Consider the following 57671-nt stretch of genomic DNA (forward strand, 5'->3'; position numbering starts at 1 on the left):
TTTAGGTTTGTTAGCACAACTAAAATACGAAAATCCCCGAATTATGCCAAATACGCGCATATTCGGGGATTATTTTTTGATGCAAAGTACTGATATTTAATATCTTAACCCTTTAAAGGGAAGCCTATTTATGTAAATCCACTTTTTATTCTTAGATTTACATAAAAATCGTTCCAGAAAATGATAGAGCGAACCTTGGCTTCTCGTCTTACGGAGCTTCTTACTAAATTCCCCATACTATCGCTTACTGGCCCGAGGCAGTCGGGGAAAACGACCCTGTTGCGTCAACTTTTGCCGAATTACCGATACGTGTCTTTAGAAAATCCCGATGAGTTGGATTTTGCACTTTCAGATCCCCGCCGCTTTTTGGATACCTACTCTGGGCAGGTTATTTTTGATGAAGTACAACGTGCCCCAAAGTTGTTTAATTATCTACAACAGCGGGTAGATGAATCTCGACAGATGGGACAATATATACTGTCGGGTTCGCAGGACTTCCTATTGATGAAAGGTATTACGCAAAGCTTGGCAGGGCGGGTTGCTATTTTTCGATTGTTCCCATTTTCATTTGGAGAGTTACAAACCGTTGATTTATTGGCAACGACTCCAGAACGTGCGATGTTTACGGGCTTTTATCCACCTGTTTTTGACCGAGGATTGCATCCTTCTGACTTTTACGCCAACTATTTTGAAACTTACGTGCAGCGGGATGTTCGGGAACTTCAGGCGGTGCAAAATCTGACGCTTTTTCGGACATTTGTTCGGTTGGCGGCAGGGCGGGTTGGACAACCGATTAATTACCAAAAATTGGCTTCAGATGTAGGCATAGCTGCTACAACTGCCCGTGAGTGGTTGAGCATTTTGGAAACGAGTCATTTAGTGTTTATGCTGCCATCTTATTACAAGAACTTTAGCAAACGCCTCATCAAATCCCCGAAATTATATTTTTATGACGTAGGTTTAGCCAGTTATCTTTTAGGAATTAAACAGGAAGAAGAGCTAATTACCCATCATTTTCGAGGCAATTTGTTCGAGAATATGCTCGCGGCAGAGTTAGTTAAGCAAGGTTACAACCGCAATGAACCCAACGAGCTTTACTTTTGGCAAGAAAGTAACGGACACGAAATTGATATTTTATTAGAAAAAAGTGGAGGAGTACTCATTGGTGAAATCAAATCGGCAGGGACCATCAATGCTTCATTTTTTGATAATTTAGCATGGTTTCAGCAGCAAACGGATGTGCCTGTACTGGAAGCTTATTTGTGGTATGCAGGGAATGAATCTCAAATTCGTCGTAGCGCAACAGTGATGCCATGGCACCAAGTAGGGCTAATAAAGTGAGTTTATATCAATTTACTTTTGGGCAATGATACTCATTACACAGTAAGCCCACCACAAAGGTGGCTTTTTTGTTAAACCCTGACTCCTTATCGTGAAAAAACTTATTCGCTACCAACGATGGACTGCCAGCTGTAAACTTCAAACAGCAAAACGGAACGCCGCCTGCTGCAAACTGTTAACTGCCTGCTGCCTACTGCTGACTGTCGCCTGTACCCGCCCTTCGCCTCCCGTGTATAGCGGACAGAAGATGAGGGGTATCAACTTGGTGGCTCCTTCTAAAGAGATTGATTCGTCGGTCTTTAGTCCTATTCGTCAGGTAAATGCCGAATGGGTGGCGGTCATTCCGTACGGTTTTTGTCGGGAAGGGGAGCCGCATTTTCATTTCAACATGAACAAAATGTGGTGGGGAGAAACCAAAGACGGGACTGCCAAAACGATAGAACTCGCGCACCAGAGCGGCCTGAAAGTAATGCTCAAGCCGCACGCGTGGGTCGGAAGGGGGATGTATACGGGCGATTTTGACCTCAAAACCGAAGCCGATTGGCAAACTTTTGAAAAAGATTTTGGTGATTATATCCTTACCAATGCCCGCATTGCTGATTCAATGAAAGTAGATTTGTTTTGTATTGCGACCGAAATGGACAATTTCGCGTTTAAACGCGCTCCTTTTTGGCGTTCGATGATTAGGCAGGTACGAGAAATTTACAAAGGGCCGTTGACGTACGCCGATAACTGGAATAACTATCCGCGAAATCCCTTCTGGGCAGACTTAGATTTTATTGGTGTAGATGCCTATTTTCCCCTTTCGTCCGAAAAACACCCTTCGGTAGAGACCTTGCAAAAAGGTTGGTTGACGCATTTAGATGAGTTGGAAGAATTTGCGGCAAAACTTCAAAAACCCATTTTATTTACGGAATTTGGCTATCGAAGCGTTGATTTTGCCACCGAAAAACCTTGGGAATCGCACGATACAAAAACCGATAATCCTGCATTACAGGCGGATGCTTACCGGGCTTTTTTTAAGGAAGTGTGGCCCCGAAAATGGTTAGCGGGGGCTTTTGCGTGGAAATGGTTTTTGCACCAACCGCGCGACTCCCGAAGGGACGCTTTTTCACCCCAACAAAAACCCGCTGAAGCGGTATTGAGGGAAGAATTTGGGAGAAAATAGCGTTTGTTATTGCCAAACTCCCAACCTAAACGTTTTCTGAACTCCCGTCGGGTGGATTAAACTTGTGGTATGCTGGTCAAGGTTGCCGATGATTAAAATATCACGGCCCGATTGATAGCCCGCTTTGGTGGCTTCCAACGCAAGATTGCGAATAAAAAGGGACGTGGGGCGTTCGGCTAACGTGTCGCACACGCAGGCTTGGCCTTTATGTAATTGATGGAGGGCGGCAAGCAATGCTTTGGTATCTTCTACTTTGGCCGCTTTTCCGGCGGCGGTCATGGCCTGCACACGATTTTTGAAATAGCGACCATAGGCTTCATATTCAAAGCGTAAGGCAGGAATATTCGCTAAAAGTTCAGCACTGTTTGCAAAAAATTGAATGTGATTGGGGTCAACAAAACCTAAAAAATTACCACCCCAAGTAAGCGAATACTGTCGGCCTATTTGTCCCAAAAATGTTTTATAATGGGTGATATTTTGCAATTGCCTGCCCCTGCTGAGGATGGCAATGTCGGAGGCCAAGCCAAATTGATGCTGAGACAAGGGAGATACACTTTTGCCCATGGTCAGGTGGCGTTTTTGCTTTCCGCTTCCGCGCAAATCCGACTGCACCCTAAGTTTATAGTGAGGGAATTGGCGTAAATAGGTCTGCATCATTGCGTCCCGTTTTACCAAAAAAGAATCTCTGACCGATTTTAAAATTGACTCGTAGCGAAGGTAGGGATAATCGTAACGATCGGCCAACGACCAAAGATAGGTGAGGTCGAGGGTCGAAAGGGTGTCGACTCTAAACGACGCCTGAGGAAGTTTCAGTTCATAAGGTTGGCCTTGAAACGATGGTGCAGTGAGGGCTTTCCAAGGCTGGATTTGCCCATTTTTGATGGTCGTTACATAAATCTGCGGGACGGAAATCAGGGCTTCCTTGAGGGTATCGGCTTGGGAAAATGGCAGCACTAAATCAAGTACACTAAATGATTCGAGGCGCTGAGTAGTGTCGCAACGTTCTTTTTCCCATGAACTTTCTTTCAATTCATCAACTGCACCGCAGGCAATGGACAGCAGCACGAGCGCTATACTGCCGATACAAAAAACGACTTTGCCCATGCTGCTTATACAGTTGAAAAATGAGAATGTTTTCCTCTAAAATGCGGCGGCTTTCAGGCGCAGCCCTGCATCTTCGGGCAAGCCAAAAAGTAAGTTTAGGTTCTGTACCGCCTGTCCAGAAGCACCTTTGGTTAGGTTATCTATTTCGCTCGTAATCAGGAGATTGTCTCCGTGCTTCTGGAGTTGAATCAGACACTTATTGGTATTTACGACTTGTTTGAGGTCAATATCTTGGGTACTTACATGCGTAAACGGATGCCCAGCGTAATAGGTTTGGTAAAGCGAGAGGGCTTCTTCCAACGTTCCCGAAAATTTGGTGTACACATTGGCCATAATCCCACGGGTAAAGTCTCCGCGATAGGGTATGAAATTCACCTCTTTGCTGAAATTCGCTTGCAAAGCCGTCAAGCTCATCTTGATTTCTTTGAGGTGTTGGTGCGTAAAGGCTTTGTAAATAGACATGTTGTTGTTGCGCCACGTAAAGTGCGTCGTGGCGCTCAACGCCTGACCTGCACCCGTGGAGCCAGTAACGGCACTTACGTGGACGTCGTCGGTTAATAAACCTGCGGCGGCCAAAGGCAACAATGCCAATTCGATACTGGTGGCGAAGCAACCAGGGTTGGCGATTTTATCGGCAGTTTTGATGCGCTCGCGCTGCAATTCGGGCAAACCGTACACGAATCCGTTGGATTGATCGCGGAAATCAGTACTCAGGTCGATGATTTTGACGGAAGAAGGCACGGGATTGCTTACCAAAAACTTTTTGGATTCGTTGTGCCCCGAACAGAGAAAAATAGCATTTAAGCCTTCTATTGCCAATAAATCTGCGATTTCTTCCCCCGAAAAAGCTAATTCAGTATCCCCCAATAAGTCGGTATGAGTGGCATAAATGGGTTTGCCTGCTTGGCTTTTGGAGTGCGCCCAGGCAATTTCAACGCTCGGGTGATTGATTAAAATACGTAATAATTCGCCCCCGGTATATCCCGCTGCGCCGACGATTCCGATTTTTATTTCAGTCATTTTGTTTTTTTGATCACTGGGTTGTGAGCAACCCTGTTTTGGTCGTGAAAAACCCAAAACACATTTCACTAAATAAATCTAAGCAACTTATTGCCCTTGTTGTTGTACGGCTTGCATTTCTTTTTGAAGACGTTTGCTCAATGCCATGCCTACTTCGTCAATTTCAGCGGCCATGATTTCGTCGCCCGTAGCATTGCGCAGTGTATCGGCTACGCAGCCGAGCATTTCGATGCAAAAGCGCTTCATATCAAGCACTTCCATGTCTTTTGACCACAAGGGGATAAAGAGCGTTCCCCGGTGAAAATGGTCCCAAACTCCTACGGCAATCGCTTTGGTTTCTTCCAGTCCTTCGTTGGGGTTGTCGGTCGCTTCCCAATAAATTTTTTCGGGGATTTTCTCCTCGTCCTGCTCTATGGTAAATTTTATTTCTTTTTGTGCCATTGGTTTTGTTTCCTTATTAATCCTGCAAAGTTAAGAATTAGAACCTATGTATACGAAAAATAGTTCTGTTTGACCCCTTCTAAAAACGAGTGAAATCGGGGAGGGTAGGTTTTAAAATACTAAATTTTCTTCAAACCTACCGTTTCGGTTTTGGCATCTTTTCCCAAAATTTTAGCCTTTTTGGGGGTAAAAGCAACCGTTTGGTTTTTGATGGGTTTGAGCGATTGGAGATAACTATAAATGGCTCCGAGGTCTTCTTCGCTCATTCCGCTGTAAAAAAGCCACGGCATAGGCGTATTAAAACCGTCCTGTGTGGCGAAGGAATGGAAGGTTTTAGGGTCAAACGATTTAAAACGAGCAATAAATGCCTTTTTGGTCCAATGTCCAATTCCTGTGGCCAGGTCGGGGGTTAAATTGGCCGACTGTACCGTGCCGCTGGGCAACGGGAAAGACATTCCGCCCGCTAGTGACTTCTTTTTGACGGGTATGCCCATGTGCCGTTTGGTGTGGCAATCGGCGCAGCCCGCAAACGTAACTAAATAGCGGCCGTACCCGATAGAATCTTGCAAGGCTGGTTTGGATTGAAAAGCCGCCTTTTGCGGCATTTTTTTGAGGATTGGCTTTAACCAAAAATCAGGTTTAGCGGCAGGAACTGGGTTTTCGATGGGAGGGATAGTGCGCAAGTAGGCGATGATGGATAAAATATCTTCGCGGTCCATTTTGCCATAATTTTGGTAGGGCATCATCGGCAATAGGGCGGTTCCGCCCTTGGAAACACCCGTTGTAATGGCGCAGTAGAGTTCGCCGTCGGTCCATGCTTTTAGGGCAGCAGGCGTTAAATTTTTTCCATAAAAAGTACCAGGTAGGCCCATTTTATGGTCAAAGACCTCGCCGCCTGCGCCTTGAGTGCCCGCTATCATGGGGCCAGCAAACTGTGAATAATCGCGGCGGGAATGGCAATCCATACAGACGGCTACGTGGTTGGCGAGGTATTCGCCGCGTTGAATGCGCTCAGGAGTGAGGTTTACGGTTAGTTGTTCGGGTGCTCCAATGCGGGCCTGTGGGCTTCTGCAACCGATAAATGCAAGGCACGCAGTAGCCTGCGCGACGAGAATAGCGTGGGTGAATTTCATTGTTAAATGGCTGTTTAAAAATTAAACAACCAAATTAATGATTTCACCTACGTATCGGCCCGATTTTCTGCTTGATTTATTAAACGTTCTTTGCAGCAATGACTCAATTGGGCGATTTCTTACTTCTTAAACACCAGTGCTTGAACGGGCCGAATTCGACTAATAATCAGGGTAGGTAGTAGTAAAATGAGCGCAATGAGCAAAATGATACCCGCATTGAGCAACAAGATTGCTTTCCAATCAAACACGATTGGAACCGTATTCATAAAATAATTGGTGGCGTCGAGGGGAATGATTTTAAAACGGGATTGGGCCCAGCAGAGGCCAATGCCAATGAGGTTGCCAATGAGTAACCCTTTGACAGACAGTTGAATACCCACGAAAAAAAAGATGCGTCGTATTTGTGCATTGGGACTGCCGAGCGTTTTGAGAAGGCCCACCATCGGTGTGCGCTCCATCATCATGACGAGCAAAACCGACGCAATGTTGAAACACGTCACAAACAGCACCAAGACCAACAAAACACTCGTGTTTTGGTCCAATAATTGGAGCCACTCAAACAAAGGCCGAAACCGATCCGTGACCCGTTCCATGCGCATATCGGCGGGGAGTTGGCCATACAAGGTTTTGGCAGAAGACTCCAATTGGTCAAAATCATTGACAAAATATTCGTACGCTCCGACCGAATCGGGGCCCCAACCGTTGAGACGTTGCACCAAGCCAATGTCCCCCAGAACCAGTTGATTATCAAACTCTTCGAGGTTGGTTTCGTAAATGCCAACAATGTTAAGTTTACGGACGCGCGGCGGATTCTGGACAAAATACATCACGACGTTATCGCCTACTTTTAAGTTTAATTTTTGGGCAATGACCCGACTCAGGATGATTTCTTCGGCGTAAGAAGTATCCGAAAACTGAATGGGGCGGCCTTCAATCAAACTTTCTTTCAATAAATCCCAGTCGTAATCACGACCTACACCCTTAATGACGGCCCCTTGTAGTTCGTCAGGGGTTTTGAGAATACCCGCCTTGTGCGCAACGGCCTGTCGGTGGCGAATCCCCGGGATTTTTTGCCATTGATCATAGACGGGCGTATGGAGCAAAATCGGTGATTCTTCAAATGATTGGTTGAGCGATAGTTTGGAGACCTGAATATGGGAGCCAAAAAGAAAAACCTTTTGATAAATGGTGCCCTTAAACCCAAATAAGACAGACAGGGCCACAATACCCACGGCAACCCCTAAGGCAATGGAGGCAATGCCTACTCGGGAAACAGTAGCCGAGAAAGTGGCTTGCTGAGGCTGACGTATGCGACGAGCCACGAAAACGGGGAAATTCACAGCCTACGTTTGGTTGAAAGATTGATAGTTTGTATGTTTGAAAAGTCCCCGCAAAGGAAACACATTCTTTTTAATCAACCTAGTCTTACGCTTAGTTGGGGGTGGTCATAAATTGTCCTAAAACACAAACTTTGAGAACCTATGAGCCTTACGTTTCTCTGTATCACCTGTTACTTTAAAGGAGGGGATTTTATGCGGGCCTGCAAGGAAGCCGGCAACACGGTCTATTTGCTGACGGCCAAACGAACCGAAGGCAAAGCGTGGCCCTACGAATCTATCGACGAGATTTTTTATTTGGAAGATGATTCCAATACGCTTTCAAACTTTGAGAACATGATTAAAGGTATGGCCTACGTGATGCGTACCCGAAAAATAGACCGGGTGGTGGCCTTGGATGATTTTGACGTAGAAAAAGCGGCGACGATACGGGAGCATTTTCGGATTCCTGGCATGGGTCAAACCACGGCTCGTTATTTTCGTGATAAGTTGGCCATGCGGGTGCAGGCCCGTGATGCGGGTATTAAAGTGCCCGTGTTCAGCGCTTTGTTTAATGATGTAGAAATTACGGATTATTTGCGGGCGTCCACTCCGCCGTGGGTCATCAAACCCCGCGCTGAAGCCTCTGCCGCAGGTATAAAAAAAGTGTATAGTTTTGATGAAGCATGGCAGACCATTCATGGCTTGGGCGAAGAAAGACACTTGTTTTTGATTGAACAATTTAAGCCCGGGGCCGTCTACCACGTCGATGCACTTACGCTGGGTGGGAAAGTTATATTTCACCGCAGTAGTGAGTACCTCAATACACCGTTTGAAGTGGCGCACGGGGGCGGAATCTTTCGCTCCGTGACGGTAGAATTTAATTCTAAAGATGCCAAAGCCCTCAAAAAGATGAATGAACAGGTGCTGAAAGCATTCAATATGAATTATAGTGCCTCACATACTGAAGTTATCAAATGCCACGAAGATGGAGAGTTTTATTTTCTGGAAACGGCATCGCGGGTAGGAGGGGCGCACTTGGCCGAAATGGTAGAAATGTCATCGGGCATTAACTTATGGAAGGAATGGGCAAAAGTGGAAAATGCCTTGGCCAAGGGTGAAAGTTATTCGTTGCCCGATGTCAGAGATGATTATTCTGGAATTATCATTTCGTTGGCTCGTCAGCAATGGCCCGATTCCGCGCCGTTCAATGACCCTGAAATTGTGTGGCGAATGAACGAAGAATACCACGTCGGCCTCATTGTTCAATCCACAACTAGGGCGCGAGTACTTGAATTAATGGAAAAGTACGCCCAAATGATTCGGCATGACTACCATGCCTCCGCCCCCGCGCAGGATAAACCAACCCATTAGATTAGATTGGGGAGGTATTGCATAAAAATCAATCTTTTTTAATAATGAGTATTTTCGATACAGAAATCAACCGTCGCCACACCAATAGTTATAAATGGGATAAATATCCCGAAAATGTCCTGCCGGTTTGGGTGGCCGACATGGATTTTCAGGCCGCACCTCCCATTCTTGACGCGTTAAATAAAGTTACGCAACATGGCGTTTTTGGCTATTCTCGCTGTCCTGATGAACTGAATGAGGTTATGATGGAGCGTCTTCGTACGCGCCATGCGTGGGAAATTGATAAAAATTGGATGGTATGGCTGGGAGGTTTAGTGCCGGCCATCGGCCTTGCCATTAGAGCCTTCACGCAGGTGGGTGAGGGAGTGATGACGGCGGTGCCAGTGTATCATCCGTTTATGATTGAAATCGAAATGGCCGATCGTGAGTTGCAGAAAGTCCCTTTAAAATTAGAAAATGAGCGTTGGACGCTTGATTTTGAGGCGATTGAAGCGGCCATTATGCCCAACACCAAATTATTTTTGCTTTGTAATCCCCACAATCCCGTGGGTACAATGTTTACGCGGGATGAACTGCAACGTTTGCATGAGATTTGTCAAAGTCATGGTATTGTCGTTTGTTCAGACGAAATCCATTGTGATTTAATATTAGATGGTACCAAAAAACACATTTCCTATGCTACACTCGGCCCAGAAGCCGCCCAAAACAGTATTACGTTATTGGCCCCCAGCAAAACCTTCAATTTGGCGGGCTTAGGTTGCTCGCTGGTGGTGATTGCCAATGAGGAGCTGCGCGCTAAGTTTGTCCGTACCAAAGCAGGGTTGATGCCTATGCTTTCGGCGTATGCGTACGAAGCGGCGTTGGCGGCCTACCGAGATGGGGCTTCGTGGCATGAGGAGCTGTTGGATTATTTAAAAGCGAATCACGATTTGCTTTTGGAGACGGTCAATCAAATGAAGGGGTTGAGAATGAGACCATTGGAAGCTACTTATTTGGCGTGGATTGACACTCGTGATACTGGCCTAACCGACGTAGCCAAACGACTCGAAGAGGCAGGGGTTGGCATCAATGATGGTGCAATCTTTGGAGAACCCGGTTTTATCCGACTCAATTTTGCCTGTACTCGCGCTACACTAGAAGAAGTTTTGAGGAGAATGAAAACGGTTTTTGTGTAAAAATAAGAAAGGTCTGGTAATCCTACCAGACCTTCTTATTACTGTTTATCTCATACGTTAGGCAAGTGTTGATGCGTGTTTGGAGGGGTATTACTGCTTCGGTGTCTATGCTCAAGCTTGCAGCAATGGCGGGTTAAGGACAAAGAAGTTTAACGATTAATTTGTTGAATACAAATGTACCTTTATGTCTTTTGTGAATCAAATCAATATTATTTATGTTTTGATAGATAAAACCTATGACATTCGTACAACTTGAATACTTGGTTGCTTTGGATACCTATCGGCATTTTGCAATGGCGGCTGAAAACTGCTGCGTTACGCAGCCGACCCTGAGTATGCAAGTCCAAAAATTGGAAGATGAGCTGGGCGTAAAACTTTTTGACCGCAGTAAACAACCTGTCGTTCCGACTGAAATAGGCGAGCTGATTATTAAACAAGCGCGGCTTTTGTTGCGTGAATCGGCCAAAATAAAGGACATTGTCGACGAACATCGCGGAACCGTAGCGGGGGAGATTCGTGTGGGAATCATCCCAACGCTGGCGCCGTACCTTTTACCGTTGTTTTTGGATAATTTTATTAAAAAATACCCGCAAGTAAAGCTGAAAGTAATCGAATTGACCACCGAACAGCTTATTTCTAAACTAAACAAAGATTTGCTCGACGTGGGAATCGTGGTGACACCCTTGCAGGATGATCGAATTACGGAGTTTCCGCTTTTTTACGAGGAGTTTGTGGCCTACCTCTCAGAATCAGAAAAAGCGTACCAAAAAGAATTCATCCTTTCGGAAGACATTGAGCCCAATCATCTTTGGCTTTTGGAAGAAGGACATTGTATACGCGGACAAATCCTGAATATCTGTGAGCTGCGAAAGCAGAATTCGCACATGCGAAATTTTGAATACGAGGCAGGAAGTATCGAAACCCTCAAACGGATGGTGGAACATTACGGGGGTATAACGATTTTGCCCGAATTGTCGCTGCGGGATTTAACCGAAAAGCAACAATTGCAGGTTCGTCATTTTCACGCGCCTTCGCCCACCCGAGAGGTCAGCTTGGTAATGCTCCGGCATCACCTCAAAAAGAGCATTATTGAAGCAATGAAAACCGAAATCCTGAACGTAATTCCTGAAAAAATGAAACAGAACATTTCGGGAAAGGTGATAGAACTGGGTTAATGGCATCAAAATAATTTTATGCCCTGATTATCCTCATCAGATGCAATTTCGTCTAAAAATTCTTACTAGACGTCGCTTCCTTTAAATAGAGAAACCGTTATTTGCTAACTTTCAGCTAGAGCTTGATTAAAATTTTATTAAATTTAGTGGCTCATCGACTCTTTTCCGAAATTAAATCGTACTGTTATGTCGGCTCCAACCCTTACTTTACCTGCTCCTCCCGGTAAAATACGCTGGCGGCAACTTCTGGTTGTTTTCACCCATATTTTCTTTTGGGCGTGTTTTATCTTTTTACCTTTTATTTTGATTCAGTCTCAGCAACCCGCTGCGGATACGCCATCTAAGCTAACGAATGAGGAAAAAGAGCGAATTTGGCAAATGACTTTTTATTTTAGTCAGTTTTTTTCGGTGCTGATATTTTATGCTAATTCTGAAGTTTTGCTTCCCAAAGTCTTTAAAAAGCATGGCTTGGGTATTTATTTGCTTATCATTCTGACTACTTTTATTGTTGTTCTGACGATTACCTATTTCTTTCGTTATTGGATGATGGGATTTGCGCCAAGAACTTGGTTTACGTATTCAACTTTTTATTCGCTTATTTCAGTTATTGGAATCAGCACCTGTTTTCAATTATTGAGTGATTACCAACGCGAGCATCGTCTCCAAAATGAACAAGAAAAAGTACGTTTACAGTCTGAACTGTCGTTTTTGCGGTCGCAGATAAGCCCTCACTTTATGTTCAATCTGATGAATAGCTTGGCGGCCTTGGCCCGTAAAAAGTCAGATTTGTTGGAACCGATGATTGTCAAGATGTCTGATTTACTGAGATATATGCTTTATGATTCAGACGATGCCAGAATCCCGTTGGATAAAGAAATGAATTACCTCAAGAGTTACGTTGAACTGCAACAAATGCGTTTTGGCAATAAAGTTAAAGTGGAAATGGACTTTGAAACGCCTACCAATGGCTTAGCGCTTGAGCCTATGCTGTTGATTCCTTTTGTGGAAAATGCTTTTAAACACGGGACGGGTTTTATTCGGGAACCCTACATTCAAATCGCGCTGGCAACCAACAAACATAAGCTGCATTTTAGAGTACAAAACCGCTTCAACAGCGATTTTGTAGAATCGAAAGATGGGAGTTCGGGGATAGGCTTGGCCAACGTTCGTCGGAGATTGGAACTGCTTTATCCAGAACAACATTCACTTAAAATATCTAAGGAGAAGGACATTTTTATTACGGAAGTGGAAATTACGTTAAAGTAACAGTCCACTTTTTTGAAGCGTCTAGTATCAATTTTAACTACTAAGTTATGCATAAACTTCGCTGTATTGCCGTTGATGATGAGCCTTTGGCGCTCGAACTTTTGGAAGATAACATCCGCCAGATTCCTTTTATGGAATTGGTGGCAAGCTGCCAAAACGCTTTTGAGGCAATGGATATACTGCACGAACAGAATGCGGATTTGATTTTTTTAGACATTCAAATGCCCGGAATTACGGGTGTCCAATTTTTGAAATCGTTGCAGGGACAGTCGTCGTCTCCTATGGTCATTTTCATCACTGCGTATGAACAATACGCGCTGGAAGGATTTGAACTCGATGTGGTTGACTATTTGCTTAAACCCGTTTCGTTTGAGCGGTTTTTGAAGGCGGCCAATAAGGCATTTGAACTCTTCAAATTACGTCAACAGACGCCCGCCCCTGAGTTATTATCGACGCATTTTTTTGTTAACGCCAATTATGCACTCGTAAAAATTCGTTACGATGAAATCACCTATATCGAAGGGTTGAAGGATTACGTAAAAATCTATCTTACCTCGGCGCGTCATCCGGTTATTACCCGTATGACCCTCAAAGGGATTGAACAAAAATTACCTTCGCACGAATTTATGCGGGTACATAAATCCTACATAGTTTCGTTGGATAAAATTCAGTCGGTGCGTAACCTGAAAATTCACATCGGAGAGGCTATTATCCCCGTAGGTGAGCAATACGTAGAAGAGTTTATGAAATCTATCGGCGAAAACTAAATATTTCCGTTTCTTTGAGGGAATAATCGCCCGAATCAACATAGAGATAAAGGCTTTTTTGAGTATAAAAAAGCCTTTGTCTTTTTTTATGGCTATCATCAATTTTGCCGTATGAACTATCTAAATTTAGCCGCAATTCTTCTTTTACCCTCCCTGTGTTTTGCCCAAAAAAGCCCCATTCAGTACGTCAACCCTTACATTGGGTCAGCCCCTGCGGTTACTGAAAGTGCCCGTCGGCACAGCGAAGGAGCCAGTGAATTGAGGGGGCAAATTTCTCCCGTTATCGGCCATCCGCATGGAATGACCACTTGGACACCCCAAACCCGGTCAACAGAAACCAAATGCATTGCGCCTTACTATTATAACGACCCTAAAATCAACGGATTCCGGGCCTCCCATTGGCTCAACGGCAGTTGCGTTCAGGATTACGGGAGCATGGCGGTTATGCCTGTTTCTGGAAAACTAAAGGTTTTGTCCGACGAAAGAGCTGCCAGTTTTACGCACGCACAAGAGGTGGTTACGCCCGCTTATTATTCCGTTGAACTCCTTGAATCAAAAATCAAAGCCGAACTCACCGCTACCCAACGGGTGGGGCTTTTAAGGTTTACCTTTCGTCAAAAAGAAGCTGCTTATTTAGTTATTGAGCCCAATAGCGACGAAGGCGAAGGCTACGTTGAAATTTTTCCTGAACGCAAGGAAATCGTGGTTTTCAATCCCGTGCACCGGATTTATCAAGGAGCAGGTCAACCCGCAGGATTCAGTGGGTTTTATGTGCTTACTTTCGAGAAACCCTTTAAATCTTACGGGACTTGGAAATCTAACGGTGTTCAACAGTCTGAAAAACAGGCTAAAGGAAATGGACGGCGTGAGAACGTGGGGGCTTACATAGAATTTGAGCCGGAAGAAAATCTCGTCATTAATGTACGGGTTGGGTCATCATTTACTGATTTGGAAGGTGCACGCCGGAATCTTGAGGCCGAACTTTCAACCCTGAATTTTGACCAAATAAAGCAGAAAGCCGAACAGGTTTGGAACCTCGAATTGGGCAAAGTAAAAGTGAAAGGGACTGAGCAGGATAAAACCGTTTTTTATACCGCTTTGTATCACGCCAAACATACGCCGCGTCTTTTTTCGGATGTTGACGGGCGATATCCGGGTTTTGCGGACGACACTCAAATTTATACCGCCAACGGATTTGATTATTACTGTGATTTTAGTCTTTGGGATACCTTCCGGGCGGCCATGCCACTGCACGCGTTGTTGGAGCCACAGCGTACCGGCCACATGATGCAGTCATTGACCAAGAAGGCTGAGCAGGGCGGATGGATGCCCATTTTTCCGTGTTGGAATCAATACACCGCCGCCATGACTGGCGACCACGTGGCTTCGGTCATGGCCGATGCTTACGCCAAAGGAATTCGGAATTTTGATGTTCAGTCGGCCTACCAGTATTTACGTAAGAATGCTTTTGAGGCCAACAAAGACCCCAAAAGTTATGAGTCTGGCAAGGGGAGGAGAGGCATGGAAAGTTATTTAAAATACAATTACATTCCGCTCGAAGATTCGGTTTGGCAGGCTTTTCACAAACGGGAACAGACCTCGCGTACGCTCGAATATTCCTACGATGATTTTTGCCTCAGTACCCTTGCCAAGGCACTAGGCCATACCGAAGATCAAAAAACGTTGTCGTTGCGGGCGGCTAATTTTAAGAACGTCATTGATCCGCAAACTGGCTGGGCGCGCGGAAGGTATACAGATGGTCGTTGGAGCCCTAATTTTAACCCATTTGCCTTAAGGGCCTCGTTTATCACCGAAGGCTCCCCCGCCCAATATACGTGGTTTGTGCCGCATGATGTGGGGGGATTGATGAAAATCATGGGCGGTCGGGCGCCCTTTATCGCTAAATTGGACTCAATGTTTGAAAAAGGATACTACTGGCACGGCAACGAGCCGGGCCATCATACTGCTTATTTGTATTCATACGGCGGCGCTCCTTGGAAAACCCAGCGTTGGGTTCGTCAGCTAATCAAAGAGGAGTACACGGCTGACCCTGGCGGACTCAGCGGCAACGAAGATGGCGGACAGATGTCATCGTGGTTGGTGTTTAGTATGATGGGCTTTTATCCCGTATGCCCCGGAAAACCCGTTTATATTCTGGGGAGCCCGAGTTTCAATGAGCTTTCGGTGACGATGCCGAATGGTACATTGTTCAAAATAATTGCGACGGATAACTCACCTGCCAATGCCTACATTCAGTCGGCTTCGTTGAACGGGAAACCGTTTTCAAAGCCTTATTTAACCCATGAACAACTGACAAAAGGAGGAACGTTGGTGTTGAAAATGGGGCCGAAACCCAATGAGACATGGGGGAACAATGCGCCTGAGTTGTCATCTGATTTTTAAGGTGAACATTCTCATTCTCGACGGACGTATTAAAAAATAATGTAAATTGTCCGGCAATAACTTACTTCCTTTTCTAACAATATGAGCAACCTAATTAGTGGAATCCAGCAAGTGGGCATTGGCGTTCCGAACGCCAATGAAGTGTGGAAATGGTATCGGAAAACGCTGGGATTGAACGTACCCATTTTTAATGATGAAGCAGATGCAAAATTAATGACGAGTTATACCTCAGGGGAGGTACGACGCCGTCATGCCATTATGGCCTTAAATATGGCAGGAGGAGGCGGTGTTGAAATCTGGCAATACAAAAATAGGATTCCTGTAGAGCCTTCGTTTGTTCCTGAATTGGGAGATTTAGGGATTTTTGCCATCAAAATCAAATGCCTTGATGTACCCAAGTTTTATGCGCAATTGGCTGATTCTGAATATAAATCTTCTCCTGAAAACTCGCCTGAACAACGGGCGAATTTTTGGCTGAAAGATTGCCGTGGCAACTTGTTGCAAATTGTACCGAATGAGTCTTGGTTTCGCCCCAACGGCTCGCTTACGGGTGGTGTTTGCGGAGCCATGATTGGCGTGAGTAATATGGAAAAAGCCATTCAGTTTTATGCCAATACCTTGCAGATTGACCAGATTGTGTACGATAAATCGGGGAAATTTGATGATTTTGATTTTGTAGACGCCAAACAACAAAAATTCAGAAGAGTGTTACTTCGTAAAACCCTCGGAGAAACGGGTGCTTTTGGAAAATTATTGGGAGGCATTGAAATAGAATTGGTGCAGGCGCTTGACCGCTCACCACGCAAAATCTTTGAAGACCGTGATTGGGGCGATGCGGGTTTTATTCACTTGTGTTTTGACGCCCTTGATATGAATGCCCTCAAAACGCGTTGCGAAGCCAACGGTTTTCCGTTTACTGTCGACAGTGCCGATTCGTTTGACATGGGCGAGGCGGCGGGGCGCTTTTCATACGTCGAAGACCCTGATGGTACGCTGATTGAATTTGTGGAAACGCACCGCGTGCCGATTCTTAAAAAATTAGGCATTTATTTGAACCTCAAAAAGCGAAAAAAACAAACGCATCTACCTGATTGGATGGTTGCTACGCTGGGTTGGGGCAAAGTGAAAGATTAAAAAAAACGGCTGAGTCCTACTTGTTTTTCAAGATGACTCAGCCGTTTACAATGTTGTTTATCTTATTTCAGGTCTTCGATTGGAATGGGTTGATTGCGGTCCCATAAAGCCGTTACGTTTACAATTTTCCATTTTCCATCTTGCTTTTCCATGATGCGCGTTTCGGTGCTGTGGGTATAGTGCGTCATCTTTTGGTCACTGTTGTACTGGTTCCAAATGAGATACGCTACATCACTGCTAAAAAACTTTACAATCATGTCTTTGCGGACAACTTTGGGGTTGTTGCTTCCGCCAGCCCCCGGCTTGTTGTCTTCAATATATCGTCCAATTTTGTCGTCTACTGCTGCCCACCCGATTTTTGGGTCAAAATAGCCATCTTTACTCCAAACTTGGAACGCATAGTTTGCCTGAACGAAGTTTTCTTTCCAGCAGTTGTAATCACCCTTGAAAAAGCACGAAGTCTCATTTTCAATGGTCTGCATGATAGCTTTTGTTTCCTTTTCTTCATCAATAGGAGTCATGGAAGAATTGGTTTTGCTATCGACATCATTGCAGGCGGTCAAAGCACAAAAAACAATTAACAGGGCAAAAAGTGTTGTTTTCATAAATACATATTTTTTAAATGTAAAGATTATGCACTTACCCTTGTAGCCCGTCAAAGAGCCTTTTTAGTGGCGTTTGACGATGCAATGAATATCTTTTAATTTGTTTACAATTCCAAATAAAGTACAAATTATTTTTGAATTAATACCTTTTTATTGAGAGGCCAAGCGAGTTATTCGTTGTTGGAATTTTTTCGGAGATTCGCCCACATATTTTTTGAAGAGTCGAATAAAGTAGGAGTAATCATCGTACCCAAGTTCGTCGGCCACGGCTGATACGGTCAAGTCGTTGTAAATCAGCATTCTTTGCGCCTCTATCATCACCCTTTTCAGAATCAAATCTCCCGTGGTTTGATGAAGGGTTTCTTGACAGATTCGGTTTAGATGCCGCGTGGTCATGTGCATCAAATCTGCGTATTCGTTGGGAAGCTTTTTAGTTTTATAGTGGGTATCAATCAATTTTTCCAGCTGCTTCGTTCGAGCATAGTGCCCGTGTTGGTTGTTGACTTTCAAACTTTCTTCTTTATATAACCGCGCAAGTTGTATATACACCATGTCAATCAATGAAACCAGTTGGGCATATTTGTAAGGTAAATTTCCTTGATGCTCCTCAAAAATCTCCTTGAATAGCGTTTCGAAACGCAATACCTCCTGCGCTTCGAGGTAAATCACCGGGTAATTGGTTTGCAGATAGAAGAAAGGAAAATGGTCCAACTTTCGGGTAAGGTAGACGTCATTATAAAAAGCCTGTGTATGAAAAAAGACGTACCCCTGCACATCTTCTGACAGCTCCCAACTGTGGACTTGTCCGGGCGTGAGCAAAAAAACGCTCCCCGCCCGAACATCGTAGGTATTGAAATCAATGTTGTGCAACCCCTTGCCTGCGGTAAACAACACGGTAATAAATGTACTGTGTTTGTGCGGGGTATTGACAAATCGGTGGCTTTCGAGGTGCGTTTTTAATTCATTGGCATAAAAAGAATGGACCATTCCTGATTCCAAAAAGGCATTAATGCCATAAATGGGTAGTTGTTTCATGAGAAAAATAAATAATGTCTGAATAGTCCTGTTTTTGGCTACAAATATGCGTCATTAAAACCATTTGTTGGTTTTAATTTTGTATTATAAAAAATAGAACAACCATGTCTCTCATTCATTTAACGCAAAATAAATGCCCCAAATGTCATCAGGGGCAAGTGTTTAATACCACAAACTTGTTTAGTTTCAGACCCGCAAAGATGCAGGAGGAGTGTTCGCATTGCCGTCAAAATTTCAGCAAAGAGCCAGGCTTTTATTGGGGTGCCATGTACGTGAGTTATGGATTAGCTACATTGGAAATGGCGCTGGCCTACGTTTTGTTGATTTCAATCGGGATTGATGCTTTTGATTTCTTAAATCTTGCGGTTTGTATTGCCCTTGTGCTGGTGCTTTTTCCGTTTAATTTCCGAATGGCACGACTGATATGGCTCTATCTTTTTACCAATTTGATAGAGTCATAATAGTAGAAAAACTTCGTTATTCAGCGGCGAATTTTTCCCATTTGGCCAAAACGGCCATAAAGTCTTCTGGTAATTCTGATTCAAACTGCATCCATTGTTTGGTACGGGGGTGTTCAAATCCGAGGGATTTGGCGTGCAGTGCTTGGCGCGGCATGAGTTGAAAACAATTCTCGACAAAGGCCCGGTAGCTGCCGCTCGTAGTGCCGCGCAAAATCTTGTCGCCGCCGTAGACTGAATCACTAAAAAGCGGATGACCAATGTGCTGAAAATGCGCCCTGATTTGGTGGGTACGGCCCGTTTCCAGATTACACTGAACCAGTGAAGTATACTTAAAAGATTGCAATACTTTGTAGTGCGTTATGGCGTGTTTTCCCTGACTTCCATCCTCGTACACATCCATTACTTTACGGTCGCGGGCGCTGCGGCCAACGTGCCCTACGATTGTTCCTGCGGTTTCTTTGGGTTCTCCCCACACCAACGCTTGATAGGTACGCTCGGTGGTGTGTTCGAAAAATTGACGGGCAATGTGCGCCATGGCATATTCAGTTTTGGCAATGACCAATAGCCCCGAAGTATCTTTATCAATGCGGTGAATCAGCCCAGGCCTTGCTTCGCCGTTTCTACCCGTGGGTAAATGTTGAAAATGATACACCAGCGCGTTGACTACCGTTCCAGACCAGTTGCCGTAAGCCGGGTGAACGACCATTCCGGCGGGTTTGTTGAGCACCAAAACCTCATCATCTTCGTACACAATGTTTAGCGGTATATTTTCGGCCACAATGTCAGTTTCGCGCGGAGGATGCGGCATCGACACCGTTATGATGTCAAACGGTTTGACTTTATAACTTGATTTTACTGCGTTCTCATTGACCTTAACCGACTCGGTTTCAATGGCATTTTGGAGTTTGGTACGTGTAACATTTGAAAGGTGATGTTTGAGGTATTGGTCAATCCTCATCAGGGTTTGCCCACGGTCCACAACGATTCGGTGATGTTCATATAATTCATCTTCTTCGTCGGTTGTAAGCAATTGATTTTCCGTCATTGAAATATTTTTTTAAATTTCGCAATAATTTCCTGAGAATTGCGTTTCTTGGGCTGATAACTACTCTTAATAATTGATTAACTTATGGACTACAACCAAGGACAAAAGAAAGATCGTAAAAGCCTACTTCTAGCTGCATTGGCAATTTTGGCCCTTCTAAACGTGGTTCTTATCTATTTCTTTTACAAAGAACGGGAAAAGAACAAAGAACAAGAAACTGTAATTGCCGCCAAGACCGAAGAAGTGGTAGCTGCAAAAATGAAACTTGACTCCATTTCAGCCCAATTGGATGCAAAAATAGCTGAAATTCAGCAGTTGGGTGGCCAAGTTGATTCATTGGTATCATTGAAACAACAACTTGAAAAGGATAAAGCAGCTCTAAGAAATGCTTCAAGTGCTGCATCTGTAGATATTTCTAAATACAAACAGAAAATCGCCAACTATGAAGCTATCTTGGTCCAAAAAGACTCTGATATTGCTAAGTTGAAGGAAGAACTAGGAATTGTAACGGCTCAAAACCAAGAACTTAGTTCGAAAGTTACGGGGCTAGAAGGAGAAAAAGCCTCGTTGCAGAGAACCTACGAAGATTCGGTTGGTCAGTTGAGTACCAAAAACCGTGAGTTAGCAGAAAAAGTAACGATTGCATCGGCACTGAAAGCTGAAAAGATTGCGGTAAACGCCGTTTCTTCCAAAGGAAAAGAACGCGATGGTGGAGCTTATCGAGCGAAACGCATCGACAAACTCAAAGTTGATTTTGACCTTGCGGCCAATCCTATTTCACCCAACGGAGAGCGTGAAGTTTACCTCCGCATCCTTGACCCCGAAGGTGCCGTGATGGCCGATATGGCTACTGGTTCGGGTACTTTTGTGTACTCAGGCCGTGAAACAGTCTATACTGCAAAACAAACCTTGAATTACAGCAACGAAGGCTCGCAGGGCTCTATCATCTACTCACGTGGTGGAATTCCGCTTAAAAAAGGCGAACACACGATTGAGTTGTATTGCCAAGGATTTAGAATTGGTTCAACTACCTTCAAAGTTCGATAGGCTTTTGGTTTAATAATAGTGCCGTAAGAGTTAATGGTTAACGAGTTAAGCCCTATATTCTTAACTTATTATCCATTAACTCTTAACTTTTTTAGGACTAACCCCTTAATAATCACATTTAAACGTTATTTTTGTAGATAAGTAAACTTTTTTGCGCGAAATCTTGTAGAACTTTCAACAATTTACTAGTTTTCGCATCAAACATAAAACTATCATAATTTAAGTACTGAATGGCTCAACAACAACGCAGACCTTTTCGACCCGTTAGACAAGAAGAACCGTACCGCATCAATGAACGTATCCGCGTCCCCCAAGTTCGTTTAGTTGGTGAAAATGTCCCCCAAGGTATATACGATATTCAACAAGCTATAAAGTTTGCGGAAGAACAAAACCTTGATTTGGTAGAGATTTCGCCCAATGCAGTTCCGCCCGTTTGTAAAGTAATTGACTATTCCAAGTTCAAATACGAACAAAAGAAAAAGCAGAAAGAAATCAAGGCCAATGCCCAAAAAGTAGTCATCAAAGAGATTCGCTTCAGCCCCACAACTGACGATCACGATTATGATTTCAAATTGAAGCATGCCATCAACTTTCTGAAAGAAGGAGCTAAAGTAAAGGCTTATGTGCAGTTTTCAGGTCGTGAAATTGTGTTCAAAGACCAAGGTTACAAGCTTTTGGAACGATTTGCCAAAGCATTGGAAGAAATTGGGAAAGTCGAACTTGAACCAAAACTCGAAGGAAAACGCATGAGCATGATTTTGACTCCCAAGGCAATCAAAAAATAGTCTCTTGTGAATATAATTTTCAATTGAAGAAAGCTGTTCTTTGCTTTCACTTTTGCAAAGATGATAAATAAAGCATTGACCACAGATTTTTCTGTAGTCAATGCTTTTCCTGTTTTTGATGTACGAATCTTATAGACTCGCTTTTTTGTGTTGAAAAGTAGAGGGTTTTTACTTGTACAAGATAATCAATACAGCCCCAACGACCATTACAGCAGCCCCAGCGAGTTTGCGCCATAACTGTTTTTCTTCAAAAAACTGCACCCCAAACAACACACTCACCAAGGCTGATACCTGAAACAGCGCCAAGGCGTAACTCACCTGAATGCCTTCAAATGCATAATTGGTTGAAAGTTGCATCAACCCCGATGAAAGCCCGAGCGCCAAGAAATACCACTTATATTTTTTTAGAATACGAAAGTGGGGACGAAAAGACGTATTTTTTTGGGTATAAAGGAACGCCCCGAAAGAAAACAAGAAACCGCCGATGCACCAAGAAACAAAAGCAAGGTTGGCGTTGGTGGCAACAATGATTTTTTTGAGATAAAGCGCGTCGATGGCGGATAAAAATAAGGCCAAAAAACGGTATTGCACATCCTTTTGTTTGAATACAGCCCAACTGATACCATTCGTTGAAGAAGGTTGACTGATGACAAAGTAACTGCCCGCAATAATCAATAACATCCCCCCAATACCCCAAGCATTGGGGATTTCACCCAATAAAAATAATCCAAATACGAGACTTACTAAGGCTTTATAGGCATTGATAGGCCCCAGAACCGACAAGTCGCCCCGGTGGAGTGATTTGACCAGAAAATAGTTGCCAGCTACGCCTAACGCGTTAAAAATGATGGAGTTATACCAAAATGAAATTGGTAAATTTTTTGGGAGATTAGGCAAAAGATAAAATAGACAACCGATGCTCAAAATCCCGTAGGTACTGGTAACCACAAAAAGGGGATGGGCTTGGCGCTGGGTTAGGTACTTTTGGAAAACGTTAGATACTGGGTTTACCAAGATCCTAACCCCAATCGCCAAGGCGGTAGTAGATATTAAAAATAAAAGCATTTGCTTTTTCTACGTCAATTTGAGGTTTTTAGGGTCCCAATTCACCACTTTTTTCTCAAAATAACTTTTGTTGCAGGCCAACACAGGAGCGGCCGCTCGGAATCCGAAAAGTGGGTCTTCGACAACCGGGGTGTTATTTAATATCCCTTCAAAGAAGTTTGCAAAGTGGTTTTTGTGCGCGTCATCTTCTTTAGGTGCGTCAAAAAGTACTTCTTTGACGGGTTCTGGCGTACGCGTTTCGGTGGGGTACTTAGCATCATAAGCGGCGAGGTATTCCTGTTGTTGTGCGTTTGAAAACGTACCAAAGCTCTCACCGTTACCGTATCCTGGAGCGGCGGCGAGTTTACGTTTGGTTAAAGTAAGAGAGTTTCCGCCAAACGTAATTTCACCTTCGTTACCCACAATGCGGGTCACGTTTTTGATAGAGCCCGCGTTGGCAAAATTGACCCTCAACACCATCTGAAAGGAGTCTAATTTGCCCATGGCAGGGTATTCCATGGTGGCGACCATAACGTCGGGCACGTCGCGGCCGTCTTTCCAGTAGGAGAGTTGTCCTGACGAAAAAATACGATTAGGACCCAACGAGCCCGTCACGAAGTGAACGCCCGTAATGAGGTGGATAAACAAATCGCCTGCTACGCCCGTACCGTAGTCGCGGTAGTTGCGCCAGCGGAAAAAGCGTACGGGGTCAAAAGCCCGTTTGGGGGCATCTCCCAAAAATGTCTCCCAATCAATGGTTTTGAGAGAGGCATCGGAAGGAATGGAATATTGCCAAGCCCCAATGGCGTTGAAACGGTCGTTTGTTGATTCAATAAAATTAATCATGCCGATGTCGCCCGCTTCTACGAGTCGTTTGGCTTCCTTAAAAGCTGCCCCGCTGATGCGTTGACTGCCTACTTGCATCACTTTACCAGCTGCTTTGGCGGCGGCAATGACCGCCGCTCCCTCTTCGATGTGTTGCACCATTGGTTTTTCACAATAGACGTGCTTGCCCTTTTTGAGGGCCGCAATCGAAATACGGTCATGCCAGTGGTCGGGCGTAACGATGAGTACCGCATCGACGTCTTTGCGTTCGAGTACTTCGCGATAGTCGCGGGTCGTAACTACATGATTCCCAAATACTTCTTTGGCGTGGGTTAGGCGTCCATCGTATAAGTCAGCCACGGCTACCAATTCACACATTCCAGTGCGCAGTGCGGCGTTGGTATCCGAAAATCCCTGAATTCCCATCCCGATAGTGGCAATACGGATTTTATTGTCGTTCAGGCTTTTGATGATATTAAAATGAGGGACGGCGGTTGAGGCAGTAACAGCACCTAATTGTTTGACGAAGGTGCGGCGGTCAGTTTTCATATTCAATGGGTCTAAAGGTGAATCGGGGTTGGTAAAATAGATAGCTTGTAACTAAAAGGTAATCATGTTGTTGCCTTACTTTTTCGATGAATGATTTTTCGTAAAAGCCATCCTATAAATAGAACAACTAACACAAACGCAATGAGGGGAAACCAAAACGTAAAAAAAGTGAAGAAAACGGATAGTATATTCTCAAACGTAGCCACAACGGGATTGGCCATTCCACCGCTAAACTTTGTGGAAGCCAACCGAACCATGCTCGTGCCAGCCTGAATAAATCCAGCCGTGCCACCGCCCATGATGAGTCCGAGTCCCCAGTGCAAAACGGGGTTGTCAATCTCAACAAACGAAGTAGTCAACAGCGTACCTGCGGCAAAAGCGGCGGGTGTAGCAATGGTATCCAGTAGATTATCGACCCAAGGAATATAATATCCGCCAATTTCTAGCACAGTAGCGGTGGCTAAAATCCCAATGGCGGTCCAAGTACCCATCCATTCAAAGCCCGTGGTGACATCGGCCAAATCAAAGTGAACCGCCAAACTACTCAGCAGAAGTGGTACAAACACCCGAAATCCCGAACAGGCGGCCAAACCAACGCCTAAACAAAGGCTGAGGAAGATTTCCATACTTTTACTTTATGGTATACGCCGTCACCGTATTCTTGTAAAAATTGGGAATAAGGACCGTTTTTGTTTGTGGAATATAGCCGAAGTCGGCGGTGTTGACCTGAGGATTTTTGCTGTCAATAAGTTTCCAAACTTTACCATCTGGTTTTACATAATAAACCTCCCCGTGCCAGCACGAAATCAGGTAATCATCGCCGTAGCGAAGGATTCCGTCGGCGGTTTTGTTGGCCATGGCCCACGAGGTGTATTTTTTGGTGACATAATCCATCTTCCAGAGGTTTCCTGAGCCCGCCGAAGCCACAATGAGTTGGTCTTTTTCGGCAAAAACCCCGTTGGGCCCCTGCAAATTGGGGTCATCCAAAAACAATTCCATTTTGCCGTCGGCGTAGCGGTAGAGTTTATGACCGCGCGAATCACTGACAAACACTTCGCCTTTCGGACTTACGCTTACGTCGTTGAGCATGATTGAATTAACGGCGGCGTGTCGATTGAGGATTTTGCCCGTTTTTAAATCAATTTCTACCAAGTCTTTCAAGTCGGCCACAAAAAGCGAATTTTTAAGAATACCCATGCCTTTGGGGTCGTTGAGTCCCGTAACCCATTGCAGGGTTTTGATTTTGCCATCGGTGCTCAAAACTGAAATAAAACCGTCACCGTCAGGGTTTTCAACGTTGACTTTATTCATGTTGGCGACAAAAAGCCGTTTTCCCTGCGGGTCATATTGTACTGATTCTGGCGTACGCAATAACGTATCAGATTTCCATAGTTGATTCAAACTGACAGGGGCGCTGTCTTGAGAAAAAGCGGGATTAAAGAGACAATAACTGACAAGGCTAAGAATAAAAATGTAAGTTTTCACGGTAAATAACGTTTAGTGGTGACTTAATTTATGAAATTAAACACTTTATTTTTAAAAGCAATGAAGTTATCTAAACTACGCGTCTATCTATTGTTAACGGTTCCATGCTGTTTGCTCGCTTTTTCTACGTTGGCTCAAAAGAAGGAAAAGCTTTTTAACGGCAAGGATTTGACAGGCTGGAAAATTTATGGAACCGAAAAATGGTTCGTTGAAAAGGGAGAACTGGTGTGCGAAAGCGGTCCTGACAAAGGTTACGGTTATTTGGCGACCGAAAAGACCTACAAAAACTTTGAGCTGAGTGTGGATTTCAAACAGGGAGCCAACGGCAACAGCGGTGTATTTATCCGTTCTAACATCGCAGATGGCAGCACCAAAATTAGCGGATGGCAGGTAGAAGTGGCTCCGCCAAACCACGATACGGGCGGTATTTATGAATCTTATGGCCGAGGCTGGATTATTCAAATCCCTGATGAAAAAGAAGGGTTTTTGAAATTCGGCGAGTGGAACACCCTTAAAATTCGCGCCGAAGGAGCGCGGGTACAAACTTGGCTCAACGGACACGAGATGGTCGACCTGACCGACGAAAAACTGGGGGCGGGAAATGGCTCCATCGCACTCCAAATCCACGACGGTGGTGGAATAAAAGTAAACTGGAAAAACTTGGTAATTAAGCCGTTATAGTGTTTTAGGGGGGTAGATATTTTTATCTCATCCCAAAAAGCGTTATCTTTGAACGCAATTCGCAGAAAGACCTTCCATCTCCGGGTAACTTTGCCTGTAAGATATGGAAGGTTTTTTTTATAAAACAGTACCTAATGCTGATCTGCTCCGTCCTAACTTTTGATTTGGCAGGTCGTTTATCACATTCTTATGACATTTGATTCATTAAATTTAATAGAGCCGATTCTGAGGTCAATAAAAACAGAAGGCTACACTACCCCCACACCCATACAAGAACAAGCCATTCCGATCGTACTTGAAGGAAAAGACCTGTTGGGATGCGCCCAAACAGGAACTGGCAAGACGGCGGCTTTTGCCATTCCCATTCTTCAGTTGTTGGTGCAGCGCCAAACACACGCTACGCGCCGCGAAAAGCGCACCATCAAGGCACTTATTTTGACCCCTACCCGTGAGTTAGCCATTCAAATCGGTGAAAGCTTTGCGGCCTATGGCCGTCATACGGGATTAAAACATACCGTGATTTTTGGTGGGGTAAAACAATTACGTCAAACGGATTCTCTGCAAAACGGCGTTGATATTTTGATTGCTACCCCGGGTCGTTTGATTGACCTGATGGCGCAGCGTTTTGTAAGTTTAAAGCACCTAGAAATCTTCGTGTTGGATGAAGCCGACCGGATGCTTGATATGGGTTTTGTCCACGATGTTCGGAGAATCATCGCCGTGATTCCTCCCCAACGTCAATCTTTGTTCTTTTCGGCAACAATGCCGCCCGAAATTGTAAAGCTGGCCGACACCATTTTGGTTAAACCCGAAAAAGTAGAAGTGACGCCCGTTTCTTCAACCGTTGATATCATTCAACAATCCGTGTTTTTTGTCGATAAAGACAATAAAAACGCGTTGTTGCTCCATATTTTGGAAGATAAATCCATTGAAACAGCCTTGGTTTTTACGCGTACAAAGCACGGTGCCGACAAAGTTGTGAAAGTTCTTTTGCGGCATGAGATTAAGGCAGAAGCCATTCACGGTAATAAATCGCAGAATGCCCGTCAAAATGCGTTGAACAACTTCAAAGAAAAAACCACCCGGGTGCTGGTGGCAACCGACATTGCCGCTCGCGGAATAGACGTGGATGAATTGGCGTACGTGATTAATTTTGAGATTCCAGAGATTCCCGAAACTTACGTGCACCGGATTGGACGCACGGGTAGGGCAGGAGCCAAAGGCACCGCCTATTCGTTTTGTGACAATGAAGAAAGAGGTTCGTTGAAAGATATTCAGAAACTGATTGCTAAGGTGATTCCGGTGGTGGAAGAGCATCCTTTTCCCTTGAGTCAGAAGCCCGGAAACGAAGCCCCCAAGCCGCACAACGTCGCTAGAGGTAATCGTCCGAGTCGACCGAATTCGCATTCACAAAATCAGTCCAAGCCTTCGGGCGCAACGGCTGACCGGGATAAGAAGCCTTGGTTTAAGAGAAGTAGATAAAAACTTGCCCCTTCTCATTTCTGGAGAAGAGGATATATTTCTTCTATTGTAGATAACACAAAACCGCCTCAGTAAGAGGCGGTTTTGTGTTATCTACAAGGGTAAATATGCGCTAAAAATGCATCAATAGCCATGATAGCAATATTTTATTGGCCCTTCACAACACTATTGAAGTAGTTTTTTAAGGAGTTTAGTTGAGAATAACCTCCCGTTAAAACTTTTTGAGCCGATACTTCAACCTCTTTCCAAGCCAGTGTAGTTTCAGGTTTGATGCCAAAAACATTTTGATACAAATAATTCACCTGAACAGGTAAAATTCGATTCGGCAAGCCACTGCCAAATTCTCCGACATAGCCAATGACCGATGAAAGTGGAATTTTCCAGTTGATATTTTTAGCGGATAATTTTTGGAATTGGTCTGAGTTGTTAAGTAAAAGCGGTGGTATAAGTTCCGCCGAATGACTTAACATTCGCATTAAACCGCCCAACATTAATACAACTTTGGATAACAAGACGGCGCTGGGTAAACCTAAAAATTGGATGACATAGAGGGCACTTATATAAGTGGCAATACCCATTAAAATAAAGAAAAGGCCAAATTTTTTATCCCCAATAAACACAGATTGTACCAGCATGATGAGCAGTACCATCAACGATACACTCCAATGCCAACTCTCAAAAATGACAAACCACAAAACGGCATCAATAATGACCGTAGAATGGGTGATGCGGGTTACCCAAGTGGTATGCAAAAGAGCGTATCCAATGGATTGATAATCTAAGTCAACATTGGTTTGGGGCTTAAATACATTGTGCAGGGGCAAAAAAACACCCACGATTCTATCGGGCAGAATGTTACATAAAATATACAGGACTGCCATCCCAATAAGTGTTATCAACCATATTTGGTTAATAACCGCTTCAAAATCAAACAAACGGTTAATCAGTGACATCATGGGAGAGGGTAGGTTATGTAGGTTTAGGGTTGATTGGAGTAGAGGACTAAGTCGGCATGAATAAGTGTTTCATTTTAAGGGCGGTGTTTTTTGAATCAGGCAATTTTTTATGGGCTTCGGTGCCTCCCTTATTAAAAAAATGGATGATACTTTCAAATTGGTGAGTGAGGTATTGGGGCATGATTTTATTCATGATAAAAGAGGGGAAATTCCCCCCTTGGTTTTCTCGGTCAATGAGCACCAATTGACTTGAGCCGTCGGTGTTTGCTTCAAAAAGATGACCTCCCCACCAGTCTATTCTCTCAAAACCAGTTGGAATGGGCATACTTTCCCAAACGATTGACTTAAAGCTGGTTTGTGTCGTTTTGTCGTCTATTTTTCTGGACCATTGAATATATAAAAGGTCTCGTTTTGAAATAAACGGGATGTTTGGATTGAATTGTTGATAAATGATTTGCGTGTTGTCGTCGATTTCTTCCACTACAAAGCCCCCCGTATATTCTGCAGTCCAATACTGGTGATAATCAATCATTTTGTTGACAAATACGTCAAATACAACGTCGTGATTGGCGGCTACTTGGGGGATTCTCCACCTAAATAAGTCATTTTTATCGTCGGCAAATGGGCGTTGCCAAATGGTAATGTCTTTCATTTTACCTCTTTCTCTCCAGCCTTCATCGGTTATCATTAACGTAAGGTCCTGATCCAACCATTTTTCATTGTTTAATTGCCAATCTCGGAAAGTTATCATTGTCTTAACGTAAGTAAGAGGATGAGGTGAAAGAACGTAACAGAAAATAGTAATCGTGCTAGGTTTTTGACTGAAAGACACGACATTAAAGACCATAACATTCCGATGGCTAAGATTGTTTGCCCCCTAGACGAAAACACATCGCTGAGCACATAAGAATTTGAGCTTCTGCCAATGGCACGACGAAACGCGCAGTTTGAAAAACGCTTGTAGTACGAAAGGTTCAATCTGTCAAGACGCAAAATATGGCATTACTACGCACTGCAAATGGGGCACACCCCCTGAATCAACAGATTTACTTCTTTGGTCGCAAATCCTTGCGGAAGTTTTACGGAAGGAATATGCACTTGGTCCAAGCAGGTTGTTTTTCCACAAAGTTCACACTTAAAATGGACGTGGTCGTGGTGGTGGTCGTGGTCATGACACACTTCCTTGCAAAGCGCGTAACGGAGACCATCTTCGTCCAATACCTTGTGAATGATGCCTTTATCAACAAACGTTTTTAGGGTACGATATATCGTGACGCGGTCGTAGCGGTCCTGCAAGCCGTTTTCCAAATCTCCGTGCGAAAGTGCCGAGTCACGGTTGTGCAGTATATCTAAAATGTCTTCACGGCAGCCCGTATGGCGCAATTCGTGTAAACGTAATGTATCTTTGGCGAATGTATTCATAGGATGGAATCCCTTAACCAGTTATTGGTGGCTGCAATGGGATTGGGAAATTTATACCAATAAACTTTCCAACGCCAGCCTTGTTACTGTTAAACTAATTTAAACCCTCCGAAAGTTCTCAACTTTCGGGAAGTTATCAAAATTACCACGTTTAATTTCTGAATTCATGATAAAAATCGGCATTATCAATGTTTCTGACCGTGCCAGCGCGGGGGTGTACGAAGACATTCCTGGCAAAGCCATCGTCTCAACCCTTAACGAATATCTGACCAGCCAATGGGAGCCCGTGTACCGGGTTATTCCTGATGAGCAACATCTTATCAGTCAGGCGCTTGTAGAAATGGCCGACCGAGAAGACTGCTGTTTGGTGGTGACCTGCGGCGGCACTGGCCCCGCCCCGCGCGACGTGACCCCCGAAGCGACCGAAGCCGTTTGCAATAAAATGATGCCCGGATTTGGCGAACTGATGAGGCAAGTGAGTTTGCAGTACGTTCCTACCGCCATCCTGTCGCGCCAAACGGCGGGTATTCGTGGTAAAACCCTCATAGTGAACCTGCCCGGCAAACCATCGGCCATTCGGCAGTGCTTAGATGCCGTTTTTCCAGCCATTCCGTATTGCATTGATTTGATTGGTGGACCTTTTTTGAAAGCCAATGAGACGGTCATAAAGGTATTCAGACCGAAATCGTAATGGGTGAAATGGAGCGATGCGATAGTTAAGTCATAGCATGAAAGTTATGCGTAAAGAAATAGCCTGAATAAAGGTTGAATCAGTATTTTATGCACTATTTGGCATTTTAGAGTCAATAAATACATCAATCATTACCTTTAACTATGACTTCTGAAAAAATTGCGTCTCTCCGTCAGGAAATTGCAACGTATCTTACTGGCGGCTTGCTGCCCTTTTGGATTACCCGTACCGTTGACAAAGAAAATGGGGGTTTTCTCACTCATTTTGACCAGTTTGGGCACGACTCGGGCGAAGATGAGAAATCGTTGATTGCGCAATCGCGCTCCGTTTTTACCTACTCTTCCGCACACCGTGCGGGGTATGGTGATGGGGTTTTGGCCGAAATGGCCCGCCACGGGGTGGATTATTTAATCAACAACATGTGGGACAATGAGTACGGTGGGTTTTATTGGATGACGAACCGCAAGGGCGAAGTGACCATTGACCAGAAAATCGTCTATGGACTCAGTTTTTGCATTTACTCATTAAGCGAATATACCCTCGCTACGGGCGACCCACGCGGACAAGAATACGCCGAAAAAACCTTTGATTTGCTCCAAAAATACGCCGTTGATACGCACTATGGTGGTTATTTTGAGATGTTTAACCGCGATTGGACGCTCAAAGGCCCAGGTGCCGCAGGCGGTGACCGCAAAACGCTCGATGTACACATGCACTTGATGGAGGCCTACACGACGCTGTATGAATGTACGGGCAAGGAAATTCATCGTCGTAAGCTGCTGGAAACCATCGAGTTGTTGGTAAGCCGTGTCATGCATCCTGAATATGGAACGGGTATTCCGCAGTTTTGGGCTGATTGGAGCGTGGCTCCGCAAATTAAGTTTGACATTGTTTGGGGGTGGGACCGCTTCAATCCCGATGGCCTTAAATCAGCCGCCGAAGACAATACCAGCTACGGGCACAATTCGGAATTTGCGTGGCTTCTGATGCACGCTTTAGATATTTTAGGATTGCCGTATGATACTTACCGCGACCAAATCACAAAATCGTACACCCACGCGGTGGAAAACGGCGTCGATTGGGAATTTGGTGGGGTATACGTGGAAGGCTCCCACGCGGGACAGGTATATGATAAAGAAAAGGAGTTTTGGCAACAGGCCGAAATGCTCATCGGGATGTTGGATGCCTATCGTTTCCTCAAAGATGAAAAGTACCTGCAAGCCTACGAAAATATCCACCGTTTTGTGTTCGACAAAATGATTAATCATTCCTTGGGCGAATGGTGGCCGCTGATGACCCGCGAAGGCGAACCCATCTGGAAACACATGAGCCACTCTTGGAAAATCAACTATCACGATGTGCGCTCAATGGTGCAGTCCATTGTGCGGTTGGATAAGATAGCGAAGGGAGTGTAGAGACTACAATATTCAAACGGTTTTCTCTGGTCATAAGATAAAATCAAATGACAGGGGAAACCGTTTTTTGTTTATTCAATCTCATCCAACCATTTGCAAAACAGCAGCCATTGAGCCGTCGACATATCTCTGCTTGAGGGCATATACGTGGCATTGGCCCAATTTTCGGAAGCCATTCTTTGTTTGATAAACGCTCCTCCTTTCCTAAAATATGCCTCCGTAAACGGCGTAATCAGTGACGACATCGGAAAGATGAGGTCGGAGGTTTGGAGCAATTCTTTGTACAAAACCTCAAACGTGACGGGAGTCGGGTAGTCGATGTGAGCTGGGTCAAGGTACTTTCCAAATTCCTTTTTGGGCAATACCCGAAGACTGACGAAGAAACCAGTACGCTGTATTTCTGTGACTAAATCTTCTGATATAACGGGCGGTGGCGTGGGATAAAACACGTACATCGCGTTGGCGGCTTGCTCAGTCGGGAAAGTAAGCGTTTGTTTGTCCCGAAAATGATGGGTAATCAAAAAAGTTTTTGCGGAGGCCGAGGCACTAACCCCCGTCATTTTCAGCTCCATGATTGTCATTGGTACGTCTCCTATGAATGGTTTCCCCCGTTGATATACTCTGACTTGGCACCACTCTTTCTGAAAATCATAACAACGGTAGGTTTTCTCAATTTGCCCCTGCTCGGCGTACATCCCAGCTTGGTCGGAGGCAACCATAAACGGACTTTCTTTCATTAATAAAACAGCTGTTTCGGGCGAATCCTCGGAAGATTTTAAGTACCCATAGAGCAATAACGTCCCTTTCTCTAATCTTACGGCGGTCAAGAAATCCTTGTCTTTAAATGAAACTTCAATCAGGCCACCGTTGATTAACAGGCGATTACGGTCAAAATAACTTGGGGAAAGGTGGAAGGTCCCCAGTGTGGTCTCTTGGTTGTCGTCTTCCAATAACTTCAACGTCAACTCCCCCAACGGATAGGTTTCATAGACGGGAGTTGGGTGTTCTTGCACCAATTGCTCAGGAATGCTTCCCGACATGTCTAATGCAACCATCCTGCGCTGGGTATCAATGCGACAAACAAAAGAGGCAAGTTTTTTTTTATTGAGGAAAGGCATTTCGGGCAATAATTGTCTCCCCATCGCAATCGACATCATATCGTCCTCGTACCACGGCGTTATACAACCCGTCAAAGTCGCCGTAGCAGGGTTGGCTTTTTCTCCCGAAGTATTGTAGTCTATCGTGCGGTCTTCTTTTATTTCAAACAAAGTATATTGAATAAATACGCCTTTGATGCGGATCGTTTTGGGTTGGTACTTTAGAAAGAAAGAAAAGATGGGTGAGTGGACGCCATTGGTTATATTTTCTACTGGAATAACCGAGAAAAATGTACCTGAAGCCCCAAAAACGCCTTCTTGGTTGAGGATTCGTTCCTTATTAAAAAAACGTAAAGAAGCTTTTTTGGGAGTGCCTTTGAGCAGGGATAAACCGTTTTTTTGGACGTGAAAAGTATCACAAAACACCTGAGAATAAAAGGCGAGCGTGGGGAGTATATCAATCATTACGGCGGAGGTTCGCCCTCTGTCGTTTTTTAAGTCAATTGTGGCCCCCAAAATAGCCGCCACATCGGCGGGGCAATCGGGGGCATTAGACGTAAAAAGTTGATGTTCTGTTTCGGAAACGGGCACTGCGATACTTCCCACTTTCACGTTTTCAAAACCAAATTCCATCCCGCCGTAATAATTCCAGCCGGCGGGCAGGTGTCCCGTAAAAGGTTGTTGGTTTCGTTTTGTCCTTACCAATTGATACATTTCATGGTAAGGTTCGTCCAAAGAGAATTTCCCCAAAGGGGTTTTTGCCCATGATTTGTATTTTTCTGGGGTATCAATCGGCTGAATTTCGATGTAAGGTTGGGTACTTTCGTCATAATTAACGGGCGAATCTTCAGGAACTGGCAATCCGCCCAATTTATGCAACAAAATCAAATCAGGCGACAGGTAAATCCTCGGGGGTAAAATGGCTTTTACCTGAATGGGGTCGTAGGTGAGCAACGGAAGCAAAAGATTGTTGTTTGCCGTGCCTGGATTGATGAAAGCTTGGCCGTAAAAATTGATACGCGGAAAGTCGAACTGACTCATAAGTTTGAGGATTGATTCCCTAAAGTAAAAAAAGAAATTAACCGTTGGGTAAATTTTGTCAGCCAAAGACAATTCTCTACATTAGGAAGTAAAAGTACGTCGCTGATGAAACCAACCCTTGCCAATTACCTTGATTTTCTTACACCGTGGATTTCTTCGGATTTGGTTTCTCCGCTTTATCTGAATCGCATTCAAGCCATTGCAGAGCGACTACCGGTTCTATCGTTGGGGTCTTTTGAGTGTTGGTTGGATGCCAATGAGCCGAGGGTCGATTTCAATGTTTGTATTAATCCAAGACTCAATGAGCAGATCGTGATTAGAGATTGGCGGCAGGAAGCGAGTCTGTTGGAAAGTGACGAATTTTGCGAAATGCGCGAACGAATTCGCTTCTTCTGCGGTCTTTGGAGTCAAAAAGATTTTTTTCTCAACTCCCTCTTGGGTGAATTGTGGCAAGTCTATGACATTGCCGACCCCACCGATTCGCAGCTGCCAGTTCCTTGGATTTACATTACCTTTTTAGAAAATATTTTTGATGGCGACCAATCAATTAAGACTGAAATCATTGCAAAAACGCTTCCATTGCTCGATAGTAGCTTACCTTCTGAACTGACAAATACATTTTTTGCTCATTTAAGAAGCCTCCCTTCGTCCATCCGTATTGGTCCGATTGGTATTCAAAAACGCAATAAAAAAACATCCCTTCGGCTTTTTTTGGAAATAAAAACGTTGGATGAAATCCTTGCGGTCTTGTCCTTACTTCAATGGCCAGGCAATCTTGATGAGTTAAGAGAGAGCGTAGCTATTTGGACCGACTCCCGTCTATTTCTTGGTCTTGCCCTTGATTTTGACGGTACTTTTCAGCCAAAGATTGGCATCGAGTGCCATTTTCCAAGGGAGCGTTTGCAGCCAGATTTGATTTCATTTACACAACACCTTAGTGAGTTGGGAGTGTGTTTCGAAGCTAAAAAACAGGCAATTATTGGCTGGAACGGGAGGTTTGACGTTGAAACCAAGGCCGATTTCTGGTCTTGGCCAGACCGTATTCTTCAAACGCCAGAAAGTATACCCCGCCAAGTAAGTATTCAACGAATAGCCAATTTTGTAAAACTGATTTTTGAGCCTAATAAACCCCTCATTGCCAAAGTATATCCGATGTTTCTGCGGCCTGTAAAAAGAAACCGTTAACGGGGAAGCTTTACGATAAATTCCGTATAGTTGCCATTTTCACTTTCTACCGTTATTTCTCCGTGATGCCCTTTTGTAACAATATCATAGCTTATCGACAAACCCAAACCAGTACCCTCGCCCGTTGATTTGGTCGTAAAAAAAGGTTGGAAGATTTTATTGATAATTTCGGGCGAAATGCCCGTCCCGTTGTCTTTGATTCTTAGTTCAACTTTGTCGTTTTTCAATTGGGTACTCACTTGTATTTCAGGTTGATAAGGTTTCCCCAATTGTCCAAATTTTTCGTGGGTGGCATAAAATGCATTGTTGAATAAATTGAGCAGAACTCGGCCCATTTCTTGAGGAACCATTTCAATTTCGGGCAAATCAAGGTCAAAATCAGTCTTCATTTCAATATTAAAAGAAGCATCGCGAGCTCTAAGCCCTTGGTAAGCAATATTCAGATACTCATGAGCTAGGTTGTTGAGGTTTGTTAAACGCCGCTCCCCAGTCCCCGTTCTTGAATGTTCTAGCATCCCCTTGACAATGCTGCTGGCTCGTTGGCCATGATGATTGATTTTTTGTTGATTTTGACTCAAATCGGAAACTAAATCACTGATTAGTTCTTTGTCAATTTTAGGTTTGGTTATTTCCTGTGTTAGTTCTTGGGCGAGTTCAATACTAAGCTCCGAAAAGTTATTAACAAAATTGAGGGGGTTTTGAATTTCGTGGGCAATACCAGCCGTGAGTTCTCCCAATGAGGCGAGTTTCTCTTTTAAAACTAGCTGGTCCTGGGTAATACGAAGTCGATTCAGTGATAGATTGAGTTCAACCGTCCGTTCTGTCACTTTTTGTTCCAGTTCGCGGTTTACTTTTGTTTGAAGTTGTTGATTTTCAAGTAATTGTTCGATGTTTTTCTTCTGTTTTTCTTCATTGTCTTTGCGAAGTATATTAATCATATTGGCAAGGGCAAAAGAGAACAAAATCACCTCGACCGTTAATCCTAGAGGGAGCGAATAATAAAACGTGAAATCGCTTTTTGGCAAAACGCCAGTTAGTACAAACATGATGCTGATTACTCCCATCAAGTTGGCTATGTAGCCTAAAAGCAGATAGCCAGCCGATGGGATTTGATCCTTTATGCATCTGATTCCCAGTGTAATAATGATAAAAATAGTAGCGGTCGAAACGATATATAAAAGAATAAAGGCGACTTCAAAATGGATGAAAAACAGGATACTTATGACGATATTGGATATAATTAACCCATTCAATACCCTGTGCCATTTTGGGTAATTATGCTGAGTTTTCATCAAACTTTGAATAAACAATAGGTACGCAACACCGTACAATTCTGAACCGACGAGCTCAAAATGAGAAGCCCAAATGGGAAAAGATGATAATGATCTAAAGAGGGTAATCAGATAGCCAGAGTTGTTGGAGGTAAAATAAAATGCAAAAAATAAAACGAATAGATAATAGGCATAACTCTTCAGTCTGGTGACAAAAAATATGATTAAATTATACAAAAACATAACCGAAAATATACCCAGAAAGCCAAAAATGACATTGCCTACTGCAGCGTCTCTTTCATCTACTTTGGACCTGGGTGCGATTTTAAAACGTAGGTCTTGGGGGATTTTAGAAATATGGCGGCGATACTCTAACCTAACAAAACACTTTTTTGTCTCCCCTGACTTCAACGGTACTTCTATATAATTTTTGTTGGCTTTTGGATAATCTCGTTTTTCGTAAGGATAAAGATGCCCCGTCTTTTTTAATTTAAAATCTTGGTTTTCCTGGTAGTAAAAATCAACAAAAGCCCAATTTTCAAAGTCAAAGACCCATTCTTCGTCGAGGTTGCTGTTGTTTTTAACCGAAAACTGCAACCAATACACGTCAATGTTCTTTTCTTTCAAGGTTTTTTCATGGGCGGGCTGGAATGGAAGAATGGAAGTTTTACTAAAAATAGCACTAGGTTGAAGCTTTTTTGAGGAATCTGACAATTGATAAAAGCCTTTTGTAACATCTACTTCTTTCAGATTTTGTAACGAAATCAATTGTGCATAACTAAAATGCGCAGTAAAAACCAGTACCCATACTACAAATGTAGAAATCCTCATATAAGCGAAATTTTTGGCTTGAATTTACGAAATTTATCCTTGCAAAAATTTAAATGGTATATTTTTGGAAAACTACTTATTTTTTATGTCATTTACATACATCATTTCACAACAACACTGTCTGATGTACAATTTGTGAATTTATGTCACTTACGTTACCAAATTTTACCCTCTAAACCGCTCTACTATGAAATCTACAGAAAAACTCAAAGACGCACTTGCGCGTGTTGGTGATCATGAACATCTTGTTCATTTAAATGCCCAAGCTAAAAACCTTACCAAAAAAGACATTACCGATTTTCTCAATAATAAGGTGGATAAAGATCTTACGGTGGGAACACTTCACGCTTTGAAAAAACTTGCTAAGCAAAGAATTATTGAAGGAAAAAGCGCCTTTCCATGGGATAAAATGGAGGATGTTGAGCACAATGAGGCAGATGATAGTATGTCAGGGGGAACTTGGTAACTGCTAACAAACCTCAATATTTTCGTTGAAAAAAAAGGTTAGTCTTACCGAAAAAGCATAAAAGCACATAAGCGCTTTTATGCTTTTTCGGTATTTCGTACTGCTTTATGGCTACCAAAAAAGTAAAAAAGAACGTATTGGATTTTACTATGCAACCCCAGCAGCAATTTGCATGGTGTTGGACTGCGGTTGGAACAAGTTGTGCCCATTTTTATGACCCCGAAAGTCAGTGGACACAGTGTAAAGTAGCAAGCGCTTCTATCGAACCCTCGCCAGGAAATTGCTGTGACGATCCAGAGAGTCTTGCCTGCGATACTCCTTGGTACTTGATTACGACAAACAACCAAGGCTCTTTTGTAACTACCCATATCCCTAGCAGTTTTGTGATTGGGGCTCTCCCTGTTCATAAATTAATGGCGGAAATTGATCAGGGCAGATTGGTGGCCTTTAAATTAGAAATAACGCTTGAACACGTGTTAGACTTTAACATTGATGGTCATGAAATCAAAATTCCAAAATTTGGACATTTTGTAGTTATTGCGGGCTACGAATCTTCAATGGCTTCCCCAAATGACCAGAACGTTATGGTGTATGTACACGACCCTTTCAGTCTCGAAAAAGGATACTCTACCATGACCTATGAAGTTTTTCAAACCAATTACAAATGTCACGGTGGTGTAGTTGCGGATGCTAATAGCACAAATGGTATCGACAGCGTAACGGGTTGTATAGTGACCCATAGCTTCTTTACTTCTCCCCTTCAAAATACGTGAGTTATGCCCATTAAAGAAGTTTTTGCCCCCGGTCAATCGGCTGAGCTATTTAAAAACTGGTCCTCTAAACAAAAAAAAGGGAGGCCTCGAAAACGGCCTCATGCGTATGAAGAATCCATCCCTCATAAAGTTTTTCATGCAGGACTGAATGATATTATTTCTGGAAAAGGATTAGAAAATGCCCAACTGGTTGCGTGGCGGCATCTTCATGCTGATGCAAAAGGAAATCATGCCCTTGTTGAAATCAAAATTGGAGAAAAAGAAGACGAGCATGTTTTGCAAGAAGCCCATTTTGGGCCCATGGCCCTCGAACATAAGTTATTGTTGTCTAAACTTAAAGAGCTTGAAAAGCTAAAAAATGAAGATTTTGAGCTTGCCTATCTCAGAATATTTGCCCTCAGAATAAATACCATTTGGCTACGTGCTGACCAACGAGAAAATGATTTTTTTATCCCCATTGCACCATGTTTTAATGGGTTTGTAGCAGGCGAACTTTATTCATCCCCAGATTTTCTGAAGCTTGCTCAGGGAGCTGCCCAACGTTTTTATCAAAACAGTCAGCCAAGAAGCCTCGAAGATGATGATTTGAAAGGAGGGTAAGCGTTTTAAAAATGAGACAGCCATTCAAAAAAAAGGCAATATTCCTTTGGTGTAATGAATGCCGATAACCCTAAAATCATCGTTAGCTGAAAGAATCCAAACCGCAAAAAAATCCAAAGGCCAATGTGGAGCAATACGCCCATTGCGAGTACAGGAAGCCTGAATTCTTCAATCCAAATCAACGAAAAAAGGGCCGCTTCTATCACTAAAGTTCCGTAGGTTGTACACTTAAAAAACCACGTACGGTCCAATGCTTTCGGTAGTTCTCGGCGGTTCCAAATCCTTGCCTTCAGTACTTTTTGGGTAGCGGTACCATCGCGCCACCATTCCCCCGTTAATTTAAACAGCACGTTTTTTGCGTAAATATTGGCCATGAAAAGCTGAATCAAGATCAATGTCCAAGGCCAGCCTGTTGCTTCCGATCGAAGAAGATGCTTGGTATCTAAAATGGAGAGTTGAGCGTCGGTAGGAGAGAATATAAGGAATAGGCAAAAAAAACGATAGACGGTATCTCCCGAACTTAAAACATAAATATTCCGATTGTGAATCGAAACAAGCGTAATAAAACAGACAAATGCCGCCAGATTTGGTAGAATTCCCAAAGTCAAGCAAAGGCCTGCCATAAATTGAATACCGAAAATCAGGTTAAGGGATGCGGTGGTTGGAGGTAAATAATTGAGAAGTGAAAAGCGAAGGTCTTTTTTGTTTCTTTTATAATCATCGTAGCCAAACCAACCTTCGGGTTGCAACAGTATCTTGTTTTTGCCCTGCCAAACCCACGTTTCAATCAATACCAAAATACCCGTCAACAGGCGTAAAACGCTGATGGTTAGCGTGGATTGATTGCTAAAAAAAAAGTCATTCCACGATTTTAACAGTTGGTTCAGGGTGATAAATTCCGTCATTGATTTTACTGCGTCTTATTGTTGAGATAGTTCGTAAGTGAACACTCGTTGGCTTAGCCAAGGAAACATCGCTCGTTGTTGGGGTTTTTGGGGTTCATGAAACCTGATTATGTGTACTTTAAGGGGAGTTTTGGATGAAGGGTTGGTCTTATGATACTCGCGTAAAATAAAATTACAAACGGCTTCTTTGGGAACATCATCCTTTTGAGAGAGCAACTGATTATGCATCTTAATAAATCTAAAATGCGGTGCCCATTGATAATCATTTTTTAAGGTATATTCAGGGAGTTTCCAAGGCTGAATGGTTCCGTCCGTAAATTCAATTTCAAAGCCAATCAAAAAATTTTTAGAAACGGGCTGAGGCGCAAACAACGCCCAATAATTGTCAAGTCCTGCCCAACAAATGTACTTACTGAAATAGTTGTGAAGAATTTGTCTAAAAAAATATCCTTCAGGAAGACACCAGAAAAGCAGCAGAATACTCATTAAAACAATGAAAATGCTGGCTCCAATTTTCTGAAGAATATCTAAAGAATCCATTTTGATTGATTTTGTAAGGCTAAAATAAGGTTAAAAGTTAAAACAAAAAATGATTTGTTCTTTCTTGGCCTTGACTCGGTAGGTTGGCGCGTTTGGGGTAAGAACAAAGTAATTTAGAAACGTTGAAATGAGCGATATTGAAGCAAAAAAAATGGATAACTAGGTAAACCTAGAGGGGGGAAATGCTTTTTCTAGTAAAAAAAAGCATAATTTTTGAAATGATTTTAACCAATATTGCAATTATTGATTTTAAAAGGTTACTTTTGTAACGGTAATTACCATTTTTTTCATTCTTTTATTTTTTTTTCAATGAACACAGGAACAGTAAAGTTCTTCAATGAAACCAAAGGATTCGGTTTTATCGTAGACAGTAACACAGGCGAAGAAATTTTTGTACACGTATCAGGTCTTATCGACAACGTACGTGAAGGTGACGTAGTTACTTTCGAGCCTGCACAAGGCAAGAAAGGCTTGAACGCTACGAAAGTGAAACGTGCGTAATACTCACGCAAACGAAATACATTTTGTTTAGAGTAACTTAGGGAGCTTAAAACGATGTAAGAATCAAAAGGCAAATCGGAAACGGTTTGCCTTTTGTATTTTTCGGGCCAGCCTGCTAAAAATTAGCCGTTTTCCATTCAAGCCCATTTTGCTCCAAGAGCCAGATGCGAACAGACTTCAATTTTTTCGCGACTTTTTTGCCTTCTTTTATTCCTAACACGCTAAACGCCGTGGCGAGGGCGTCGGCCGCGGTTCCGTTGGGAGCAATCACCGTGGTGCGTGTATGGGTGGTAAGACCAACGCCCGTGCGCGGGTCTACGATGTGGGAATATTTGACTCCATTGTGTTCCATAAAACGGTAGGTGTTTCCTGAAGTGGCCACCCCGCAATTTTTTAGTGTCAATACACGTTTGGCTGTACTGTCTTTCCCTCCCGAACTCACTTCAATCTCCCAACCCTTTTTTTGAGGAGGAGCCTCGCCGATGGTTAAGTCCCCGCCAGCATCTAAAAAAGCGGCAGAAATGCCAAAATAGCGCAATATGCGCAGGGCATCATCGGCGGCGTAGCCTTTTCCGATACCGCCAAAATCGAGACGCATTCCTTTTTGGGTAAGCATCACGGTACAATTTTTAGCATTCAAACGGATTTTTTTATAGCCAACGCTTTGTTTTGCTTCATGAATTTGGGCGCTGTCGGGGAAATAATTGCGCCGCAAAGCACGCCGCCAGAGTTGAACAATCGGCCCGACGCTCACATCAAACGTGCCTTTGGTTTGTTTACTATAATGAACCGACTGCTGAAGAATATCAAAGAGTATTGGACCTGCTAAAAAGGGCTCTCCCGAGCCAGCCGTTGCCGATAAACGATTGGTTTCGCTACCGTCTAAGTAGTCACTCAAGATGGTATTTAGGTACTCAATGCGTTTAAAAACACTATCCGAAGCCACTTTTGCGATTGAGTCATGAGGGGCATAAAAAACAAGATTGAATTCTGACCCCATCGCGTTCCAAGCGTATGAATACCGATTTTGGGTATGTGCTGGAAGGGCGGTACAAAAAGAGAAAATACAAAAAAAGAATGCGTATTGAGGCAAAACTAGAGAGAAGTGTACTTTAAATTTAAACATTATCATTCGGTGGAATTGTACAATCTGCAAATAAATGGTAACTTTTTTTGGAATAATGAACCTTTTTGCACGGTTTTTGGTATCAAAATTATAAAAATCATTCCTGTGAAAACCAAACGTGCCGCTGTTTGTTGTTGCTGTATCCGTGACTAAGACATGGAAAGGGAATAATTTACGCTTCAAAACTAAGAAATTGAGCCGCCCTTTCCTGAAGAAAGGGCTTTTATTTTGTAATTCAATCAATGCCATGACATTAACTGAGCAAGAACTTTCGGTCTCCTTTTTAACGCGTCTTACCGAACAAAATGCCAAGTATCGGCATCGGCTACCTCCCCGCAGCAGCGTAGGGAAGTTTGTGGAAGAAATGATGTGTTTTCTGTTTCCTGTTACCCAAGACTGCGAACGGACTTCGTTAGATTTACCCGAAGCCTATCGCCGTCTTCAAAACCGTTTGTCTTGCCTTTTGGACCCGCTTGCCAATCATCTTGACGCTGATAAAGACGTCATTATGGAACGATTTCTGGCCCAACTCCCCGAGATTTACGAAAATCTTTTGTTGGATGCGCAGGCAATTGCAGACAATGACCCCGCTTCGGTGGGCATCGAGGAGGTGATTTCTGTCTACCCGGGTTTTTATGCCATTGCGGTTTACAGGGTGGCACATTTATTGGTGGATTTGAACGTGCCTTTGCTGCCAAGAATGCTTACCGAACACGCTCATGGCCTTACAGGGATAGATATTCACCCCAAAGCAAATATCGGACAGTCGTTTTTTATTGACCACGGAACGGGTGTCGTGATTGGTGAAACGACCGATATCGGCAATAACGTAAAAGTATACCAAGGCGTGACGCTTGGGGCATTGAGTGTTTCTAAGTCGATGGCCGAAACCAAACGTCATCCTACCATTGAAGACAATGTAGTTATATACGCTAACGCTACCATATTGGGAGGCAAAACGGTCATTGGCAGTGATTCTATCATCGGTGGCAATGCGTGGTTGACGACAAGCGTACCCGCGTTTTCGCAGGTGTACCATCAAAGCGAATTGAAAATTAGACAGAGTATCCTTTAAGTTTTTAGCTAAGAACTGGCTTGGTATTCTGAACCAGTTCTTAGTTGCTATCTACACTGAATATCAAGCTAGTCCTCGCACAAATCTTCGAACGGTTTCCATAAAAATAGGTTCGAAATTCGATAATGTTTGGCGCGGCTGGGTGACAGAGGTGACCACCAAAAAACCGTACGTAAGGCACCACCATTCATAAAAGGTTTTGGAGACGGCATCGGCGGAGCGCGGTCGTATCAAGGCCATGGCTTCCCACACTGGATGATTGTTGAGCATGGCAAACTCAATTTGATAAGCCTGTTTTGACTGACAAATCCCGCCTTCCATATTAAACATCACCTGAAAAACCTCGGTTTGGGTATGCATGAATCGCCATTGAATTTGGGCAAATTCCGTAATTAATTTTTCAGGATTACGGTACAAAGTCCTCAGTTTTAGCAATTCTTCGTGCAGAAAAGCAAAGCCATCGTTTCGGATGGTTTCCAACAGTTTGTCTTTACTGTCAAAATATTCGTATAAAATAGGAGGGCTATATTCAATAACATCGGCAATTTTTCGAATGGAGACGGCCTGCCAGCCTTCCTCACGAGCAATGTCGCGGGCAGTTTTGAGGATGTCATGACGGACTTGTTTCCGCAAACGCTCCCGACGTTCAACGATTCCCATAAGATTAACGATGGATTAGAGTAGACTTTACACTGTTAAATTATCTACAAGTAAAAAATAAACGGTGAAAGTACCAAAAAAAAGACAATAAAAAAGCCGAGTCAAACGTTTGACTCGGCTTTTTTGGCTTGATAATAAATGCAGTTTTTAGGCAAAATATCTACATAAATTTCAACGCTAAATCTGCTCAAGCGTTGATTTAATCGCCACAAAATCAGGTAGGTTACCCGCGCTTTCCAGTACTTCTGCGTACTGGATAACTCCTTCTTTATCAATTACAAAAGCGGCACGTTTTGCTACGCCTTTCATGTCAAACGCAAATGTATCGTAGTAGGACTTAAAAGCCTGTGAAGTCTCCTTGTTAAAATCGGATAGTAAATCAAAATTGTATTTTTGTTCCTCCTTATATTTGTTGAGGGTAAAAAGCGAATCAACAGAGATACCCACTACTTCGGCACCGAGTTTGGTATAGTAGCCTAAGTCATCGCGCATGGTGCAGAGCTGTTCGGTACATACGCCCGTAAAAGCCGCTGGGAAGAAATGAATGATGAGATTTTTTCCTTTAAAATCTTCGAGTGAAACCTTTTTTTTCTCGGTATTAAAGAGAGTGAATGAGGGAGCTTTATCCCCTTTTTGTAATGACATGGTTGCTAAAGTTAATTTTGTTTTTGCAAAAATATAAATACATCCTGAAAACTTGCTAAATCATTAAATGTTCGTAATTATGCCAAAAAAACTATCATTGGCAGTAGTAGGATACGCAATACGTACACTATTATATCAATACCTAAACCCCGCAGCAGCGGATTTTACCTTTCACTAACACACATCATAATACGTATGCAAACCATTTGGGGAATTGACCTCGGCGGAACAAAAATTGAAGGCGTTGTATTGTCGTCACCCTCGCCTGATGCGGTGATTATCCGTAAAAGAATTGATACAGAGGCTCATAAAGGGTATGAGCACATTGCTAGCCGGATTGTTGAACTGGTACGTGCATTGGAAGCAGAAACGGGCTTCAAAGCTCCAAGCATAGGGATTGGCACGCCCGGTACGGTAGAGCCGTCCAACGGTTTGATGAAAAACTGCAATACTACTTGTCTGAATGATATGCCTTTGCAGAGTGATTTAGCAAATACCTTGGGGATTCCAGTCTTTATTGCCAACGATGCCAATTGCTTTGCATTGGCCGAAGCAACAATGGGAATCGTTCCAGATGTTGTTCCGAATTACCAGTGTGTATTTGGCGTTATTATGGGTACTGGTGTTGGTGGTGGGGTTGTTATTAAAGGAAAAGACGGACAGTCTTTTGTGTTGAACGGAACACAGGGAATCGGTGGCGAATGGGGGCATAATGAACTGGAAACCAACGGATATGATTGCTATTGCGGCAAAAAAGGTTGTGTAGAGCAGGTACTTTCTGGCCCCGCATTGCAGCGGTACTACGCGCAGATTAGTGGTCAGGAGTTAAAAATGAAAGACATTGTGGCGCGGCATTATGCTGGTACTGATCCATTTGCTACCCAAACCATCGACCGTATGTTGGAACATTTTGGGAAGGCTGTTTCGGTACTGATGAATATTCTCGACCCCGATGCCATTGTTTTGGGCGGTGGTGTTGGAAACATTGATTTACTTTACACCGAAGGCTTGGAACGAGCCAAAAAATACATCTTCAATAGCGGCCGTGTGGAAACCAAAATTCTTCGTCCAAAGTTAGGAGATAGTGCAGGAGTGTTTGGGGCGGCGATGTTGTCTATATAATAAAAGTATAAAGTTGAAAGGCGACCAAAGATTGCGTCATTTTGATGCGGTATCAGCCTGAGAAATGGGAAATTAAGAATGAATCATTGGTTAGTAAAGTCGGAACCGTTTGTTTACAGTTGGGATGATTTTGTGAAAGCGGGGAGGAGTGTTTGGGATGGCGTTCGTAATTATCAGGCACGTAACAACCTGAAAGCCATGCAAAAAGGCGATTGGGTGTTCTTTTATCACAGCAATGAGGGGCTGGCCGTGGTGGGTATTGCACAGGTAGACCGCGAAGCGTATCCTGACCCAACCACCGACGACCCCCGCTGGGTAGTGGTTGAATTGGTGCCTGTTCAGAAGTTAAAACGACCGGTTTCATTGCAGGAAATTAAGTCAGATAATAGATTGCAGGAAATAGCGTTAATTAGGCAATCTCGTTTGTCGGTCATGCCGATAAAACGGGAGGAATTCGACCTAATCTTAAGTTTTAGCAACGATGAAAACACCTAATGAATTTATTGTCAATAGCCCACGGGCGCGTTATCAATCTTTTGTAGTGCGCAGGGCTGGTGCGGCGCTTAGTGCCGTTTTGGTTTCTTTCTTTTACGTTTTGTTTTTGGTCATTGGTTTAGCTGCCCCTGAACTTAAGGCGCAGACTGTCAAGCGAATAGAGCTGCCTGTTCCAGGAGCCAATGAGTCATACCATACGATTTCTTTGGGCGCAAAAGGCGTGGTATTGGTTTCACAGCTTTCAAAAAATGCGTTTAACATTCAGAAGTTTAACGTTGATTTGGACCGCGATTGGTCAATCAACGGCACGATTGAAGATAACCTTGATTTTGTAAAGTCTTCGTACGACGGCCAATCCGTTTATCTGTTATTTACCCGTAGCCGGACTGACTTTTATCAGGTTGTGAAGGTGGGAGTAGCGGGTTTTATGGAGACATTTTACCTTAGCTCCGTGGACCGTTTTCAAATTACCGATTTCCAGACGATTGGTTATTCGGTTTTTATGGCGGGGACAGTACGAGACGAGCCGATGCTGCTTTATACCAATTTGGCTTCCAAACAAAGTAAGATTCTGCCCGGGGTTACGCAGCCCAACACCGTGATTCAATCTGTCGATATTGATACCACGCACCATTTGGTAAATGTCTGTTATGCCGCTCGCAAGGGACGAGAAATCAAGCTTATCTCACGGACGTTTGATGAATATGGGCAATCTGTTGGGCAGGTGATGGTAGAGCCAGAGCCTGATTACTCATTGCTCAACGGACGCCTTTTTACGCTGAACGACTCCACCAAACTGATGATTGGAACCTATGGTTTCCGAAACATGCAGGGAAACAACAACAGCGCATCGCAAGGGCTTTTTCTTAGTAAAATCGTTTACGACGAGGTAGAGTTTACGCAATACCACAGTTTTACCGATTTTAAGAATTTCTTCAACTTCATGAGCGAGCGTGAGCAAGAACGAATGCTGCGTAAGATAGAGCGGAAAAAAGAAAATGGAGACGAAGTAAAGCTTAATTACCGACTGTTGGTTCATGACATCATTGAACAAAACGGCAACTACCTGATTTCGGGAGAGGTCTTTTATCCTGAGTACCGTAACAACAATAATGGGATGTATGGTATGAGCTCGTGGTGGGGTTCACCCATGATGTCGCCGTGGGGAATTGGTGGCATGGGAATGTTTCCATCGTATGGACTTTATAATCCATACTATTGGGACCCATGGTTTGGCTCACGGAGGATGAACAATGGGCAAATATTTAATGGTTTTGTGTATACCCACGCGATTGTGGCTGGATTTAACCCCAAAGGCGATTTATTATGGGATAATTCACTGCCTTTTGAAGGGCTGAAAAGCATGGAACTCAAAGAAAAAGTAAGGGTAAAACCCAATGAGGACCAAACGGTTTCTATGTTTTACAGTAATAAAGGGGCTATCAAAGCCAAGGTTTTTGACAAAGACCGCGTATTGAATGACCGCCAGCCGATTCCGATTATGACCGTTGATGCCAGTGATAAGGTGCGTCAAACCAACACCGACGAAGTGCTGTACTGGTTTGATAATTATTACTTAGCGTTTGGATATCAGCGAATTACGGGGGACGATGGTCGCCGAAATGTTTTTTATCTGAATAAAATATCTTTTTAATAACATAGGATAGAGGGTCAATCGCTGGTCAATTAGGTTTTTCCTGAGTGTACCAGCGGTTGACTTTCGCCTTAACGCACAAATGCAACTTCTCACTCCTCTCCACTGGCAAGATTACGAACTGATTGATAGCGGTAATTTCGAAAAATTAGAACGATTTGGCGAATATATACTAGCCCGTCCTGAGCCTCAGGCTATTTGGGATAAATCTCTTTCCGACGCTGATTGGAAAAAAAAGGCCCACGCTACTTTTGTGCGTGATAAGCAGGCTACCGAACGCGGCGAGTGGCAATTGACGAAAGGGATGCCCGAAAAATGGTGGATAAGCTACCGACATGCGGGGCTGTCGTTGCGCCTAAAATGCTCGCTTACTTCCTTCAAGCACGTAGGGATTTTCCCTGAGCAGGCGGTTAACTGGGATTATTTAGACCAAAAACTCCGTGCACTGCCCGTCGAGAAACCGGCCGTTTTAAATCTTTTTGCGTACACAGGGGCCGCCTCGGTGGCAGCCCGACAAGCAGGGGCCGACGTAACACACGTAGATTCAATTAAACCGGTGGTCACGTGGGCGCGGGAGAACATGGAGGCAAGCGACGCCGACAATATCCGATGGATGGTGGAAGATGCTTTTAAATTTGTTCAGCGTGAAGTGCGCCGGGGAAAAAAATACAATTGCATCATTCTCGACCCACCTGCTTATGGCCGTGGGCCTGCAGGTGAAAAGTGGATTCTGGAAGAACAGTTGAATGAACTACTCAAATCCTGCGCTGAGCTTTTGGACCCTGTTCACCACGTATTCATTTTGAATTTGTATTCGTTGGGTTTTTCGGCTTTGATGGCCGAAAATTTGGTACTAGACCGATTTGGTAAAATGATGAATGCCCAATGCGGTGAACTCTACCTTGCCGACCATAAACAGCGCAAACTTCCCTTGGGTATATTTTATCGTTTCGCCTCCGTCTAAGCGGTGATTAATCGTGCATTTCCCCAAAACTTTCCCGTACTTTGCATCAATGAGTGAGTCAACGGTAGGCATGACGTGCCGTTGTGGCTTACTAATTTTAATAATGCATTCATTGTCAGGTGTTTTTGAAGAAATAAAATGACTTTTTTAAAAACATCAATAATAGTACAGAGCAACTTGAAAGCCCTAACGTATATAGTAAGTATTTGTTTGGCAATGTGGCTGGGCGGGTGCAGCAGCGACGAACGTCAGAGTACCCGTATTCCTCCGCTTCCTTCCGACGATGCCCTCAAACGAGCGGAAATCGGCGTTGAGTACTTGAGTGCCATCATTCGGCGTAGTCCGCGCAACTCCTTAAATTACCACAAAAGAGCCGAGTTGTACATCGTCCTTAAGGATTTTCCTGCGGCTTTGACGGATATAAATGACGCGCTTGAAATCAGCCCTAGCAATGGACTTTTTCTGCTGACCAAAGCCCGAATTTTGCGGCAGATTAAGCGCTACGACGAAGCCTTGGCGGCGGCACGACGGGCAGAAGTCTTGCAACAGGATACGCCTGAGCTGTACATTTTATTGGGAGATTTGACCCAACAAAAAATGCAATACCGTCAGGCAAAGTTGTATCTGTCGAAAGCCTTGCAAATGGCTCCTTACGAAGGGGAAGCCTATTTTTACAATGGACTTTTAGATGCCCGCCAGGGAGATACGCTGTCGGGGATTGCGCTGATGCAGCGGGCGGTGGAATTAAAACCACGCTTTGTCCCTGCGTATGTAGAGCTGACCACCATTCATACACGTTTGCACGATTATATTCAGGCAAAAGACATCAACGACCAGGGTTTGCGGTATTTCCCCAAAGAGTCGATGCTTTATTATTCGCGCGGGGTAATGTACCACAGTCAAAAACGGCTAGATAGCGCACTGATTGCCTATCGGGCCGCCATTAAATTTGACTCAACCAATTACGCGGCTGATTTTCAGGCAGGTACTATCTATTTGAAGTGGAACAGTTTACCGTTGGCCATTAAAAGCTTTGAGAAAGTTTTGCGCTATAATCCCAAATATCCGCAGATTAATTTTTTGCTGGGAAGTGCCTACGACAAACATGGGAACATCGAAGGGGCCATTGAACAATATACCCTGGCTACGCAGATAGATGCGGCTGATTGGCGTTCGCGGGGGCGTCTTTACCGGGCGCAACAGCGAAAATATTACCTTGATACCTACGGTACCCTACCGCCGGCTTCACCCGAAATAACTTCTGATGCTGATAATGAGAAAGATGTTGCCCCAATTGCCCCCGAGCGTGAAAGGGTTCAGGTCAATATTCTAACTCCTCGACTTGAATTGAAAACGAAAAGTGATACCGTCCGTAGCTTGAAAATCAGGCAATAGTTGGCAGTAACGTTTAAAACAACCATTTTTGCAGAAAATTTATCAACGATTCATGCTAGTTTGTAATAGCGGATGTTGATGAAGCGTGACTAAACATAACTAATTAACATGAGTAACATTAAAATCACCCTACCTGATGGCAGTGTGCGCGAGTACCCCCAAGGCTCGTCAAGTATGGACATTGCGCTGAGTATCAGCGAAGGACTAGCGCGAAATGTATTGGCGGCTAAAGTCAATGGAAAGGTGTGGGATGCCACCCGACCCATTGATACGGATGCCAACCTCCAACTCTTGACTTGGAACGATGCCGATGGAAAAGCTACATTTTGGCATTCCTCCGCACACTTATTGGCCGAGGCGATTGAAGCGTTGTACCCGGGTACAAAATTTGGCATCGGACCTGCCATTGAGACGGGTTTTTATTACGACATTGATTTGGGCGGGAAGCCTTTTTCGCAGGAAGATTTTAAAAAAGTAGAAGATAAAATGCTTGAGCTTGCGCGCCAGAAAAGCGAGTACAAGCGAACGTCGGTGAGTAAAGCCGATGCGATTGAATATTTTACCGAAAAAGCGGATGAATACAAGCTTGAACTGATTGATGGACTGGAAGATGGTCAGATTACGTTCTATTCGCAAGGTAATTTTACGGACTTATGCCGGGGGCCGCACATCCCCAATACGGGATTTATTAAGGCCATCAAAATCATGAATGTGGCAGGAGCCTACTGGCGTGGTGACGAAAAACGGCCTATGCTCACGCGGGTATATGCCGTAACGTTTCCAAAACAGAAAGAACTGGACGACTATTTGCACGTACTGGAAGAAGCAAAACGTCGCGACCACCGCAAGCTCGGCAAAGAACTGGAATTGTTTACTTTTTCCGAAAAAGTAGGCGCTGGTTTGCCGCTTTGGCTGCCAAAAGGCGCTTTGTTGCGCGAACGACTCGAAAGCTTTTTGCGCCGGGCGCAGGTGCGTGCGGGGTATTCGCCCGTGGTGACGCCGCACATTGGTAGCAAACAATTGTACGTAACCTCAGGACACTGGGAAAAATACGGTAAAGATTCCTTCCAACCGATTCATACCCCCGAAGAAGGGGAGGAGTTTATGCTTAAACCCATGAATTGCCCTCACCACTGCGAAATCTACAAAGCACGTCCACGGTCGTATCGTGAATTACCGTTGCGTTTGGCCGAATTTGGCACCGTGTACCGTTACGAACAAAGCGGAGAGCTACATGGACTGACTCGGGTGCGTGGTTTTACGCAAGACGACGCCCACATTTTCTGCCGCAATGACCAAGTGAAAGACGAATTCAAACGCGTTATTGATTTGGTTCAGTATGTGTTTCGGTCGCTGGGATTTGACAATTATAGTGCGCAAATATCCCTCCGCGACCCCGCAAAACCCGAAAAATATTTCGGAACAGACGAAGACTGGAACCGTGCCGAATCGGCGATTATTGAAGCCTCCGCCGAAAAGGGGTTAAATACCGTTACCGAACTAGGAGAGGCCGCTTTTTATGGTCCCAAACTCGACTTTATGGTTCGGGATGCCCTCGGCCGTAAGTGGCAATTGGGTACGATTCAGGTGGATTACCAACTGCCACAACGATTTGACCTTGAATACATGGGAAGCGATGGTACCAAACACCGCCCCGTGATGATTCACCGCGCGCCGTTTGGTTCATTAGAGCGCTTCATCGCGATTTTGATCGAAAACACCGCTGGTAATTTCCCCTTGTGGCTTTCGCCCGACCAAATTGCGGTATTGCCAATCTCCGAAAAGTACATGGATTACGCCAATGACATCTTCCTTCAATTGCAGGAAGCCGACGTACGCGGGTATGTTGACCACCGTGACGAAAAAATTGGCCGTAAAATCCGCGATGCGGAAGTGCATAAATTGCCTTACATGTTGATTGTGGGTGACAAAGAACAGGCCGAAGGAACCATCTCCGTACGCCGCAAAGGCCATCCCGATATGGGCTCCATGAAGTTGGAAGACTTTGTGACCTATTTCAAAACCGAAATACAGAGCGGTATTGCCACGTTTGGCGCTTGATTTTGTTTCAAATAGTACATTAATCGTAACAAACAATCCCGCGCTGTACAGTGCGGGATTGTTTGTTATCAGGTTTAACGAAAAGGTGTCTTTACATAATTACGCAGTTACCTGCAAGGCTAAACAAAATAAAAGAATGACTTACGACTTTTTTGCAAACAAAACTGACATTTTAGAAATTCTTGATTTTCTTTTCAATGAAACTGACCTACAGGTTTACGATTTAGGGTCTCCTTTCGGCAAAGAAATTTGTGAATACAAAACATTTAAGGAAATATCTTCAAAGTTTGATTTTGGAATAGACCAGTTTGGGACGACATTTCAACTTTGGACACCAAGACATGGAGGCAAACCAGTTTTTAGAAGAATCGTTCTAGACCCTAAGAGGTGTGATGGACATACCTTTCGTTATGCTACAGAGGGCTGGGGGTTAATCCAATTGTACTTTGGGGGGCTTAAAAATGAAATACTTAAAAGATCTCATATTGGACACTTTAATGAGAGCAGAGCATTGAAAAATGAAAGTTCAACTACGGTCTATGGCAAGGTTAGCGATTGGGATTGGCAAGAAATTCAGAGAACATCAAGAAAATTAAAATACCAATTGCAAAACAAAATGGCGATAAGAAAAATTGGAAGCTTTGGTGTATTGCCTGGGGCTGACAAGCTTGAAAATCAAGGAATTATATTAAGATAGTGAGGCAACAAACAGGGTGCCCAGCTGGCAATATGGGTTTTGCATCAGAGGGGCTGAGGTGTAAATTTAAGCACTATAGAATCTAAAGTAATAATATAAAGCTTTGAACTAGGAAACCAGCCCTAACGAAAAGCTCGTAAACGTCAAACGAAACAAAGCCAAATCTGCTAAGCACGTTATTATCGTAAAAGTTTTACATTTGAATTTCTAATTTAACACGCACGTATGTCTGTAACCATCGCTCCAATTCAGGAAGGGCTCGCGGCTTTTTTAGCGACCAAAGAGTATTCAAAATATGTGGTCATTGCCGATGTCAACACCCGTAAACACTGTTATCCTCGCCTAAAACCGTATTTGCCAAAGCACCATCTCATTGTTGTTCCAGCGGGTGAACAACACAAAAACCTGACCACCTGCGAACAAATATGGGGAGAAATGACGCGCTTGGAACTAGACCGCCACGCGGTCGTTTTTAATCTCGGTGGTGGCGTAATCGGCGACATGGGCGGGTTTTGTGCGGCTACCTATAAACGTGGAATTGATTTTGTGCAGATTCCTACCACCCTGCTTTCTCAGGTGGATGCCAGTGTGGGCGGGAAGCTTGGAATAGACTTTCAGGGATATAAAAACCACTTGGGCGTTTTTACCCAACCAAAAAATGTTTTAATCGACGCATCCTTTTTGCAAAGCTTATCGTATATAGAACTAAGGTCTGGATTTGCAGAGATTGTGAAGCATTGTTTGATTGCCGATGCGGCTAAGTGGGAAGAAATTCGCAAAAAAGACTTTGAGGAACAGAATTGGCCAGACCTGATTGCACATTCTGTCGAAATCAAGAAAAAAGTAGTGGCCGAAGATCCAACGGAGAAAGGCTTACGCAAGATTTTGAATTTTGGGCACACCATTGGGCACGCGGTAGAAACTTATTTTCTCAATAAGCCCCCCAAAGAGCGCCTCCTACACGGAGAAGCCATTGCGGCGGGTATGGTGATGGAGGCCTATGTGGCGTACCGAAAAAAAATGATTGATTTACAAACATTAGAACAGATTGAGGAGTTTATATTCTCGGTATACGGCAAAGTAGCGTTGCAAATGTCGGATGTGGCTACGGTGATTCAGTTGGCGCAGCAGGATAAAAAGAACAAAGGTGGGGAGTTGCGTTTTTCATTGTTGACTGGCTTGGGGAGTTGTGGGTTTGATATTAAAGTAACCCCGGGTGAAATTCAGCAGGCTGCCGCGTATTACGTAGGATAATTTATAATCGCTAAGATTTACAATAAATAATTTGCTTTTGTAGAAAATTTCGTATTTTTATCCAATCAAAACTGGTATAACACCAAACTCTAACATCCATCATGAAGCTTGCTAAACTTTTACCTTTTGTGTGCGTCGTTGTGTGGGCGGCGGGTTGCAATACCAATCGTCGGATTTTTGTGGAGCACGATTACAGTTATGAAACTAACTTTAAAGCCTACAGCACATACGCCTTTTTGGAATGTGAACGTGATACGGGTAACGTATGTACTGAAGTATACAATGCCATCCACCGACAAATGCAGGCACGTGGCTATCGCCTCAGCACAAGCAAGCCCACGCTTCTGGTAAACTACGGAATTTTCTACGACAACTTACGCTATCAGGGATACATGCAGCCCGTCATCAAAAACTGGGTTGATACCGAAGATGACTCCTTTAAATACGAGCCGATTCGCTACTCTTTGGACAAGGGAACGATTATTATTTCGCTGATAGACGCTGATACCGATCAGGTAGTTTGGAGAGGTTATGCCGCGGGTATTTTCAAAAATCCCAATGCTGCCAACAGCTACTATCGAAATGTGGTTCGGTCTATTTTTGATCAATATCCGCTCTTTGCTTCTGGCTATGACCCCCGTGGTGGCGGTCCTCAAGAAAGCGGAAGATAAAAATTATATCCCCATATTCATTTAAAAATAGTAATTCCCTGTGCTGATTTTACCAAAATCAACGCAGGGAATTTTTTTATTGTCCCAGTCTAATGGAACAAATCTTCGATGCGTTCGAGCATCAGGATGGCTGATTGAGGAACGATGACGTATTTCTCGTCTCCGTACATGACGTCGATGGCGTTACGTTGCAGGTAAATGGCCACATCGCCTTCCTGCGCTTGCAGCGGCATGTATTTTACCTTTTCCTCGGTTTCTTTCCAAGGCTCGTCTTCGGTAGGGGCAGGAATCGGAAAACCGGGTCCTACTTTAATGACATACCCAGTCTGTACTTGTTCTTTTTCGGTAACGGTAGGAGGGAGATACAACCCCGTTGGCGTTTGGTCTACGGGATTTTTGGGTTTAATCAGAACGCGGTCGCCTACCACGATGAGGCGTTTAAGCTTATTGTCGGAGGTTACTTCTAACATGTTTTAAATGATTACTGATGATAAACCTTAGGGTTCGCCATCCTTTAACGCAAACTTTTGAAAAAAAGTTGATGAATTAAAGAATCACTTTCCGACGGAAAGGGGGCTGACTGAGTACATAGGCCGCGTTTTCATCACCGAGTTCTACAGCTTTGGACAGGTCTTTTTCGGCTTGCGAAAGCTGATGCAATTTCAGACGGGCAAGGGCCCGCCAACGGAGGGCTTGCGGTTCTTCCCCGCGCGAAAACCAAACGGCTTTATCGAACGACAGAAAAGCGGTTTCGTATTCCGATAACTGGTAATGGGCCATTCCTTTTTGCAAATGCACTTCTGACAGCGTATTATCAAAACTCAGGGCTTCGGCAAAATCGTAGAGGGCAGAGTAGATATTTTGTTCTTTGAGGTTACATTGACCGCGATAGGCGTAAGCGATGGCTGATTTGCGGTACTCCTTAATTTTTTGGTTAAAATAATCGTGTGCTTTGGTATATTCTCCGTTGTTGAATAATTCAATACCTTCGGCTAAACGTTTTCGTTCTTTTTCGGCAGGCGTATCGTGGTCGGTAAGATAATACCGAAGTACGAGGTAAGGAATCAGTAAAAAAATCAGCAAAAACGTTTCCACGATGTTTGGGCGGTAATCGGTGGTAGCTAAAGTTACAATTTCATAACGTTTTGAATATGACTTTGGTTACAGGTTTCGACGAATTTTGTGAAATTAGGCAGATTTTATGGTAATTTTGGGCATCGTACCTACGTAATAACATTTACCGATTTACTGTCCAAAAATCATGAGTACTACTTTATCAACATCAACTCGACAAACCGATTTTTATCAACTAGATGATTTGCTGACCGAAGAGCACAAGATGGTTCGGGATGCGGTTCAGCAAATGATTAACCGCGATGTGCGGCCCATCATCGAAGAGTATGCCCAGAAGGCGGAGTTTCCTGCGCATTTGATTCAAAAGTTTGCTGAAATCGGTGCCTTTGGCCCAACCCTGCCGATTGAATACGGCGGCGGCGGACTTGATTATATTTCGTATGGTTTAATGACGCAAGAAATCGAACGCTGTGATTCGGGGATGCGCTCAACCGTGTCGGTGCAAAGTTCGCTCGTGATGTGGCCAATTTATGCCTACGGCTCCGAAGAACAGCGCCAGAAATACCTGCCCAAATTGGCCTCTGGAGAAATGGTGGGTTGTTTTGGCCTGACCGAACCCAATCATGGATCAAATCCGGGAGGAATGTTGACCTCCTTTAAAGAGGCAGGCGACCACCTGGTGCTGAATGGCTCAAAATTATGGATAACTAACTCGCCCGTGGCCGATATTGCGGTAGTATGGGCCAAAAATGAACAGGGACGGATTCGCGGATTGATTGTGGAAAAGGGAATGGAAGGCTTCTCGGCGCCCGAAATTCATAATAAATGGTCGCTTCGGGCGAGTGTTACGGGAGAACTGGTATTTGATAATGTGAAGGTACCTAAAGAAAATATTTTGCCCAACATCGAAGGCTTACGCGGGCCACTCGGCTGCCTCGACAATGCCCGCTACGGCATCGCATGGGGCGCGATTGGCGCGGCCATTGACTGCTACGAAACGGCATTAAAGTATTCGTTGGAACGTGAACAATTTGGCCGACCCATTGCAGGGTTTCAATTGCAACAGAAGAAATTGGCCGAAATGTTGACCGAAATCACCAAAGCGCAACTATTGACTTGGCGACTAGGAACCCTCAAAAACGACGGGAAAGCCACCACCGCCCAGATTTCAATGGCAAAACGCAACAATGTCGACATGGCACTGCACATTGCGCGCGAAGCCC

General features: G+C 43.9%; 56 protein-coding genes (1 of these 56 running past the window's edge). 32 read left to right on the plus strand and 24 right to left on the minus strand.

Annotated elements, in window-relative coordinates; genetic code table 11:
* Window positions 1–180 precede the first annotated feature (180 nt).
* A complete protein-coding gene (locus DVG78_RS23670) occupies window positions 181–1341 on the plus strand; it encodes an ATP-binding protein (RefSeq protein WP_114463512.1) in 1161 nt (386 codons plus the stop codon).
* Window positions 1342–1432: 91 nt separating this feature from the next.
* Window positions 1433–2509: a glycoside hydrolase family 113 gene (locus DVG78_RS23675; protein WP_229598305.1), complete on the plus strand. Its 1077-nt coding sequence runs from the start codon at window positions 1433–1435 to the stop codon at window positions 2507–2509.
* A gap of 6 nt (window positions 2510–2515) precedes the next feature.
* Here DVG78_RS23675 and DVG78_RS23680 read toward each other — a convergent pair whose 3' ends face one another.
* From DVG78_RS23680 to DVG78_RS23700, 5 genes are all read right to left on the minus strand, one after another.
* Window positions 2516–3613: a M15 family metallopeptidase gene (locus tag DVG78_RS23680; protein WP_114463513.1), complete on the minus strand. Its 1098-nt coding sequence runs from the start codon at window positions 3611–3613 to the stop codon at window positions 2516–2518.
* Window positions 3614–3649: 36 nt separating this feature from the next.
* Window positions 3650–4633: an N-acetyl-gamma-glutamyl-phosphate reductase gene (gene argC, locus DVG78_RS23685; RefSeq protein WP_114463588.1), complete on the minus strand. Its 984-nt coding sequence runs from the start codon at window positions 4631–4633 to the stop codon at window positions 3650–3652.
* A gap of 87 nt (window positions 4634–4720) precedes the next feature.
* A complete protein-coding gene (gldC, locus tag DVG78_RS23690; RefSeq protein WP_114463514.1) occupies window positions 4721–5074 on the minus strand; it encodes a gliding motility protein GldC in 354 nt (117 codons plus the stop codon).
* A 119-nt stretch (window positions 5075–5193) separates the two neighbouring features.
* Window positions 5194–6207: a c-type cytochrome gene (locus tag DVG78_RS23695; protein WP_114463515.1), complete on the minus strand. Its 1014-nt coding sequence runs from the start codon at window positions 6205–6207 to the stop codon at window positions 5194–5196.
* 119 nt (window positions 6208–6326) lie between these two features.
* Complete coding sequence (locus DVG78_RS23700; RefSeq protein ID WP_114463516.1) at window positions 6327–7547, minus strand: FtsX-like permease family protein; 1221 nt, start codon at window positions 7545–7547, stop codon at window positions 6327–6329.
* 141 nt (window positions 7548–7688) lie between these two features.
* Between DVG78_RS23700 and DVG78_RS23705 the strand changes: the two genes are divergently transcribed.
* The 7 genes from DVG78_RS23705 to DVG78_RS23735 all read left to right on the plus strand — a co-directional run bounded on the left by DVG78_RS23705 (window position 7689) and on the right by DVG78_RS23735 (window position 16817).
* Window positions 7689–8897 (plus strand): ATP-grasp domain-containing protein, encoded by a 1209-nt coding sequence (locus tag DVG78_RS23705; protein WP_114463517.1) that lies wholly within the window; start codon window positions 7689–7691, stop codon window positions 8895–8897.
* A 44-nt stretch (window positions 8898–8941) separates the two neighbouring features.
* A complete protein-coding gene (locus tag DVG78_RS23710) occupies window positions 8942–10072 on the plus strand; it encodes a MalY/PatB family protein (protein WP_114463518.1) in 1131 nt (376 codons plus the stop codon).
* A 236-nt stretch (window positions 10073–10308) separates the two neighbouring features.
* Window positions 10309–11247: a hydrogen peroxide-inducible genes activator gene (locus DVG78_RS23715; RefSeq protein WP_114463519.1), complete on the plus strand. Its 939-nt coding sequence runs from the start codon at window positions 10309–10311 to the stop codon at window positions 11245–11247.
* Window positions 11248–11433: 186 nt separating this feature from the next.
* On the plus strand, window positions 11434–12513 hold the full coding sequence (locus DVG78_RS23720) for a sensor histidine kinase (protein ID WP_114463520.1): 1080 nt from the start codon (window positions 11434–11436) through the stop codon (window positions 12511–12513).
* 47 nt (window positions 12514–12560) lie between these two features.
* Window positions 12561–13280: a LytR/AlgR family response regulator transcription factor gene (locus tag DVG78_RS23725; RefSeq protein ID WP_114065762.1), complete on the plus strand. Its 720-nt coding sequence runs from the start codon at window positions 12561–12563 to the stop codon at window positions 13278–13280.
* A 111-nt stretch (window positions 13281–13391) separates the two neighbouring features.
* A complete protein-coding gene (locus DVG78_RS23730) occupies window positions 13392–15683 on the plus strand; it encodes a GH92 family glycosyl hydrolase (RefSeq protein WP_114463521.1) in 2292 nt (763 codons plus the stop codon).
* 81 nt (window positions 15684–15764) lie between these two features.
* Window positions 15765–16817, plus strand: a complete 1053-nt coding sequence (locus tag DVG78_RS23735; RefSeq protein ID WP_114463522.1) for a VOC family protein — start codon at window positions 15765–15767, stop codon at window positions 16815–16817.
* A gap of 62 nt (window positions 16818–16879) precedes the next feature.
* On the opposite strand, the gene DVG78_RS23740 is transcribed toward DVG78_RS23735, so the two are convergent.
* Window positions 16880–17422 carry a nuclear transport factor 2 family protein gene (locus DVG78_RS23740; protein ID WP_114463523.1) on the minus strand — a complete coding sequence of 181 codons (543 nt, stop codon included), beginning with the start codon at window positions 17420–17422 and terminating at the stop codon, window positions 16880–16882.
* A 150-nt stretch (window positions 17423–17572) separates the two neighbouring features.
* Complete coding sequence (locus tag DVG78_RS23745; protein WP_114463524.1) at window positions 17573–18457, minus strand: AraC family transcriptional regulator; 885 nt, start codon at window positions 18455–18457, stop codon at window positions 17573–17575.
* A gap of 104 nt (window positions 18458–18561) precedes the next feature.
* Between DVG78_RS23745 and DVG78_RS23750 the strand changes: the two genes are divergently transcribed.
* Complete coding sequence (locus DVG78_RS23750) at window positions 18562–18918, plus strand: DUF983 domain-containing protein (RefSeq protein ID WP_114463525.1); 357 nt, start codon at window positions 18562–18564, stop codon at window positions 18916–18918.
* Window positions 18919–18934: 16 nt separating this feature from the next.
* Here the strand turns inward: DVG78_RS23750 and DVG78_RS23755 are convergent, their stop codons facing one another.
* Complete coding sequence (locus DVG78_RS23755) at window positions 18935–19963, minus strand: RluA family pseudouridine synthase (protein ID WP_114463526.1); 1029 nt, start codon at window positions 19961–19963, stop codon at window positions 18935–18937.
* 84 nt (window positions 19964–20047) lie between these two features.
* On the opposite strand from DVG78_RS23755, the gene DVG78_RS23760 reads away from it, so the two are divergent.
* A complete protein-coding gene (locus tag DVG78_RS23760; RefSeq protein ID WP_114463527.1) occupies window positions 20048–21010 on the plus strand; it encodes a DUF8428 domain-containing protein in 963 nt (320 codons plus the stop codon).
* 230 nt (window positions 21011–21240) lie between these two features.
* On the plus strand, window positions 21241–21795 hold the full coding sequence (gene infC / locus DVG78_RS23765; protein WP_114065754.1) for a translation initiation factor IF-3: 555 nt from the start codon (window positions 21241–21243) through the stop codon (window positions 21793–21795).
* 168 nt (window positions 21796–21963) lie between these two features.
* On the opposite strand, the gene DVG78_RS23770 is transcribed toward infC, so the two are convergent.
* The 4 genes from DVG78_RS23770 to DVG78_RS23785 all read right to left on the minus strand — a co-directional run bounded on the left by DVG78_RS23770 (window position 21964) and on the right by DVG78_RS23785 (window position 25698).
* Window positions 21964–22860: an EamA family transporter gene (locus DVG78_RS23770; protein WP_114463528.1), complete on the minus strand. Its 897-nt coding sequence runs from the start codon at window positions 22858–22860 to the stop codon at window positions 21964–21966.
* 9 nt (window positions 22861–22869) lie between these two features.
* Entirely contained in the window at window positions 22870–24213 is a 1344-nt protein-coding gene (locus tag DVG78_RS23775; protein ID WP_114463529.1) for a Gfo/Idh/MocA family protein, read from the minus strand.
* A gap of 62 nt (window positions 24214–24275) precedes the next feature.
* Window positions 24276–24839, minus strand: coding sequence for a DUF4126 domain-containing protein (locus tag DVG78_RS23780; RefSeq protein WP_114463530.1), 564 nt, complete (start codon window positions 24837–24839; stop codon window positions 24276–24278).
* Between the two features lie 4 nt (window positions 24840–24843).
* Window positions 24844–25698 carry an SMP-30/gluconolactonase/LRE family protein gene (locus DVG78_RS23785; RefSeq protein ID WP_114463531.1) on the minus strand — a complete coding sequence of 285 codons (855 nt, stop codon included), beginning with the start codon at window positions 25696–25698 and terminating at the stop codon, window positions 24844–24846.
* A gap of 60 nt (window positions 25699–25758) precedes the next feature.
* Between DVG78_RS23785 and DVG78_RS23790 the strand changes: the two genes are divergently transcribed.
* Together DVG78_RS23790 and DVG78_RS23795 are read left to right on the plus strand one after the other, a co-directional pair.
* Entirely contained in the window at window positions 25759–26379 is a 621-nt protein-coding gene (locus DVG78_RS23790) for a 3-keto-disaccharide hydrolase (RefSeq protein WP_114463589.1), read from the plus strand.
* A 189-nt stretch (window positions 26380–26568) separates the two neighbouring features.
* Complete coding sequence (locus DVG78_RS23795; protein ID WP_114463532.1) at window positions 26569–27861, plus strand: DEAD/DEAH box helicase; 1293 nt, start codon at window positions 26569–26571, stop codon at window positions 27859–27861.
* Between the two features lie 146 nt (window positions 27862–28007).
* On the opposite strand, the gene DVG78_RS23800 is transcribed toward DVG78_RS23795, so the two are convergent.
* From DVG78_RS23800 to DVG78_RS23810, 3 genes are all read right to left on the minus strand, one after another.
* A complete protein-coding gene (locus tag DVG78_RS23800; protein ID WP_147277163.1) occupies window positions 28008–28817 on the minus strand; it encodes a hypothetical protein in 810 nt (269 codons plus the stop codon).
* Window positions 28818–28863: 46 nt separating this feature from the next.
* The gene (locus tag DVG78_RS23805; RefSeq protein ID WP_114463534.1) at window positions 28864–29568 is read right to left on the minus strand and encodes an SRPBCC family protein; all 705 of its coding nucleotides are present in this window, start codon (window positions 29566–29568) and stop codon (window positions 28864–28866) included.
* A gap of 254 nt (window positions 29569–29822) precedes the next feature.
* Complete coding sequence (locus DVG78_RS23810) at window positions 29823–30239, minus strand: Fur family transcriptional regulator (protein WP_114065746.1); 417 nt, start codon at window positions 30237–30239, stop codon at window positions 29823–29825.
* Between the two features lie 166 nt (window positions 30240–30405).
* On the opposite strand from DVG78_RS23810, the gene mog reads away from it, so the two are divergent.
* Complete coding sequence (mog, locus tag DVG78_RS23815) at window positions 30406–30930, plus strand: molybdopterin adenylyltransferase (protein ID WP_114463535.1); 525 nt, start codon at window positions 30406–30408, stop codon at window positions 30928–30930.
* A gap of 143 nt (window positions 30931–31073) precedes the next feature.
* Window positions 31074–32345: a beta-1,2-mannosidase gene (locus tag DVG78_RS23820; protein WP_114463536.1), complete on the plus strand. Its 1272-nt coding sequence runs from the start codon at window positions 31074–31076 to the stop codon at window positions 32343–32345.
* A 71-nt stretch (window positions 32346–32416) separates the two neighbouring features.
* Here the strand turns inward: DVG78_RS23820 and DVG78_RS23825 are convergent, their stop codons facing one another.
* The gene (locus DVG78_RS23825) at window positions 32417–34483 is read right to left on the minus strand and encodes a hypothetical protein (RefSeq protein ID WP_114463537.1); all 2067 of its coding nucleotides are present in this window, start codon (window positions 34481–34483) and stop codon (window positions 32417–32419) included.
* A gap of 105 nt (window positions 34484–34588) precedes the next feature.
* On the opposite strand from DVG78_RS23825, the gene DVG78_RS23830 reads away from it, so the two are divergent.
* Entirely contained in the window at window positions 34589–35668 is a 1080-nt protein-coding gene (locus DVG78_RS23830; RefSeq protein ID WP_114463538.1) for a hypothetical protein, read from the plus strand.
* On the opposite strand, the gene DVG78_RS23835 is transcribed toward DVG78_RS23830, so the two are convergent.
* Window positions 35665–37770 (minus strand): sensor histidine kinase, encoded by a 2106-nt coding sequence (locus DVG78_RS23835; RefSeq protein WP_114463539.1) that lies wholly within the window; start codon window positions 37768–37770, stop codon window positions 35665–35667. The two genes, DVG78_RS23830 and DVG78_RS23835, sit on opposite strands and share 4 nt — an antisense overlap.
* Before the next feature lie 187 nt (window positions 37771–37957).
* Here DVG78_RS23835 and DVG78_RS23840 point away from each other — a divergent pair, with 187 nt between their 5' ends.
* From DVG78_RS23840 to DVG78_RS23850, 3 genes are all read left to right on the plus strand, one after another.
* Window positions 37958–38236 (plus strand): hypothetical protein, encoded by a 279-nt coding sequence (locus tag DVG78_RS23840; protein WP_114463540.1) that lies wholly within the window; start codon window positions 37958–37960, stop codon window positions 38234–38236.
* 107 nt (window positions 38237–38343) lie between these two features.
* Complete coding sequence (locus DVG78_RS23845) at window positions 38344–39009, plus strand: C39 family peptidase (RefSeq protein WP_114463541.1); 666 nt, start codon at window positions 38344–38346, stop codon at window positions 39007–39009.
* 3 nt (window positions 39010–39012) lie between these two features.
* Complete coding sequence (locus DVG78_RS23850) at window positions 39013–39609, plus strand: hypothetical protein (protein ID WP_114463542.1); 597 nt, start codon at window positions 39013–39015, stop codon at window positions 39607–39609.
* A 5-nt stretch (window positions 39610–39614) separates the two neighbouring features.
* On the opposite strand, the gene DVG78_RS23855 is transcribed toward DVG78_RS23850, so the two are convergent.
* Window positions 39615–40514, minus strand: coding sequence for an HTTM domain-containing protein (locus tag DVG78_RS23855; RefSeq protein ID WP_114463543.1), 900 nt, complete (start codon window positions 40512–40514; stop codon window positions 39615–39617).
* Window positions 40515–40529: 15 nt separating this feature from the next.
* Complete coding sequence (locus tag DVG78_RS23860; RefSeq protein WP_114463544.1) at window positions 40530–41054, minus strand: hypothetical protein; 525 nt, start codon at window positions 41052–41054, stop codon at window positions 40530–40532.
* Window positions 41055–41363: 309 nt separating this feature from the next.
* Here DVG78_RS23860 and DVG78_RS23865 point away from each other — a divergent pair, with 309 nt between their 5' ends.
* Window positions 41364–41555: a cold-shock protein gene (locus tag DVG78_RS23865; protein ID WP_013930127.1), complete on the plus strand. Its 192-nt coding sequence runs from the start codon at window positions 41364–41366 to the stop codon at window positions 41553–41555.
* 115 nt (window positions 41556–41670) lie between these two features.
* Here DVG78_RS23865 and DVG78_RS23870 read toward each other — a convergent pair whose 3' ends face one another.
* Window positions 41671–42555: an FAD:protein FMN transferase gene (locus tag DVG78_RS23870; RefSeq protein ID WP_229598306.1), complete on the minus strand. Its 885-nt coding sequence runs from the start codon at window positions 42553–42555 to the stop codon at window positions 41671–41673.
* Window positions 42556–42928: 373 nt separating this feature from the next.
* Here DVG78_RS23870 and epsC point away from each other — a divergent pair, with 373 nt between their 5' ends.
* Window positions 42929–43756: a serine O-acetyltransferase EpsC gene (gene epsC / locus DVG78_RS23875; protein ID WP_114463545.1), complete on the plus strand. Its 828-nt coding sequence runs from the start codon at window positions 42929–42931 to the stop codon at window positions 43754–43756.
* Between the two features lie 63 nt (window positions 43757–43819).
* On the opposite strand, the gene DVG78_RS23880 is transcribed toward epsC, so the two are convergent.
* Window positions 43820–44416, minus strand: coding sequence for a TetR/AcrR family transcriptional regulator (locus DVG78_RS23880; RefSeq protein WP_114065734.1), 597 nt, complete (start codon window positions 44414–44416; stop codon window positions 43820–43822).
* 177 nt (window positions 44417–44593) lie between these two features.
* A complete protein-coding gene (locus DVG78_RS23885) occupies window positions 44594–45061 on the minus strand; it encodes a redoxin domain-containing protein (RefSeq protein ID WP_114463546.1) in 468 nt (155 codons plus the stop codon).
* Between the two features lie 195 nt (window positions 45062–45256).
* Between DVG78_RS23885 and DVG78_RS23890 the strand changes: the two genes are divergently transcribed.
* The 9 genes from DVG78_RS23890 (at window position 45257) to DVG78_RS23930 (ending at window position 55374) form a co-directional block, all read left to right on the plus strand.
* Window positions 45257–46183, plus strand: a complete 927-nt coding sequence (locus DVG78_RS23890; protein WP_114463547.1) for an ROK family protein — start codon at window positions 45257–45259, stop codon at window positions 46181–46183.
* 78 nt (window positions 46184–46261) lie between these two features.
* Window positions 46262–46678 carry an EVE domain-containing protein gene (locus tag DVG78_RS23895; protein WP_114463548.1) on the plus strand — a complete coding sequence of 139 codons (417 nt, stop codon included), beginning with the start codon at window positions 46262–46264 and terminating at the stop codon, window positions 46676–46678.
* Entirely contained in the window at window positions 46665–48332 is a 1668-nt protein-coding gene (locus tag DVG78_RS23900; RefSeq protein ID WP_114463549.1) for a hypothetical protein, read from the plus strand. Before DVG78_RS23895 ends, DVG78_RS23900 begins: the two co-directional genes overlap by 14 nt.
* An 82-nt stretch (window positions 48333–48414) precedes the next feature.
* Window positions 48415–49296: a class I SAM-dependent methyltransferase gene (locus DVG78_RS23905; protein ID WP_114463550.1), complete on the plus strand. Its 882-nt coding sequence runs from the start codon at window positions 48415–48417 to the stop codon at window positions 49294–49296.
* Between the two features lie 177 nt (window positions 49297–49473).
* A complete protein-coding gene (locus tag DVG78_RS23910) occupies window positions 49474–50691 on the plus strand; it encodes a tetratricopeptide repeat protein (protein WP_158550083.1) in 1218 nt (405 codons plus the stop codon).
* Between the two features lie 108 nt (window positions 50692–50799).
* Complete coding sequence (gene thrS / locus DVG78_RS23915) at window positions 50800–52752, plus strand: threonine--tRNA ligase (protein ID WP_114463552.1); 1953 nt, start codon at window positions 50800–50802, stop codon at window positions 52750–52752.
* A gap of 136 nt (window positions 52753–52888) precedes the next feature.
* Window positions 52889–53449, plus strand: a complete 561-nt coding sequence (locus DVG78_RS23920; protein ID WP_147277164.1) for a hypothetical protein — start codon at window positions 52889–52891, stop codon at window positions 53447–53449.
* Between the two features lie 225 nt (window positions 53450–53674).
* Window positions 53675–54703 carry a 3-dehydroquinate synthase gene (aroB, locus tag DVG78_RS23925; protein WP_114463554.1) on the plus strand — a complete coding sequence of 343 codons (1029 nt, stop codon included), beginning with the start codon at window positions 53675–53677 and terminating at the stop codon, window positions 54701–54703.
* A gap of 101 nt (window positions 54704–54804) precedes the next feature.
* Complete coding sequence (locus DVG78_RS23930; protein WP_114065726.1) at window positions 54805–55374, plus strand: DUF4136 domain-containing protein; 570 nt, start codon at window positions 54805–54807, stop codon at window positions 55372–55374.
* An 89-nt stretch (window positions 55375–55463) separates the two neighbouring features.
* Here the strand turns inward: DVG78_RS23930 and DVG78_RS23935 are convergent, their stop codons facing one another.
* Window positions 55464–55844, minus strand: a complete 381-nt coding sequence (locus DVG78_RS23935; protein WP_114463555.1) for a co-chaperone GroES — start codon at window positions 55842–55844, stop codon at window positions 55464–55466.
* 76 nt (window positions 55845–55920) lie between these two features.
* Window positions 55921–56469, minus strand: a complete 549-nt coding sequence (locus tag DVG78_RS23940) for a tetratricopeptide repeat protein (protein WP_114463556.1) — start codon at window positions 56467–56469, stop codon at window positions 55921–55923.
* Window positions 56470–56635: 166 nt separating this feature from the next.
* Between DVG78_RS23940 and DVG78_RS23945 the strand changes: the two genes are divergently transcribed.
* Window positions 56636–57671, plus strand: partial view of an acyl-CoA dehydrogenase family protein gene (locus DVG78_RS23945; protein ID WP_114463557.1) — the 5' portion only. It continues 152 nt past the right edge of the window; only the first 1036 of its 1188 coding nucleotides appear in the window; it begins with the start codon at window positions 56636–56638; the stop codon falls past the right edge of the window.

Origin of the sequence: Runella aurantiaca, assembly GCF_003339505.1 — a bacterium.
Taxonomy (GTDB): Bacteria; Bacteroidota; Bacteroidia; order Cytophagales; family Spirosomataceae; genus Runella; species Runella aurantiaca.

Coding starts and splice junctions, on each gene's coding strand:
- DVG78_RS23695 (WP_114463515.1), bottom strand. CDS start 6,207: ATGAAATTCACCCACGCTATTCTCGTCGCGCAGGCTACTGCGTGCCTT.
- DVG78_RS23760 (WP_114463527.1), top strand. CDS start 20,048: ATGGACTACAACCAAGGACAAAAGAAAGATCGTAAAAGCCTACTTCTA.
- DVG78_RS23870 (WP_229598306.1), bottom strand. CDS start 42,555: ATGGGGTCAGAATTCAATCTTGTTTTTTATGCCCCTCATGACTCAATC.
- epsC (WP_114463545.1), top strand. CDS start 42,929: ATGACATTAACTGAGCAAGAACTTTCGGTCTCCTTTTTAACGCGTCTT.
- DVG78_RS23880 (WP_114065734.1), bottom strand. CDS start 44,416: ATGGGAATCGTTGAACGTCGGGAGCGTTTGCGGAAACAAGTCCGTCAT.
- infC (WP_114065754.1), top strand. CDS start 21,241: ATGGCTCAACAACAACGCAGACCTTTTCGACCCGTTAGACAAGAAGAA.
- DVG78_RS23770 (WP_114463528.1), bottom strand. CDS start 22,860: ATGCTTTTATTTTTAATATCTACTACCGCCTTGGCGATTGGGGTTAGG.
- DVG78_RS23720 (WP_114463520.1), top strand. CDS start 11,434: ATGTCGGCTCCAACCCTTACTTTACCTGCTCCTCCCGGTAAAATACGC.
- gldC (WP_114463514.1), bottom strand. CDS start 5,074: ATGGCACAAAAAGAAATAAAATTTACCATAGAGCAGGACGAGGAGAAA.
- DVG78_RS23740 (WP_114463523.1), bottom strand. CDS start 17,422: ATGAAAACAACACTTTTTGCCCTGTTAATTGTTTTTTGTGCTTTGACC.
- DVG78_RS23715 (WP_114463519.1), top strand. CDS start 10,309: ATGACATTCGTACAACTTGAATACTTGGTTGCTTTGGATACCTATCGG.
- DVG78_RS23735 (WP_114463522.1), top strand. CDS start 15,765: ATGAGCAACCTAATTAGTGGAATCCAGCAAGTGGGCATTGGCGTTCCG.
- DVG78_RS23820 (WP_114463536.1), top strand. CDS start 31,074: ATGACTTCTGAAAAAATTGCGTCTCTCCGTCAGGAAATTGCAACGTAT.
- DVG78_RS23905 (WP_114463550.1), top strand. CDS start 48,415: ATGCAACTTCTCACTCCTCTCCACTGGCAAGATTACGAACTGATTGAT.
- DVG78_RS23835 (WP_114463539.1), bottom strand. CDS start 37,770: ATGAGGATTTCTACATTTGTAGTATGGGTACTGGTTTTTACTGCGCAT.
- DVG78_RS23790 (WP_114463589.1), top strand. CDS start 25,759: ATGAAGTTATCTAAACTACGCGTCTATCTATTGTTAACGGTTCCATGC.
- DVG78_RS23840 (WP_114463540.1), top strand. CDS start 37,958: ATGAAATCTACAGAAAAACTCAAAGACGCACTTGCGCGTGTTGGTGAT.
- DVG78_RS23850 (WP_114463542.1), top strand. CDS start 39,013: ATGCCCATTAAAGAAGTTTTTGCCCCCGGTCAATCGGCTGAGCTATTT.
- DVG78_RS23920 (WP_147277164.1), top strand. CDS start 52,889: ATGACTTACGACTTTTTTGCAAACAAAACTGACATTTTAGAAATTCTT.
- thrS (WP_114463552.1), top strand. CDS start 50,800: ATGAGTAACATTAAAATCACCCTACCTGATGGCAGTGTGCGCGAGTAC.
- DVG78_RS23805 (WP_114463534.1), bottom strand. CDS start 29,568: ATGATAACTTTCCGAGATTGGCAATTAAACAATGAAAAATGGTTGGAT.
- aroB (WP_114463554.1), top strand. CDS start 53,675: ATGTCTGTAACCATCGCTCCAATTCAGGAAGGGCTCGCGGCTTTTTTA.
- DVG78_RS23885 (WP_114463546.1), bottom strand. CDS start 45,061: ATGTCATTACAAAAAGGGGATAAAGCTCCCTCATTCACTCTCTTTAAT.
- DVG78_RS23750 (WP_114463525.1), top strand. CDS start 18,562: ATGTCTCTCATTCATTTAACGCAAAATAAATGCCCCAAATGTCATCAG.
- DVG78_RS23890 (WP_114463547.1), top strand. CDS start 45,257: ATGCAAACCATTTGGGGAATTGACCTCGGCGGAACAAAAATTGAAGGC.
- DVG78_RS23745 (WP_114463524.1), bottom strand. CDS start 18,457: ATGAAACAACTACCCATTTATGGCATTAATGCCTTTTTGGAATCAGGA.
- DVG78_RS23795 (WP_114463532.1), top strand. CDS start 26,569: ATGACATTTGATTCATTAAATTTAATAGAGCCGATTCTGAGGTCAATA.
- DVG78_RS23895 (WP_114463548.1), top strand. CDS start 46,262: ATGAATCATTGGTTAGTAAAGTCGGAACCGTTTGTTTACAGTTGGGAT.
- DVG78_RS23800 (WP_147277163.1), bottom strand. CDS start 28,817: ATGATGTCACTGATTAACCGTTTGTTTGATTTTGAAGCGGTTATTAAC.
- DVG78_RS23825 (WP_114463537.1), bottom strand. CDS start 34,483: ATGAGTCAGTTCGACTTTCCGCGTATCAATTTTTACGGCCAAGCTTTC.
- DVG78_RS23680 (WP_114463513.1), bottom strand. CDS start 3,613: ATGGGCAAAGTCGTTTTTTGTATCGGCAGTATAGCGCTCGTGCTGCTG.
- DVG78_RS23865 (WP_013930127.1), top strand. CDS start 41,364: ATGAACACAGGAACAGTAAAGTTCTTCAATGAAACCAAAGGATTCGGT.
- DVG78_RS23780 (WP_114463530.1), bottom strand. CDS start 24,839: ATGGAAATCTTCCTCAGCCTTTGTTTAGGCGTTGGTTTGGCCGCCTGT.
- DVG78_RS23670 (WP_114463512.1), top strand. CDS start 181: ATGATAGAGCGAACCTTGGCTTCTCGTCTTACGGAGCTTCTTACTAAA.
- DVG78_RS23845 (WP_114463541.1), top strand. CDS start 38,344: ATGGCTACCAAAAAAGTAAAAAAGAACGTATTGGATTTTACTATGCAA.
- DVG78_RS23705 (WP_114463517.1), top strand. CDS start 7,689: ATGAGCCTTACGTTTCTCTGTATCACCTGTTACTTTAAAGGAGGGGAT.
- DVG78_RS23900 (WP_114463549.1), top strand. CDS start 46,665: ATGAAAACACCTAATGAATTTATTGTCAATAGCCCACGGGCGCGTTAT.
- mog (WP_114463535.1), top strand. CDS start 30,406: ATGATAAAAATCGGCATTATCAATGTTTCTGACCGTGCCAGCGCGGGG.
- DVG78_RS23810 (WP_114065746.1), bottom strand. CDS start 30,239: ATGAATACATTCGCCAAAGATACATTACGTTTACACGAATTGCGCCAT.
- DVG78_RS23755 (WP_114463526.1), bottom strand. CDS start 19,963: ATGACGGAAAATCAATTGCTTACAACCGACGAAGAAGATGAATTATAT.
- DVG78_RS23860 (WP_114463544.1), bottom strand. CDS start 41,054: ATGGATTCTTTAGATATTCTTCAGAAAATTGGAGCCAGCATTTTCATT.
- DVG78_RS23930 (WP_114065726.1), top strand. CDS start 54,805: ATGAAGCTTGCTAAACTTTTACCTTTTGTGTGCGTCGTTGTGTGGGCG.
- DVG78_RS23855 (WP_114463543.1), bottom strand. CDS start 40,514: ATGACGGAATTTATCACCCTGAACCAACTGTTAAAATCGTGGAATGAC.
- argC (WP_114463588.1), bottom strand. CDS start 4,633: ATGACTGAAATAAAAATCGGAATCGTCGGCGCAGCGGGATATACCGGG.
- DVG78_RS23730 (WP_114463521.1), top strand. CDS start 13,392: ATGAACTATCTAAATTTAGCCGCAATTCTTCTTTTACCCTCCCTGTGT.
- DVG78_RS23710 (WP_114463518.1), top strand. CDS start 8,942: ATGAGTATTTTCGATACAGAAATCAACCGTCGCCACACCAATAGTTAT.
- DVG78_RS23935 (WP_114463555.1), bottom strand. CDS start 55,844: ATGTTAGAAGTAACCTCCGACAATAAGCTTAAACGCCTCATCGTGGTA.
- DVG78_RS23775 (WP_114463529.1), bottom strand. CDS start 24,213: ATGAAAACTGACCGCCGCACCTTCGTCAAACAATTAGGTGCTGTTACT.
- DVG78_RS23725 (WP_114065762.1), top strand. CDS start 12,561: ATGCATAAACTTCGCTGTATTGCCGTTGATGATGAGCCTTTGGCGCTC.
- DVG78_RS23830 (WP_114463538.1), top strand. CDS start 34,589: ATGAAACCAACCCTTGCCAATTACCTTGATTTTCTTACACCGTGGATT.